Source organism: Arthrobacter sp. HLT1-20 (assembly GCF_054510895.1).
Genome location: NZ_JBTNDR010000010.1, coordinates 57,672 through 115,342, shown reverse-complemented (window position 1 = coordinate 115,342; position 57,671 = coordinate 57,672). Strand labels below are relative to the sequence as shown.

At 62.4% G+C, this 57,671-nt stretch carries 43 protein-coding genes (2 of these 43 cut by a window edge); 32 read left to right on the top strand and 11 right to left on the bottom strand.

The genetic code is table 11. The features are described from left to right. From ACX80Q_RS07885 to ACX80Q_RS07780, 22 genes are all read left to right on the top strand, one after another. A protein-coding gene (locus ACX80Q_RS07885; protein WP_459329978.1) for a Gfo/Idh/MocA family protein crosses the window boundary here: on the top strand, window positions 1–760 show its 3' portion. 248 nt of this gene lie to the left of the window's left edge; the window shows 760 of its 1,008 coding nt (coding positions 249–1,008); its start codon lies off the left edge, out of view; it ends in the stop codon at window positions 758–760. 161 nt (window positions 761–921) lie between these two features. After that, entirely contained in the window at window positions 922–2,454 is a 1,533-nt protein-coding gene (locus tag ACX80Q_RS07880) for an ABC transporter substrate-binding protein (protein WP_459329977.1), read from the top strand. Window positions 2,455–2,570: 116 nt separating this feature from the next. Next, window positions 2,571–3,512 carry an ABC transporter permease gene (locus ACX80Q_RS07875; RefSeq protein ID WP_459329976.1) on the top strand — a complete coding sequence of 314 codons (942 nt, stop codon included), beginning with the start codon at window positions 2,571–2,573 and terminating at the stop codon, window positions 3,510–3,512. Then, window positions 3,509–5,302, top strand: coding sequence for a dipeptide/oligopeptide/nickel ABC transporter permease/ATP-binding protein (locus ACX80Q_RS07870; RefSeq protein WP_459329975.1), 1,794 nt, complete (start codon window positions 3,509–3,511; stop codon window positions 5,300–5,302). Before ACX80Q_RS07875 ends, ACX80Q_RS07870 begins: the two co-directional genes overlap by 4 nt. Next, window positions 5,299–6,195 (top strand): ATP-binding cassette domain-containing protein, encoded by an 897-nt coding sequence (locus tag ACX80Q_RS07865; RefSeq protein WP_459329974.1) that lies wholly within the window; start codon window positions 5,299–5,301, stop codon window positions 6,193–6,195. Before ACX80Q_RS07870 ends, ACX80Q_RS07865 begins: the two co-directional genes overlap by 4 nt. 85 nt (window positions 6,196–6,280) lie before the next feature. Continuing rightward, a complete protein-coding gene (locus tag ACX80Q_RS07860; protein ID WP_459329973.1) occupies window positions 6,281–7,141 on the top strand; it encodes a sugar phosphate isomerase/epimerase family protein in 861 nt (286 codons plus the stop codon). Between the two features lie 117 nt (window positions 7,142–7,258). Further along, window positions 7,259–8,425 (top strand): Gfo/Idh/MocA family protein, encoded by a 1,167-nt coding sequence (locus ACX80Q_RS07855; RefSeq protein ID WP_459329972.1) that lies wholly within the window; start codon window positions 7,259–7,261, stop codon window positions 8,423–8,425. 116 nt (window positions 8,426–8,541) lie between these two features. Continuing rightward, window positions 8,542–9,585, top strand: coding sequence for a LacI family DNA-binding transcriptional regulator (locus tag ACX80Q_RS07850; RefSeq protein ID WP_459329982.1), 1,044 nt, complete (start codon window positions 8,542–8,544; stop codon window positions 9,583–9,585). 64 nt (window positions 9,586–9,649) lie between these two features. Then, complete coding sequence (gene uxaC / locus ACX80Q_RS07845; RefSeq protein ID WP_459329971.1) at window positions 9,650–11,161, top strand: glucuronate isomerase; 1,512 nt, start codon at window positions 9,650–9,652, stop codon at window positions 11,159–11,161. Beyond that, complete coding sequence (locus tag ACX80Q_RS07840; protein WP_459329970.1) at window positions 11,158–12,621, top strand: mannitol dehydrogenase family protein; 1,464 nt, start codon at window positions 11,158–11,160, stop codon at window positions 12,619–12,621. Before uxaC ends, ACX80Q_RS07840 begins: the two co-directional genes overlap by 4 nt. Before the next feature lie 219 nt (window positions 12,622–12,840). Further along, window positions 12,841–14,628, top strand: a complete 1,788-nt coding sequence (gene uidA, locus ACX80Q_RS07835; protein WP_459329969.1) for a beta-glucuronidase — start codon at window positions 12,841–12,843, stop codon at window positions 14,626–14,628. Window positions 14,629–14,874: 246 nt separating this feature from the next. Continuing rightward, window positions 14,875–16,311, top strand: a complete 1,437-nt coding sequence (uidB, locus tag ACX80Q_RS07830) for a glucuronide transporter (protein ID WP_459329968.1) — start codon at window positions 14,875–14,877, stop codon at window positions 16,309–16,311. Window positions 16,312–16,383: 72 nt separating this feature from the next. Then, window positions 16,384–17,613, top strand: coding sequence for a D-mannonate dehydratase ManD (manD, locus tag ACX80Q_RS07825; RefSeq protein WP_103464588.1), 1,230 nt, complete (start codon window positions 16,384–16,386; stop codon window positions 17,611–17,613). A 182-nt stretch (window positions 17,614–17,795) separates the two neighbouring features. Beyond that, window positions 17,796–18,338, top strand: a complete 543-nt coding sequence (locus ACX80Q_RS07820) for a gluconokinase (RefSeq protein WP_459329967.1) — start codon at window positions 17,796–17,798, stop codon at window positions 18,336–18,338. Next, window positions 18,322–18,855 (top strand): redox-sensitive transcriptional activator SoxR, encoded by a 534-nt coding sequence (gene soxR / locus ACX80Q_RS07815; RefSeq protein ID WP_459329966.1) that lies wholly within the window; start codon window positions 18,322–18,324, stop codon window positions 18,853–18,855. Before ACX80Q_RS07820 ends, soxR begins: the two co-directional genes overlap by 17 nt. 90 nt (window positions 18,856–18,945) lie before the next feature. Then, window positions 18,946–19,482, top strand: coding sequence for a flavin reductase family protein (locus ACX80Q_RS07810; protein ID WP_459329965.1), 537 nt, complete (start codon window positions 18,946–18,948; stop codon window positions 19,480–19,482). Between the two features lie 339 nt (window positions 19,483–19,821). Then, window positions 19,822–21,168, top strand: coding sequence for a hemolysin family protein (locus tag ACX80Q_RS07805; protein ID WP_459329964.1), 1,347 nt, complete (start codon window positions 19,822–19,824; stop codon window positions 21,166–21,168). Further along, window positions 21,165–22,223: a hemolysin family protein gene (locus tag ACX80Q_RS07800; protein WP_459329963.1), complete on the top strand. Its 1,059-nt coding sequence runs from the start codon at window positions 21,165–21,167 to the stop codon at window positions 22,221–22,223. The genes ACX80Q_RS07805 and ACX80Q_RS07800 overlap by 4 nt, the downstream gene beginning before the upstream one ends. An 88-nt stretch (window positions 22,224–22,311) precedes the next feature. Further along, a complete protein-coding gene (locus ACX80Q_RS07795) occupies window positions 22,312–23,232 on the top strand; it encodes a metal ABC transporter solute-binding protein, Zn/Mn family (protein ID WP_459329962.1) in 921 nt (306 codons plus the stop codon). Beyond that, window positions 23,229–24,074: a metal ABC transporter ATP-binding protein gene (locus ACX80Q_RS07790; RefSeq protein ID WP_459329961.1), complete on the top strand. Its 846-nt coding sequence runs from the start codon at window positions 23,229–23,231 to the stop codon at window positions 24,072–24,074. Before ACX80Q_RS07795 ends, ACX80Q_RS07790 begins: the two co-directional genes overlap by 4 nt. After that, window positions 24,071–24,949 carry a metal ABC transporter permease gene (locus tag ACX80Q_RS07785; RefSeq protein ID WP_459329960.1) on the top strand — a complete coding sequence of 293 codons (879 nt, stop codon included), beginning with the start codon at window positions 24,071–24,073 and terminating at the stop codon, window positions 24,947–24,949. Before ACX80Q_RS07790 ends, ACX80Q_RS07785 begins: the two co-directional genes overlap by 4 nt. An 84-nt stretch (window positions 24,950–25,033) precedes the next feature. Next, a complete protein-coding gene (locus tag ACX80Q_RS07780) occupies window positions 25,034–26,485 on the top strand; it encodes a lipase maturation factor family protein (protein ID WP_459329959.1) in 1,452 nt (483 codons plus the stop codon). Here the strand turns inward: ACX80Q_RS07780 and ACX80Q_RS07775 are convergent. Next, window positions 26,482–26,889: a Fur family transcriptional regulator gene (locus tag ACX80Q_RS07775; protein WP_459329958.1), complete on the bottom strand. Its 408-nt coding sequence runs from the start codon at window positions 26,887–26,889 to the stop codon at window positions 26,482–26,484. The two genes, ACX80Q_RS07780 and ACX80Q_RS07775, sit on opposite strands and share 4 nt — an antisense overlap. A 141-nt stretch (window positions 26,890–27,030) precedes the next feature. Between ACX80Q_RS07775 and ACX80Q_RS07770 the strand changes: the two genes are divergently transcribed. After that, the gene (locus tag ACX80Q_RS07770; protein WP_459329957.1) at window positions 27,031–27,687 is read left to right on the top strand and encodes an MBL fold metallo-hydrolase; all 657 of its coding nucleotides are present in this window, start codon (window positions 27,031–27,033) and stop codon (window positions 27,685–27,687) included. A 111-nt stretch (window positions 27,688–27,798) separates the two neighbouring features. Here ACX80Q_RS07770 and ACX80Q_RS07765 read toward each other — a convergent pair whose 3' ends face one another. Further along, entirely contained in the window at window positions 27,799–28,878 is a 1,080-nt protein-coding gene (locus ACX80Q_RS07765) for a PLP-dependent cysteine synthase family protein (RefSeq protein ID WP_459329956.1), read from the bottom strand. Window positions 28,879–28,937: 59 nt separating this feature from the next. On the opposite strand from ACX80Q_RS07765, the gene ACX80Q_RS07760 reads away from it, so the two are divergent. From ACX80Q_RS07760 to ACX80Q_RS07750, 3 genes are read left to right on the top strand one after another with little or no spacing between them, the layout of a single operon-like run. Continuing rightward, window positions 28,938–29,783, top strand: coding sequence for a sulfurtransferase (locus ACX80Q_RS07760; protein ID WP_459329955.1), 846 nt, complete (start codon window positions 28,938–28,940; stop codon window positions 29,781–29,783). After that, a complete protein-coding gene (locus ACX80Q_RS07755) occupies window positions 29,780–30,829 on the top strand; it encodes an NAD(P)-dependent alcohol dehydrogenase (RefSeq protein ID WP_459329954.1) in 1,050 nt (349 codons plus the stop codon). Before ACX80Q_RS07760 ends, ACX80Q_RS07755 begins: the two co-directional genes overlap by 4 nt. 44 nt (window positions 30,830–30,873) lie before the next feature. Next, a complete protein-coding gene (locus ACX80Q_RS07750; protein WP_459329953.1) occupies window positions 30,874–31,302 on the top strand; it encodes an HIT family protein in 429 nt (142 codons plus the stop codon). Window positions 31,303–31,385: 83 nt separating this feature from the next. Here ACX80Q_RS07750 and hrpA read toward each other — a convergent pair whose 3' ends face one another. Both hrpA and ACX80Q_RS07740 read right to left on the bottom strand, forming a co-directional pair. Then, entirely contained in the window at window positions 31,386–35,339 is a 3,954-nt protein-coding gene (gene hrpA, locus ACX80Q_RS07745; protein ID WP_459329952.1) for an ATP-dependent RNA helicase HrpA, read from the bottom strand. A gap of 13 nt (window positions 35,340–35,352) precedes the next feature. Further along, window positions 35,353–36,198 (bottom strand): hypothetical protein, encoded by an 846-nt coding sequence (locus ACX80Q_RS07740; RefSeq protein WP_459329951.1) that lies wholly within the window; start codon window positions 36,196–36,198, stop codon window positions 35,353–35,355. 493 nt (window positions 36,199–36,691) lie between these two features. On the opposite strand from ACX80Q_RS07740, the gene ACX80Q_RS07735 reads away from it, so the two are divergent. Beyond that, complete coding sequence (locus tag ACX80Q_RS07735; protein WP_459329950.1) at window positions 36,692–38,431, top strand: HNH endonuclease; 1,740 nt, start codon at window positions 36,692–36,694, stop codon at window positions 38,429–38,431. Window position 38,432: 1 nt separating this feature from the next. Here ACX80Q_RS07735 and ACX80Q_RS07730 read toward each other — a convergent pair whose 3' ends face one another. The 4 genes from ACX80Q_RS07730 to ACX80Q_RS07715 all read right to left on the bottom strand — a co-directional run bounded on the left by ACX80Q_RS07730 (window position 38,433) and on the right by ACX80Q_RS07715 (window position 45,639). Continuing rightward, the gene (locus ACX80Q_RS07730) at window positions 38,433–39,077 is read right to left on the bottom strand and encodes a class I SAM-dependent methyltransferase (RefSeq protein ID WP_459329949.1); all 645 of its coding nucleotides are present in this window, start codon (window positions 39,075–39,077) and stop codon (window positions 38,433–38,435) included. A gap of 103 nt (window positions 39,078–39,180) precedes the next feature. Next, window positions 39,181–43,485, bottom strand: a complete 4,305-nt coding sequence (locus ACX80Q_RS07725) for an alpha-L-fucosidase (protein WP_459329948.1) — start codon at window positions 43,483–43,485, stop codon at window positions 39,181–39,183. A gap of 236 nt (window positions 43,486–43,721) precedes the next feature. Continuing rightward, window positions 43,722–45,182, bottom strand: coding sequence for a carboxylesterase/lipase family protein (locus tag ACX80Q_RS07720; RefSeq protein WP_459329947.1), 1,461 nt, complete (start codon window positions 45,180–45,182; stop codon window positions 43,722–43,724). Window positions 45,183–45,270: 88 nt separating this feature from the next. Beyond that, window positions 45,271–45,639 (bottom strand): family 1 glycosylhydrolase, encoded by a 369-nt coding sequence (locus tag ACX80Q_RS07715; RefSeq protein WP_459329946.1) that lies wholly within the window; start codon window positions 45,637–45,639, stop codon window positions 45,271–45,273. Window positions 45,640–45,846: 207 nt separating this feature from the next. Here ACX80Q_RS07715 and ACX80Q_RS07710 point away from each other — a divergent pair, with 207 nt between their 5' ends. From ACX80Q_RS07710 to ACX80Q_RS07690, 5 genes are all read left to right on the top strand, one after another. Next, a complete protein-coding gene (locus ACX80Q_RS07710; RefSeq protein WP_459329945.1) occupies window positions 45,847–46,626 on the top strand; it encodes a helix-turn-helix domain-containing protein in 780 nt (259 codons plus the stop codon). 124 nt (window positions 46,627–46,750) lie between these two features. Further along, a complete protein-coding gene (locus ACX80Q_RS07705) occupies window positions 46,751–47,521 on the top strand; it encodes a Mu transposase C-terminal domain-containing protein (protein ID WP_459329944.1) in 771 nt (256 codons plus the stop codon). Then, window positions 47,515–48,432, top strand: coding sequence for a TniB family NTP-binding protein (locus ACX80Q_RS07700; RefSeq protein WP_459329943.1), 918 nt, complete (start codon window positions 47,515–47,517; stop codon window positions 48,430–48,432). Before ACX80Q_RS07705 ends, ACX80Q_RS07700 begins: the two co-directional genes overlap by 7 nt. Next, window positions 48,429–49,637, top strand: coding sequence for a TniQ family protein (locus ACX80Q_RS07695; RefSeq protein WP_459329942.1), 1,209 nt, complete (start codon window positions 48,429–48,431; stop codon window positions 49,635–49,637). The genes ACX80Q_RS07700 and ACX80Q_RS07695 overlap by 4 nt, the downstream gene beginning before the upstream one ends. Before the next feature lie 102 nt (window positions 49,638–49,739). Next, a complete protein-coding gene (locus tag ACX80Q_RS07690; RefSeq protein ID WP_459329941.1) occupies window positions 49,740–50,354 on the top strand; it encodes a recombinase family protein in 615 nt (204 codons plus the stop codon). 470 nt (window positions 50,355–50,824) lie between these two features. Here the strand turns inward: ACX80Q_RS07690 and ACX80Q_RS07685 are convergent, their stop codons facing one another. The 3 genes from ACX80Q_RS07685 to ACX80Q_RS07675 all read right to left on the bottom strand — a co-directional run. Continuing rightward, window positions 50,825–51,208 carry a hypothetical protein gene (locus tag ACX80Q_RS07685; RefSeq protein ID WP_459329940.1) on the bottom strand — a complete coding sequence of 128 codons (384 nt, stop codon included), beginning with the start codon at window positions 51,206–51,208 and terminating at the stop codon, window positions 50,825–50,827. Between the two features lie 417 nt (window positions 51,209–51,625). Next, a complete protein-coding gene (locus tag ACX80Q_RS07680; protein ID WP_459329939.1) occupies window positions 51,626–52,327 on the bottom strand; it encodes a hypothetical protein in 702 nt (233 codons plus the stop codon). After that, window positions 52,324–57,671, bottom strand: partial view of a polymorphic toxin-type HINT domain-containing protein gene (locus ACX80Q_RS07675; protein ID WP_459329938.1) — the 3' portion only. Its footprint extends 1,207 nt past the window's final position; the window shows 5,348 of its 6,555 coding nt (coding positions 1,208–6,555); its start codon lies beyond the right edge, outside the window — the gene reads right to left on this strand; the stop codon is at window positions 52,324–52,326. The genes ACX80Q_RS07680 and ACX80Q_RS07675 overlap by 4 nt, the downstream gene beginning before the upstream one ends.

Genomic DNA, 57,671 nt, shown 5'->3' with positions numbered 1-57,671 from the left:
GGCGCGAGGCGTCAATGTGATCAGTGAGAAACCGCTTGCCAGCACGGTTGCCGACGGCGAGCGGGTTGCCTCGGCCGCGCAGGCCAGCACCGCCCGCGTTGGGATTTGCTTCCAAAACCGCTACAACCAGGCCGTCCAGGCGCTGCAGGAGCGGCTTTCCAGCGGCGAATACGGTGCTGTGCTGGGCGGATCCGGCACTGTCATGTGGCACCGGAACGCTGACTACTATGACGACCGGCCATGGCGGGGCACCTGGTCCGGCGGTGGTGGCGGACTGCTGATGAATCAGGCCATCCACACCCTTGACCTGCTGCAATGGCTCATGGGTGATGTAACAGCCGTGTCCGGCCATGCGGCCACGCGCGCGCTGGCCGAAACCATCGAGGTGGAGGACACGGCCGAGCTGATGCTCACCCACCGCAATGGCGCCCGCAGCGTGTTCTACGCAACCCTCGCCAACACCGTCAACGCCCCCATCACGGTGGACATTGCCACCGAAAAAGCCGAATTCCACCTTCGCGGTGACCTGACCATCACGCACGACGACGGTCGGGTGGAAGTTGTGCACGAACGGCGGGCCGAATCCGGGGGGCGGGACTACTGGGGCGTCTCCCATCAGCTGTTTATTGCCGATTTTTACTCTCAGCTGGGCCAAGATGGCAGCTTTTGGATCGACCCCAGGGAAGCGCTCAAGACCCTGCGTATCATCAAGGCCGCCTACGCCCAGAGCTATCCGGACAGGCTCCTGGAGGTTTCCTAAACCTCATGAAAATGTTTCAAAAGAATTCTTTCGTCACTTTTTGACAATCGGTTGCCAAAATGTGGCAATGTCAGTAATGTGATCTACACAACACCTCAAGTGGCTCCGGCCACACCTTCTCCGCACTCCCTTTGATTCATTCCTAAACCAAGGAGCCAACAATGAAGTTTGGTCCAAAAAAAGTCCTCATGGCAGGCCTGCTGGCCGCTGGACTCGCCCTGAGCGCCTGCAGCGGCGGCGGAACCGGCGGTTCCTCCAATGCCGGCGGCACAGCAGTCACCAGCTTGACCCTGGGCACCCTGCAGGACGTCCGGTCCTGGGATCCGGCGCAGGCCCACGTGGGCCACGGACTGCAGCCGTACCAGGCCGTTTACGATTCCCTGGTGCTGCGCGAACCGGATGGCAAGCTCAGCCCCATGCTCGCCACCGAGTGGAAGTACAACGCTGACCAGACCGTGCTGACTCTGAAGCTCAAGGACGGGGTCACCTTCAGCGACGGAGCAGTCTTTGACGCGGAAGCCGTCAAGGCAAACTTTGAGCACTTCCAGAAGGCCAATGGCCCCCAGATGTCCCAGTTGAAGGCACTCTCAGCCGTCAAGGTGGTGGATCCGTCCACAGTGGAAATGACGCTGTCAGCACCGGATCCGGCCTTGACGTACTTCCTCAGCCAGGCGGCAGGCCTCATGGGCAGCCCCAAGGCGCTGGTGACCGAGGGCATCAAGACCGAGCCCGTTGGATCGGGACCCTATGTTATGGACAAGGCGTCCTCGGTGAAGGATTCGGTCAACGTCTTCAATGCCCGCGCGGACTACTGGAACAAGGACCTGCAGAAGTTCCAGAAGGTCACCTTCAAGGTTCTTCCTGACGTCACGGCCCGCACCAACGCACTGGTCTCCGGACAGGTGGACGCCACTCTGCTCGATCCCAAGAACGGCAAGCAAGCCGAAGGCGCCAAGATGATCCTGGAGACCAACCAGGTTGACTGGCAGGGCCTGCTGCTCATGGACCGCGACGGAAAAACAATCCCGGCTTTGAAGGACGTGCGGGTTCGCCAGGCGTTGAACTACGCCTTCGACCGCAAGACCATCCTCGACCAGATCCTGCTGGGCCAGGGAACCGCCACCTCCCAGCCCTTCGGCAAGGAAAGCGGCGCCTGGGTTGAAGAGTTGGAAGACAAGTACACCTACGATCCGGCCAAGGCCAAGTCATTGTTGAAGGAAGCCGGGTTTGAAACGGGCGTCACCATTTCTGCCCCGACATTCCCCGGCTTCGAACCCCTGCTGGCAGTCCTCAAGCAGCAGCTGGCCGACATTGGCGTGACCCTGGAAATTCTCCCGGCTGCTCTGAACACGTTCACCGCAGATGTTGCCGCACAGAAGTACCCCAGCATGTACTTCTCGCTGTTCCAGGGAGAGCCGTGGGTGGCCATCAACCAGATGATCTCCACCAGCGCCTTGTACAACCCGTTCAAGAGCACCACCCCCGAGCTGGCGACCATGATCGACGCCGTCCAAAAAGGTGGCGACAACTCCTCCAAGCTGGCGCAGGACGTCAACAAGTACGTGGTGGACCAGGCTTGGTTTGTTCCCCTGTTCCGTGTGAACCAGATGTACTACCACAACGCCAAGATCAGCGTCTCCCCGCAGATCCAGATGGCAGTTCCGGCCATCTACAATTACGCACCCATCAAGTAACCACCAAGGAGGATTGCTGGGGCGGCCCCTGCGGCCGCCCCAGCAATCCCACCAACCACTTCTGGCCAGTAGCGGCCGGCACCCGAGCATGTACAGATAGTTAGACGGAGCAATTCATGATTAAGTTCATTATTAAGCGGCTGGTCAGCGGTGTGGTGGTGCTGCTCGCTGTTTCAGTCCTGACATTTTTCCTGCTTTATTTTGCAGGCGGAAGCATTGCCCGGAACATCTTGGGCGACACCGCAACTCCCGAACAAATCGCGTTGAAGGAACAAGAGCTTGGTCTTGACCAGCCCATACTTGCCAGATATTTTAGCTGGCTCCAGCACGCCCTCCAGGGCGATCTTGGCAGTTCCTGGTTCTCCTCGGAGCCCGTGGCCAGTTCGCTCGCCACACGAGTTCCCGTGACCATGACCATGGTCCTTGTGGCCATGCTCCTGATCGCCATCCTGGCCACCATCATTGGTGCAGCCGCCGCTGTCAAGCGTGGCTGGGTTGATCGGGTGGTCCAGATTGGTGCCGTTCTTGGCGACTCCGTCCCCGGGTTCATCATTGGTGTTTTCCTCGTGACAATCCTTGCCATCCAGCTGCAAATCTTCCCTGCCACCAGCACCATTTCTCCGGGCGTGCCGGCCAGTGCCTGGGTTGCTTCCCTGACATTGCCAATCCTGGCACTGCTCATCAACGGCGTGACAGGTGGGGCGCAACAAATTCGCAGCGCCGTCATCAAGCAATTTGAAAAAGACTATGTGCGCACCCTGCGAAGCCGCGGCATTGGCGAGACCGAGATTCTCTTCAAGCATGTGCTGCGCAGTGCCGCACCCGCAGGGCTGACAGTGCTCAGCCTGCAACTCATCGGCATGCTCGGCGGCGTGGTCATCATTGAACAGATCTTCGCCTTGCCGGGTATCGGCCCCCTCGCTGTGACAGCAACCAGCCAAAGCGACCTGCCCGTTGTCATGGGGATCGTCATGTACACGGTCGTCGTCGTCATCATCGTCAACCTGCTTGTAGACCTGGCCAACGGTTGGCTCAACCCGAAGGTGCGTGTATCGTGACCACCGCTTCCCCCACAGGACAAACCGGAACTGTGGTTCGCTCCACGCCCGTGCGTCGTCTCCTGAAAAACCCGTTGGGCATCATCTCGCTGTCCATCCTGGCCGTCATTGTGCTGCTGGCCATCTTTGCCCCCCTGCTGGCCCCCTTTGATGAAAACTATGCCAACGTTGGCAAGACCCTTGCCGCGCCCGACGGCGTGAACTTCCTGGGGACCGACAGCTCGGGACGCGATGTGTGGAGCCGGCTGTTGTTCGGCGCCCAAGTCACCTTGTTGTCCGCAGTCCTCTGCGCCGCCGTCGCCGTGGCGATTGGACTCCCGGCCGGATTGATTGCCGGATACTATGGCGGCCTTTTCGAGACCACCTCCAACTGGATCGTCAGCATCTTGATGAGCCTGCCCGGGCTCATCGTCCTGCTGACCATCCGGGCAGCCTTTGGACCCTCGGTCTGGATCGCCATGGTGGCGTTCGGCGTCCTCATCAGCCCGTCATACTTCAGGCTCACACGGACGGCCGTGCAATCGGTCCGCAACGAACTCTATGTCGATGCGGCTCGGGTGGCCGGCCTCTCCGACATCAGCATCATCGGCAAGCACATCTTCTCCGTGGTCCGTGCCCCCATCATCATCCAGACAGCGGCAATTTGCGGTGTGGCCATCGCCATCCAGTCAGGCCTGGAATTCCTGGGCTTGGGTGACCCCACCATGGCAACGTGGGGTGTCATGCTCAGCGAAGGCTTTAAGAACGTCTACCTGACGCCCATGCTCCTGATCTGGCCTTCCTTGGCGATTGCCCTGACCATCGGTGCGCTGGTTTTGCTGGGCAACGCCATCCGCGACGCCCTGGAAGACGGCGAAAAGATCAAGGCGCCCAAAAAGTCCGCCGTGGCCGGGGCCAGCAAGCCCAACTCTGCCAACAACGCCGTGGAACAGGGCACCGAACACCACCTGGTCAAGGTCAGCCACCTCGGTGTGGGCTACCCGCAGGCGGACGGCAGCATCAAGAAGGTTGTTGACGACGTTTCCTTCCACGTGGACCGTGGCGAGGTCCTGGGCATTGTGGGTGAATCCGGTTCCGGAAAGTCCCAGGCCGCTTTCTCCATTCTTGGCCTGCTGCCGGATAACGCCCGTATTGTGGCCGGAACTATCCAGTTTGACGGCAACTACACAGTCCAGCCGGGCGATGACAGGGTCAACCAGTCGCGTCTGGGCAAGATCCGGGGCCGGCGCATCTCCTACATTCCCCAAGAACCCATGAGCAACCTGGACCCGGCCTTCACGGTTGGATCCCAGCTGGTCACACCCATGGTTCGCGTCTTGGGCATCTCCAAGAGCGAGGCAAAAAAGCGGGCCATGAAGTTGCTCAGCGATGTTGGCATCACGCATCCGGACCGCACGTTCAAGGCCTACCCGCATGAGATTTCCGGTGGCATGGCCCAGCGCGTCCTGATTGCCGGGGCCATCAGTTGTGAACCTGACCTGATCATCGCCGATGAACCGACCACGGCGTTAGATGTCACCGTCCAGGCTGAAGTATTGGACTTGCTGCGTGAATTGCGGCAGCACCTGAACATCGGCGTCATTCTGGTGACCCACAACTTCGGCGTGGTCTCGGACCTCTGCGACCGTGTGGTGGTCATGCAAAACGGCCGGCTGGTGGAAGAAGGCGCTGTCCGAGACATCCTGCGCAACCCCAGGGAAAAGTACACCCAGATCCTGCTCTCATCAATGCTTGAAGGTAAAACCCCCATGACCAAGCTTGTTCCTGACGTAGAGGAGTTTGCGCTGTGAGTGCCACCAATTCGCCATCAACAGCCACGGAACCGGCAGGTGAGTCCCTGCTTGAGGTAGCGAACCTGGTGGTGGAGTACCCCACCAAGGTTTTTCGCGGGAAACCTTTCAGGGCCCTGAGCAACATCAACATCAACATTCGCCAAGGCGAAACCTTGGGTCTCGTGGGGGAGTCCGGTTCTGGAAAGACAACCCTTGGACGAGCAGTCCTGGGACTTGCGCCGGTGACCGAAGGTAAGGTCATCTTTGAAAGCAAGGACATCAGCCACGCTTCACGCAAGGCACGCCGGATCCTCAGCCGGGACTTGCAAGTGGTGTTCCAGGATCCCTACACCTCCTTGAACCCCGCGCTGGAGATCGGCGACATCCTGGCGGAGCCTCTTGGCGTCCAAGGAGTCCCTGCAGCGGAGGCGAAGAAGCGGGTTATGGAATTGCTGGATCAGGTGGGCCTGCCCAAGGATGCGGTGCACCGGCTCCCGAGGGAATTCAGCGGCGGGCAGCGCCAGCGTGTTGCCATCGCCCGCGCACTGGCCCTGTCACCCAAGCTGATCGTCTGTGATGAAGCCGTCAGCGCACTTGACCTGACAACCCAGGCCCGGGTATTGGACCTGCTGCTGCAAATTCAAAAGGACACAGGCGTCTCTTACCTCTTCATCACCCACGACCTCGACGTGGTCAGGCATGTCAGCCACAATGTGGCCGTCATGTACCGCGGCGAAATCGTGGAACAAGGGACGTCGAGTCTAGTCACCACCACCCCCGTACACCCCTACACCCAGCGCCTGTTGCTGGCCTCGCCAGTGCCGGACCCCGACCGCCAGGCGGCCCGCCGTCAGGCACGGTGCCGCCTTCTTGACGAGCAAGCCGAAATGGCCGTGGCCTCCGGCGTCTAGGCGCAGGAGCGTGCACTCCTCGGATTCACACACAACTGATTCACTCGCGGGCGCCAATCCGGGGCCCGAAACGAAAGGAACCACCGTGGCAAAAATTGGTGTCCAGGCAATGATGCTCAAGGACAGCTTTACCGCAATTGGCGCATTCGAAACACTCCGCAAGATCAGCAGCATCGGGTACAACGCCGTCGAGATTTCACAAATCCCCATGACGGGCGAAAATGTGGCCGAGCTTGACCGCAGCCAAAAAGAATTTGGTATGGACATCGCGTCGCTTTCCGTGGCGTTGGAGGGGCTGCCGGGCATGCCCGGTGACACACTGAAGGCCAACTTCGAGAAGATCGTTGAGGACGCCAAGCGCCTGGACACCAAGCTTGTCCGCATTGGCATGCTGCCATTTGGTGCCATGGCCTCCATTGAATCCGTGATCTCCTTCGCGAAGGAGGCCAACGAGTACGCACTGCGCTTGTTGGATGAAGGAATTGGTCTGTACTACCACAACCACCACATTGAATTTGCCAAGTTTGACGGGAAATTCATGCTGGACATCATTGCGGACAACTCACCGGCTATGGGGATGGAACTCGATGTGCACTGGGTGGCACGTGGCGGCCTGGACCCCGTGCGCACCATTGAAAAGTATGCCGGCAGGACCTCCATGATCCACCTCAAGGACTACCGCATTGGGCAGATGCCACCCGAGGCTTTTGAGCTGCTTGGCAAGGGGGACTTCCCGGGCTTCATGAACGAATTCAAGAACGTCGTCCAGTTCGCCGAAGTGGGGGAGGGGAACCTTGACTTCCCCTCCATTATTGACCAGAGCATCAAGACGGGTGCCCAGTATCTGCTGGTTGAGCAGGACGAACTCTACGGGCGCACCGTGTGGGAAGCCCTGCAAACCTCCTATGACAACCTCCAGGGCATGGGCTACGGCGAGCTCTTCTGAGCCCCAGCCTCGTGCCTCGGCCCACTCGTGGGCGTGGGCCCAACCCACTTCCACGGCTCGCAAGCTCGCAGCGGCTTCCATCATCGTCACCGAAACCAACACTAAGGACCAACAATCATGAGCAAGAAAGTACGCATCGGAATCATCGGCCTGGGCCAGCAGGGCGGCATGTATGCCAAATTCATCACCGACGGCATGGTCCCCAACATGGAGATCGGCGCGCTGTGTGACATCGACCCGGCCAAGAAGGACATGGCTGCGGCCACGTATCCGGATGCCCCGTTCTTTGAGGACTATATCGCCATGATGGAGAGCGGCAGCGTGGACGCCATCGTCACCTGCGTGCCCCACTACCTGCACCCAGAAATGGGCATCGCGGCCCTGACCCGCGACATCCACGCGCTCGTGGAGAAGCCGGCAGGCGTCTACACCAAGCAGGTCAAGGAACTCAATGAGTTCGCAGCCACCAAGCCCCAGCTCTCCTTCGCCATCATGTTCAACCAGCGCAACAACCCCCTGTACAAGCGCCTGAAGGAAATTGTTGACAACGGTGAGATCGGCAACATCCTGCGCACCAACTGGATCATCACCACCTGGTGGCGGCCGCAGGGCTACTACAACTCCAGCGCATGGCGGGCCACCTGGGGCGGCGAAGGCGGCGGTGTCCTCGTCAACCAGGCGCCCCACCAGCTGGATCTGTGGCAGTGGATTTGCGGTGTGCCCAAGTCGGTCTTCGCCAAGGTCTCCTACGGCTTCCGCCGCGACATCGCCGTCGAAGATGAAGTCACGGCCATTGTGGACTACGGCAACGGCGCCACGGGCACCTTTGTCACCGCCACCCACGACATGGTGGGCACCGACCGTTTTGAGATCCTCGGTGACCAGGGCAAGATCGTGGTCCAGGACTCCAAGACTGCGACAGTGACCCGCCTGCAGAAGCCCGAACGTGAACTCAGCGAGAGCATGGGCATGGACGATGTCATGAAGCTGTTCATGGGCCAGCTGAACACGGATGATTTCTACTCCACCGAAACCATCGAATTCGAGTCGGCTTGGGGCGGCCAGCATGCAGGTGTGCTGGAGAACTTTGCCGCGAACATCCTGGACGGCACCCCGTTGCTGGCGCCCGGCTCCGACGGCATTAACGGTGTCCGCCTGGCCAACGCCATCCACCTCTCCAGCTGGCAGGGCAAGGAAGTGCCGCTGGACTTCGACGAGGATGAATACCTGTCCCTGCTCAACAAGCGCATCAGCGAAGAAGGCAAGTACGCCGAACGCGCCTAGACGGATCGGCAGTCAGCGCGCTGCACACCGGCCGTCCCCGCACCTCCAAGGGGACGGCCGGTTCGTGGGTTAAGCTTGGCTGATGGCAACCAATTGCGGAGATTCTCTTGACTGACATGACCACGGCAAGCAGCGGCGCAGACCAGCAGGCAACCCGCCCCAAGGCGGGAAAATCGGCCGCGACCATTTACGACATCGCCGAGCTCGCGGGCGTCAATCCTTCAACAGTGTCCCGGGCCTTGAGTAAACCTGGCCGGGTCAGTGCCAAGACTCAGCAAAAGATCCTCGATGCGGCCGAAGAACTGAACTACCAGGTCAACATTTTTGCCCGCGCCCTGCCCACGGGAAAAACACAAACCGTGGGCCTCATCGTTTCCGACATCACCAACCCTGCCTTCTTCGACATCATCCGTGGCGCCGAAACCGCTGCCGCCGCGCGTGACTACACACTCATGCTGGCCGAATCAACCGAATCACCCGAACACGAAATGACGGCTGCCCGGCGCATGCTGGCCACGGTGGACGCCCTGATCCTGGCCAGTCCGCGACTTGACGACGCCGACATTCAAACATTGGCAGCCAAGAAGCCGGTGGTTCTCATCAACCGCAGAGTGGACGGTGTGGGTTCAGTCGTAGCCGACACCGAGGGTGGCATTGCCGAGGCCGTTCGGCACCTGGCCGCCATGGGGCACACCTCCATTTCCTATGTTGCAGGCCCCGACAGGTCCTGGATGTCCAGGCGCCGCTGGGAAAGCATCAAGGCCCGGTGCGACTGGCACGGCATTTCCGTGGGTATTGTTGCCTCCGGGCTGCCCACAGTCGACGGCGGACGACGCGCGGCCGCCGTCGTCCGGAATGGGGACGCCACGGCCGTGTTTTGCTACAACGACCTCATGGCCATAGGACTCATGCGCGAACTCCAGGCGGCGGGAATGCTTGTGCCGGCGGAGCTGAGCATCCTGGGATTCGACAATATTTTTGGTTCGGATTTCACCACTCCGCCGCTCTCAACCATCAAGTCGCCGCTGCACGAACTGGGTGTTTCTGCGCTGACCTGGGTCTTGGATTCCTTTCATGAGCACGGTGCCCAGCAGGCCGATTCCGCGCTGACCACGGAGCTGGTGCTGCGCGGCTCCACGGGGCCGGCGAACTCCGCATAGCTTCCGGTTGGCAATATTTGGCAACCGGTTGACAAAATGGTGTGTGCGCATGGACTATTGATCTATGTCACACTTCCTCACTCCCATTGCCGCCCGCACGCAGTCTGTTGAAACAGCCCGTTCGGCCACCGCAAGCAGTGCAGTTGTTTCAGCCACCTCAGTGGGCCGGGCTACACCGTCATTGGCCGCCGACCCGGATCGCTTGCTGCCTGCCGATCCCGGGACTCGCAGCATTGCCCGTGAGCTGCTGGCCAGGGTGGAGGGCCTGCCCATCATTTCCCCCCATGGCCACGTTGAAGCTTCAATGCTGGAACTCGATACACCCTTCCCTGATCCGGCAACGTTGCTGGTCAGCCCGGACCACTACGTCACCCGGTTGATCCACGCCAGTGGTGTCCCGTTGGAGAAACTCCGCGTTGGCGGGTCAACCACAGTTGAACCGCGTGAAACGTGGCGGGAATTCGTCAAGGCTTGGCCGCTGTTTGATGGCACCGCCTCCGGGTACTGGATGCGGGATTCCTTTGAGCATGTCTTCGGCCTGACCAGGGCGGTCACGCCGGAGAACGCGGACGCCCTCTTTGATGAGCTGGACGCCAAGCTTAAGAGTTCGGCATTCCTGCCACGCCAGCTGTTCGCCGACTTCAACATTGAAGTGCTCGCCACCACCGATGACCCCCTGGACAGCCTTGCATCCCATGCTGCTATTGCTGCGGACACGAGCTTCACCGGTCGCGTGCTGCCAACGTTCCGCCCCGATGCCTATATTAAATTCGCCGCTGCCGGCTGGGCGGAGCGGGTGGAAAACTTGATCGGTGCTGCCGGCGACGGACTCACCGGCTATGCCGGTTACATCCGCGCCCTGGAAAACCGGCGCCAATACTTCGTGGAACACGGCGCCGTCTCTGCAGATCATGGTGCCCGCACCGCCATGACCCTGCGCCTTGATGCGGCCACGGCCACGGCGCTCTTTGACAAGGCCCGCCGCGGCGAAGCCACGGCACAGGACGCGGATGTCTTCGAGGCGCACATGATGTACCAAATGGCGCGCATGTCAGTGGCCGACGGCCTAGTCATGACCATCCACCCCGGTGTCTTCCGCAACCACCACACAGCCTCATTCAACAAGTTCGGGGCGGACACCGGCCACGACATCCCGTTCGCCGTCAGCTACACGGAGGCGCTGCGCCCCATGCTTGAGGACTTCGGCACCGCGCCCGGCTTCCACTTCATCCCGTTCACCATTGACGAGACGGTCTTCTCCCGGGAAATCGCGCCGCTGGCAGGCTTCTACCCGTCGGTGTTCATCGGCGCCCCGTGGTGGTTCCTGGACGCACCCGATGCCATGCTGCGCTTCCGCTCAGCCGTCACCGAGACGGCCGGATTCTCCCGCTCCTCTGGCTTCATTGATGACACCCGCGCCTTCTGCTCCATCCCCGCCCGCCACAACACCTCCCGACGCATCGAGGCAAGCTTCCTGGCCCGCCTCGTGGCGGAGCGCCGGGTCAGCGAAGCCCGTGCCCATGAAATCATCGTCGACATTGTTGACGCAGCACCCCGAAGGGCCTTCAAACTGTGAGCACCAACCAAGCCGCCATCCCGGCGTTGAACCGGGCAGCATCCCCTGCTGCCCCCGTCCGCATTGTCCATCTGGGGCTGGGTGCCTTCCATCGCGCCCATCAGGCGTGGTACACCCAACATGCCAGTGACGGCAGCGAATGGGGAATCGCGGCTTTCACCGGGCGGCGTCCCGATGCCGCGCTTAGCCTCGCCGCCCAGGACGGGCTTTACACCCTCATTGAACGCGGTGAAAGCGGCGACACCTTTGAGCTGATGACAAGCATTGTGCAAGCCCACGACGGCGCCGATCTTGCCGCCCTGTCCGGCTTGGTGGCGGCACCGGGCACTGCCATAGTCACCCTGACCATCACCGAGGCCGCCTACAACCTGGCCGGGAACGGCGCCCTGGACCACGCCAACCCCGCCGTCCAGGCCGACATTGACGCCCTGCGCTCGCTCACCGCCGGCAATGGCTGGGCGGCAACTGCGTCCACCTCGCCAGTGACAGCGGCCGGACGTCTGGTCTACGCTCTCGCCGCACGGCGCCGCGCCGGAGCCGGCCCCATTGCAGTAGTTTCCTGCGACAACCTGGCCAACAATGCAACGGCCGCCCGGGCCGCCATTGCGGGACTGGCTGACGTGGTTGACCTTGAGCTTGCCGACTGGATAGCGCAGAATGTGAGCTTTGTGGGGACCTCCATCGACAGGATTACGCCCCGCACCACCGCCGCCGAGATTGCCTTGGTGGCCCAGGAATGCGGCTATGCCGATTCCTCGCCAGTTGTCACGGAACCGTTCAGCGACTGGGTGCTCTCCGGCGACTTCCCCGCCGGGCGCCCCGACTGGGAAAGCGCCGGGGCAGTGTTTGTTGATGAGCTGGAGCACTTTGAGAACCGCAAGCTGTGGCTGCTCAATGGTGCGCACTCCCTCATGGCCTACGCCGGCCAGCTGCGCGGACACTCCACCGTGGCCCAAGCCCTGGCAGATCCGGTGTGTGCCGGCTGGATTGAGGCATTCTGGGACGAGGCCCAGCGCAATCTACCGGCAGAGGGTCTCGGCATACCCGCCTACCGGGCAGCTCTGCTGGCCAGGTTCAGCAATGCCCGCATTGCCCACCACCTGGCCCAGATCGCCATGGACGGCTCCAACAAGTTGCGCATGCGTGCCGTGCCGGTGCTGAGGGCCGAACGTGGTGCCGGGCTTTCTGGTGCAGGCGCCCTGCAGATGGTGGCGGCCTGGGTGGCTTTCCTGCGGAAGTCTCATGCCGAGGGTGCGGCCATTGCTGACGCTGCAGCGGCCGATCTATATGCCGCCCTAGCGCTGGCAGACGCACCAGGGGGTGTTGCCGGCGCGGATCTGGCTGCACTGGTGGGCATCCTCGATCCGGGGCTGGCAACTGATTCGCAACTCTTGGAGGAGCTGGAAGCTGCCGCCAAATCCTTGCTGGAGCCGGCAGGGCAGGTGCTCACGCAGCACTGATTTGGTCCCGTGGCCGTGGCCGCGGCACAGCTGCAGCCACGTTCCCCACTAACTGGCAATAAACAGAAAAGCACAATTTGGCAAGCGATTGCCAAATTGTGCTTTTCCTGCTTTACTCAGTGTGCTGCAAGTCATAGTTGCCGGCGAGCGGTGCGCAGAGAGCAGACCACAAAGGTCTCCCGGTGCCCGGCTGCCAGTTCCAAGGAGAGGGATCCACCGTTGAAACCCCAGAATAATGCCACGCGTGAAGTGGTCAATCTTGATGGGCTCTTTGCCTTTAAAGTCGACACAAAGCGCGCAGGCCTGAGCGAGAAATGGTTCCGGCAGCCGCTGTCTACGGCCGTGGAAATTGCTGTTCCTTCCAGCTACAACGATCTGTTCACTGAGCAGGAAGTCCGCGACCACGTGGGATATGTCTGGTACCAGCGTGAGGTCCATGTGCCCCGCGGCTGGGATGGCTCACGGATCTTCATCCGGCTAGACGCCGCCACCCACGAAGGGTTGGTCTACGTCAATGACGAGCTGGTGGCCCACCATGTGGGCGGCTACCTGCCCTTTGAAGCTGACATCACCGAGCAGGTGGGTGCAGGAGAACAGTTCCGCCTCACGATTGCCGTGAACAATGAGCTGACCCAGGCCACCATTCCGCCGGGCACCATCGAGGTCACAGCCGATGGTCGACGCCAACAAAAGTACCTGCACGACTTCTACAACTATGCAGGCCTGCACCGTTCGGTGTGGCTGTACTCCGCACCGGCCGTCCGGGTAGAGGACGTCACTGTTGTCACCGATTTCCAGGGCTCCACGGGAACCGTTGACTATATTGTGGACGTGGCAAATATGACGCCGGAGGATACCGTCAGCATTGCCCTGATGGATGCTGAGGGCACCCAAGTGGCCAGCGTTGCTGGCGCCACGGGCTCCGCCTCGATTGCCGATGTGGTGCTGTGGAAGCCGGGAGCCGCCTACCTGTACACACTGCGCGTCGACGTGCGCCGTGGCGCTGAGCTGGTGGACACGTATTCACTTCCCGTGGGAGTGCGCACGGTTGAGGTGCGCGGCCAACAGTTCCTGATCAACGGTGAACCCTTCCACTTCACGGGCTTTGGTATGCACGAGGACCACGTCACCATCGGCAAAGGCCACAGCAACGCGGCCATGGTGAATGACTTTGCGCTGCTGGATTGGATCGGAGCTAATTCCTTCCGCACCTCGCACTACCCCTACGCCGAGGAGGTCATGGACTTTGCCGACCGCCACGGCATTGTGGTGATCGATGAAACGCCGGCCGTTGGCCTGCACCTTGGTTTTGCGGCCGTCATGGGCGGACTCCCGCGCAAAACGTATGAAGTGGGGGGCGTGGATGATGCCACGGCAGCCAGCCATCGCCAGGTCATCACGGAATTGGTCAAACGCGACAAAAACCACCCTTCAGTGGTGCTGTGGAGTATTGCCAATGAGCCCAACGGTGCCGAGGAAGGTGCCCGGGAGTACTTCGCCCCGTTGGTGGAACTGACCCGCGCGCTGGACCCCACCCGCCCCGTGGGCTACGTCAACGTCATGTTTGACACTCCTGACAAGTGCATCATCGGCGACCTCTTCGACGTCATCATGCTTAACCGCTACTACGGCTGGTACCTGGACAACGGTGACTTGCGCTCGGCCGAGCAGAAGCTGGAAACGGAATTGCGGGCCTGGGCAGGCTTGCTCGAGAAGCCCATCATCATGACCGAATATGGCGCCGACACCCAGCCGGGCCTCCACTCCATCTACGACCAACCGTGGAGCGAGGAATACCAGGCCAAGTTCCTGGACATGTACCACGCCGTCTTTGACCGGGTTGATGCCGTGGTTGGCGAGCAGGTGTGGAACTTTGCCGACTTCCAGACGTCCAATGGCATTATGCGCGTGGACGGCAACAAGAAGGGCGTCTTCTCCCGGGACCGGCGGCCCAAGGCTGCCGCGTTTGCCCTACGCCGGCGCTGGAAGGCCGGGACTGAGTCCTAAAGCAACTCGCAGGGCGCCCCGCCACAGTCACGCGGCGGGGGGTCCTGCGGCATGTGCCGAGCGGGAAGGAGAGTAAAAAAGAAACTATTGGCAAGCGGTTGCCAAATGTTGTCTCAACTGATTTACTGTTAGTAATACAGCTCACACGCCGACGCGGCAGTCCACCGACGGGCCGCCTAGGGGAAATCGGCGAACGTGAGCATCCTGCCGGCTAGCCAGCGGCAGGGGATGGGTAAAGGAGCCCAGATGACCATGACAGCAAAGCAATCACCAACAGACGCGCCAGCGTCCACAGCAACGGCCCAGGGCCCGCTGTCGAAGCTCAGCATCATCGGCTATGGCGCCGGAGATGCAGCCAATAACCTGGCCTTCACGACGGCCACCATGTTCTTGTTGCTGTACTACACAGACGTGGCGGGCATCAGTGCCGCAGCGGCCGGAACCCTGCTTCTGGTGGTCCGCATCTTTGACGCCTTTGCCGACGTGCTCGCCGGGCGCATGGTGGACAAGACGTACCACAAGAAGCTCGGCAAATTCCGGCCCTTCATCATGTTCGGTTCGGTGCCCCTGCTGCTGCTCAGTGTCGCAACGTTCTCGATCCCGCAGATTGGGCAGACGGGCATGCTGATCTGGGCTTACGCCAGCTACACGTTGCTGGGCTTGGCCTACAGTTTCGTCAACATCCCCTTCGGCTCACTCGCCGGTGCCATGACCCAGGTGTCCACCGAGCGGGCCAAGCTTGCCAGTGCACGCACCATCGGTGCCGTTGCCGTGGGCTCCTTCCTGGGCATTTTCATCGCTCCGTTGATGAAGGGCGGGGAGAATCTGCAGCCGCTCTTCACCACGCTGACCATCATCTTCGCCGTGGTGGGCACAGGGCTGTACATGTTTACTGTCTTCACCACCAAGGAACGCGTGGTGCGCGAGGTTGCCAAGGTCTCGCTCAAGCAAAGCCTGTCCACCCTCAAGGGCAACAAGCCGCTGTTGCTGCTGTGCATCAGCTCCTTCCTGTTCCTGACCGGGCAGCTGGCCATCGGCTCCATCCAGATCTACTACTTCCGCGACGTGCTCAATTCCCTGCCCCTTTACGCGGTCATGGCAATCGTGAACATCTTCCTCACCTTTGGGCTGGCGGCACTGTTGCCGCGCCTGGTCCGCTTTGCCGGCAAGAAGCGCCTGTACCTGGTGGCGGGAGTCCTGATGGCTGGCGGTGGCCTGATCGTCTTCATTGCCCCCGCCTCCATGGTCTGGTTCGCATTCACCGGGGTTCTGGTCACGCAGCTGGGCATCATGCTGGTCAGCATGCTCGTCTGGGCCCTGGAAGCCGACACTGTTGAGTATGGGGAATGGCGCACGGGCGTTCGCTCGGAAGGCATCACCTACGCTTTGTTCTCCTTCACCCGCAAGACCGGCCAGGCTGTTGGCGGCGCGCTCGCGGCATACGCCCTGGCTTGGGGCGGCTACGCCTCCGGCGGCGGTGCACAAACTGAGCAGGCACTCCTGGGAATCCGGATCGGCTCGGGCCTGCTGCCCATGGTCTTCGCCGTCCTGGCAATCGTGGTCATGATCGCCTACCCGCTGACGGATGCCAAGCACAAGGAGATCGTTGCAGACATCTCGGCCCGCAGGGCTTCCCGCCTGGAGGATGCTCTGGAGCAGCGCGACGCTCAAGACAACTCCTAGCCCCGAATTTATTCACCCCGTGCAACACCCGCAACCCACCCTTATCAAGCCATTTTGGAAGGCCCCCTTTTCGTGAAAATCATTTCCGCAGAAGTTTTTGTCACCAGTCCCAGCCGCAACTTTGTCACCTTGAAGGTCACCACCGATGAGGGTGTTGTGGGCATTGGTGATGCCACGCTCAATGGCCGTGAGCTGGCGGTTGCTGCGTACCTGAAGGAGCACGTGGCCCAGCTGCTGATTGGCAAGGACCCGCACCGGATTGAGGACACCTGGCAATTCCTGTACCGCAGCTCGTACTGGCGCCGCGGCCCGGTCACCATGGCCGCGATCGCCGCCGTGGACATGGCGCTCTGGGACATCAAGGGCAAGCTGGCCGGCATGCCGGTTTACCAGCTGCTGGGCGGCGCCTCACGCAATGGCCTGCGCGCCTACGGACACGCCTCCGGTGCCGACATTCCCCAGCTCTTTGACTCCGTTCGAGAGCACCTGGAACTGGGCTACAAGTCCATCCGCATCCAGACAGCCATCCCCGGCATCAAGGCCGTGTACGGTGTTGCCGCCCAGGCGCAGGCCTCCGGCGAACGCTACGACTACGAGCCCGCTGGCCGCGGCGCGCACCCGCAGGAAGAGGACTGGGACACCCGCGCCTACCTGCGCCACCTGCCCACAGTCTTTGAGGCGGTCCGCAACGAGTTTGGCCCGGAAATCCCGTTGTTGCACGACGGCCACCACCGCATGACCCCCATCCAGGCTGCCAAACTGGGCAAGTCCCTGGAACCCTATGACCTGTACTGGTTGGAGGACTGCACCCCGGCCGAGAACCAGGAGGCACTGCGCCTGGTCCGCCAGCACACCACCACCCCGCTGGCCATCGGCGAAATCTTCAACACGGTCTACGACTACCAGACCATCATCAAGGAACAGCTCATCGACTACGTCCGTGCCGCCTCCACCCATTTCGGCGGCATTTCCCCGTTGAAGAAGGTCATGGACTTCGCCGCCCAGTACCAGATCAAGTCCGGCTTCCACGGCCCCACCGACATTTCGCCCATCGGTTTCGCAGCGCAGTTGCACGTGGGCCTGGCCATCCACAACTACGGCATCCAGGAGTACATGCAGCACTCCGACGCCACCAACGAGGTCTTCTCGCAGTCCATGACCTTCAAGGACGGCTACCTGCACCCCGGCGATGCCCCCGGCATCGGTGTGGAATTCAATGAGGAGGCCGCTGCCGCGTTCCCGTACCAGCAGGCCTACCTGCCGTACAACCGCCTGGTTGACGGAACTGTCCACGATTGGTGATAGGTGCTGCTGGATTCCCAGCAGGCCACCATGGAATCGTTGGGGCCGAGAAGTCCGCCGTGGTGATGGACATGCCGACGCCGGTGTGGTCCGGGTTGAGCCGATGATCGGGCTCCGCCACAATCCGAACGAAAGGCGCGCCAATGGGGCACAGGATCAATGGCGCTGATATACAGGAGATTATGAATACCTCGCAGCCTGCTCCCGAATCCGTGCCCGCCGCCCCGCAAGTGGTGGTCATGGGTGTGTCCGGCTCCGGCAAGAGCACGATTGGGGCGTTGGTGGCCGACGCCATGAACATCCCGTTCCTCGACGGCGATTCTCTACACCCCCTGGCCAACATTCACAAGATGGCCGAGGGTACCCCGTTGACGGACGAGGACAGGTGGCCGTGGCTGGGGATCGTTGGTGATGAGCTGGCCGGCGCCGCAACCGGGGGCGTGGTCATTGCCTGCTCGGCCCTCAAACGGCAGTACCGCGACGTGATCAGGGCCAAGGCGCCGGGGACCATCTTCCTGCATTTGGACGGCTCGATCGAGGTTCTCAGCGCGCGTCTGGAGGGCCGTTCCGGCCACTTCATGCCGCCGTCGCTGCTCGCGTCCCAGCTGGCCGCCCTGGAACCGCTTGAGGCGGATGAGCGTGCTGTGGTCATTGATGTTGCCGCCGGAATCACGGCCATCCTGGTGGAGGCTGAGGCGGGCATTCGGCGTGTCCTGGCCGGCTGATCCGCCTGCTCCTGCGCCCGTTGGTGCACTGGCGGACGACGCCGGGCACCCCCTCCGTGCCAACGAGGAGTTGAGCGTTGGTCAGCTTGCCCAACGTGCCGGAGTCAACGTTTCCGCACTGCATTTCTATGAGCGGCAGGGGCTGATCGTCAGCACCCGCACGGCGGGTAACCAGCGCCGCTATCAACGCTCGGTGCTGCGCAGGGTGGCGGTCATCCGGGCTGCGCAGCGGGCCGGGATCCCGCTGGCCTTGATTGCCCAGGCGTTTGCCGAACTGCCGCGCAACGGGGTACCCACCAAAACCGACTGGCAGCGCCTCTCCGCAGCCTGGCAGCACGAACTGGATGCTCGCATTCTCGCCCTGGAAAAACTGCGGGGGAGCCTGGGCGGCTGCATTGGCTGCGGCTGCCTGTCCCTGGCTGAATGCAGTTTTGTGAACCCGGGCGACCACGTGGGCGAGGACGGGCCCGGCGCACGGGCGTTCGACGGCACCGATCCGCAGCCGCCGGGCAGCTGAGCCGCGTCCCGATTTGACCTCAACTAAGGTTGAGGTTCTAAAGTCGTTGATGGCAGGCCGGGTTGGCCCAGCCGCTGCGAGAGGAATGCCTTGACACTGACTGTGCACCCGGAGACGGTTCCGGCCCTTAATATGGCACGCGACTATAAGAGTGCTTTTGGCGGGCACCCTGCCGGTGTTGCCATCATCACCGCCGACTCCGGCACGGGGCCCGTGGGCATCACTGCCTCCTCGGTGGCATCGGTTTCCGCGGAACCGGCCATCCTCGCCTTCTCCTTGGCTGCGCAAACAGGATCAGCGGCCGCCATCGCCGTGGCAGAGACTGTCGTGGTTCACCTTCTCAGCGCCGACGACCTGCACCTGGCCAGGATTTTCGCCAGCCCGCTCACTGAGCGGTTCACCGAGGCCATGGACTGGGCCGCCCTGCAAACCGGCGAGCCCCTGCTGCGCCATGGCGGCTACGCCTTGAGGGCAAAAATCCTGACCCGCACCCAGGCCGGCAACTCCTTGTTGCTGGCCGCCGAGGTGGTGGAGGTCATCGCTCCCGCGAGCCAAGGCGCGCCCTTGGTGTACCACCAGCGCAACTACCACGGCTTGGCTGCACACACCATTTTGCCCAACCCGTAGGCGACGTTTACCAAGGGGTGCCCCGGGGTGCTCATGTACACTGAAGAGCCTATGGAAAGTAAATCTAGGGGCCGGCGCAACGGCTTGGCGAGCGCTTCTTTGCGTTCACGCAAGCCGCTTGGCAATGCCGGCAAATCCCTCACACGTGACCACGGCTCTTCTTCCTCGACGGCCTCCTCAGGGGCAACAGTCCCTTGCGGGGCAACAGTGCCCCGCGGAGCAACAGCCTCCTGTGGAGCAACACCGGCCGGCCCCGGCGCCGACCGCCCTCCGCCGGCGAGCAACCCCCGCCTCAGCGCAGCTCGTGCGCTTGATGCCTTGGAACGGGGGAATCGCTAAATGGAATGGATTCTCCTAGCAGCAGGATTGCTGCTAATCCTCGGTACCGGCTTCTTCGTAGCCGTTGAATTTTCCCTCGTTGCCCTTGACCAGGCTTCGGTCCAGCGGGCCGTGGACAAGGGCGATAAAGCCGCCCAACCTCTGCTGCGCTGCTTGAAATCGCTCTCCACCCAACTCTCCAGCTGCCAGCTTGGCATCACCCTGACCACCCTGCTGACGGGTTTCCTCATGGAACCCTCGCTCGGGGCCTTGCTCATGACGCCCCTGGGTGCGGTGGGCATTCCCGAAGCCGCCGTGTCAGGCATCGCCTTGGCCCTGGCCATGTTGATCGCCACTCTCTTGTCCATGCTGATTGGCGAGCTGGTGCCCAAGAACATGGCAATCGCCAAGTCCTTTGAAATCGGCAAAGCTGTGGCCCGCCCGCAGCTGGTGTTTACAGCCATTTTCAAGCCGGCCATTGTGGTGTTGAACGGTTTTTCCAACAAGGTGCTGAACCTCTTTGGCATGGAAGCCAAGGAAGAGATTTCCGGCGCCCGGTCACCGGCCGAGCTGGCCTCCCTGGTGCGCCGCTCGGCGGCCATGGGTACCCTGGATGCGGGCACGGCAACTTTTGTGGCGCGCACCCTGAGCTTCTCCGAGCGCACGGCCGCCGACGTCATGACGCCGCGCATGCAGGTTGAAACGGTTGAAAGCACCCAGTCGGTGGCGGCAGTGGTGGACGTTGCCCGGCGCACCGGTTTTTCCCGCTTTCCCGTCATTGGAGAATCCCCAGACCATATTTTGGGTGTTGTCCACCTGAAGAAGGCCGTGGCTGTGCCGTTCCACAAGCGCCCCTCCATTGAGGTGGGCGCCATCATGACGGATGTGCTTTTTGTGCCCGAGACTGTCCACCTGGACGCACTGATACTTGAACTGCGTGAAGGCAATCTGCAGATGGCTGTTGTCCAGGACGAATACGGCGGCACGGCCGGCGTCACCACCCTAGAAGACCTGGTGGAGGAAATAGTTGGCGAGGTCTCCGATGAGCACGACAGGGTCAAGCCCGGCATCTTGCTGGCGGCCGATGGCACCTGGTTCTTCCCGGGCCTGATGCGCCCCGACGAGGTCAGCGAACGCATTGGCCCGCTCAATGTTCCCGACGAGGCCGGCTATGAGACAGCGGCCGGATTCATGATGGCCGAGCTTGGCCGAATTGCAGTAGTGGGGGACACGGTGGCCGTGGAAGGCGGATTGTTGGTTGTGGACAGAATGGAACGACGCCGGATAGAACGGATCCGCTTCATCCCGGCACCTTCCGGCGGCGGCACCGAAACAGACGCCAGCACTGCGGCCGGTGATTCCCGATGAGCCCCTGGGCCGGAATTGCCTGGCTGGTGGTGCTGCTGGCTGGCAACGCGTTCTTTGTTGCCGCCGAGTTTGCCATCATGACAGCCCGTCGCAGCCAGATCGAACCCTTGGCCGACGCCGGCTCCAAGCGCGCCAAGATCACTCTCGGCGCCATGGAAAACGTCTCCTTGATGCTTGCCTGTGCACAGCTGGGCATCACTGTTTGTTCACTGCTGATCCTGAATGTCTCGGAACCGGCCATCCACCACCTCCTGGCCGAACCCCTGCACGCACTGGGTGTCCAGGACAATGTGGCTGCTCCGCTGGCTTTTGTTGTGACCCTGGCCCTGGTGACGTTCCTGCATGTGACCTTTGGCGAAATGGTGCCCAAGAACATGAGTGTGTCCGCCGCCGACAAAGCTGCCTTGTTGCTGGCCCCTCCGCTGGTGCTGGTTAGCAAAGTGGTGCGCCCAGTCATTGTGGCGTTGAACTGGGCAGCCAATCACCTTGTGCGCCTCTTTGGGATTGAGCCGGCGGACGAGGTCGCCTCAAGCTTCACCTTGGAGCAGGTGCAGTCCATTCTTGCCGAGTCCACGCGCAGCGGCCTGGTGGATGACCAGACAGGCCTCATTACGGGCGCCCTGGAATTCTCCTCGCAAACGGCACAGGGAATCATGGTTCCGCTGAACCAGCTGGTCACGCTGCCGGCGGACGCCACTCCCGTGGACTTTGAACACGCGGTGGGCAAGACGGGATTCTCCCGGTTTGTGGTGGCTGACTCAACAGGAACACTGCTGGGCTACTTGCACCTGAAGGACATTCTGCGCATTCCCCTGGAACGCTACCAAAAGCCCATTGGTGAGGGGCGCGTGCGCTCCATGGTGAATTTGGCGGCCAATGAGGAAATCGAGGACGTGCTCTCCACCATGCAGCGCACGGGCTCACACATGGCGAGGGTCATTGATGCCAGTGGCCAAACCATGGGTGTCCTGTTCCTTGAGGATGTTATTGAACAGCTCGTGGGCGAGATCCGCGACGCCACCCAAACGCACATCCAGGAACGCCGACGGAGCTGAGTGAACCATCTTGATGCGAACGATTCCTAATATGGGCTATGCTGGACTTATTGGTAATTGTTCTCATTAGTACTCTCAAAGGACCAGCATGTCTCACAGCCGCCGCTCACTTCTGTTCATGGGTGCAACACTGGCCGCCACCCTCACGCTGGCTGCCTGCGGTGGCGGGGAAGAGGCAAGCCAGATCCCGGCCGGCACCGTGTCAGTGGTGGCCTCCACCAATGTCTATGCAGATATTGCCCAAGCCATTGGTGGAGAGCAGGTCAGTGTGCATTCCATCATCAGCAAGGCCGGTGCCGATCCGCACGGCTACGAGGCCAATGCCCAGGACAAGCTGGCAGTATCCAAGGCCCAGATCGGCATTGAAAATGGCGGCGGCTATGACGACTTCTTCGACCAGCTGGCCAAGGGTCAGTTGGAGGCCGGGCAGATCATCAATGTGAGCGAGCTGTCCGGCCTGGACCAGGGCCCGGGCTTCAATGAACATCTCTGGTACTCCCTGCCCGTGATCTCCAAGGTGGTTGACGATCTGGCCACCCGCTTCACCGCAGCCCTGCCTGAGCAGGCATCGGCCTTCGCCGCCCGGGCCACTGAGTACAAGGAAAAACTGCAGGACTTGGACGCCAGACTGGCGCAGCTGAAGGAGACCCACGGCGGCACGGCCGTTGCCATCACGGAACCGGTACCCCTGTACATGCTTGAGCAGGCCGGCCTGGTCAATGAAACTCCCGAAAAGTTCAGCGAAGCCATTGAAAATGGCACGGACGCCGCTGCCTCCACCGTGACGGAGATGAAGGCCCTGCTGACAGGGGGAACCCTTGCCTTCCTGGCCTACAACGAACAAACCCAGAGCCCGCAAACGGAGCAGCTCAAGGCTGACGCCCAGGCGGCCGGACTGCCTGTTGTTGATTTTTCTGAGACACTTCCGGCGGAAACCAGCTACTTGGACTGGATGGTTGGTAATGTTTCTTCCTTGGAACAAGCACTAGCATCCGGTGCGGCCAAGTGAGCCCAGCAGCTCCGGCAGTCATCAGCCTCAACGCGGCCACCTTAAAATTTGGCCAGCGCACCCTCTGGAAAGACCTGAACCTGCAGGTTGCGCCCGGGGAGTTTCTGGCCGTCCTGGGTGCCAACGGCAGTGGCAAAACCAGCTTCCTAAAAATTCTCCTGGGCCTGTCCCCGCTGAGCTCCGGGCAGCTCACCATCAACGGCGCCCCGGCCAAACGCGGCAACCGCGCCATTGGATATGTCCCCCAACAAAAGAACTTTGCCCCCGACACCCCGCTGAGGGCCCGCGACGTGGTGGGGCTGGGCGTTGACGGCGACAAATGGGGATTCCGCCTGCGCGGCAAGTCTTATCACCGGCGCGTGGATGAGTTGCTGGCCCAGGTGGGAGCCAGCAGCTATGGCAAGATCCCCGTGGGAATGCTCTCCGGAGGCGAGCAGCAGAGGTTGCGAATCGCCCAGGCCCTGGCTGCCAAGCCGCAGGTGTTGCTGTGCGATGAGCCCCTGCTGTCCCTTGACTTGAACCACCAGAAGGCGGTGAGCGCCTTGGTGGGCCAACAAGCCAAACAGCACGGGACCGCCGTCGTGTTCGTCACCCACGAAATTAACCCGATCTTAGAACATGTGGACCGGGTGCTGTACCTGGCCGGCGGACGCTTCACACTGGGCACCCCGGCGGAGGTTATGACCACAGAGGTCCTTTCCCGGCTGTACGGTACGCGCGTTGAGGTGCTGCACATCGACGGTCGGCTGGTGGTGGTGGGCCGGCCCGATTCTGTCATTGACGGCCATCTGCCGGACGACAATCACAGCCACGACTCCACGCACGGGCAGGAACCCCTATGAGCTGGGCAGATTTCACCGCAGCCGTCTTTAACTTCTCCAACTACGCCGAGCTGCTGCCGCTGTTCCGCGACACCCTGCTGGCCGGTGCCGTTTTAGGTGTTGTGGGCGGGCTCATTGGCACGTTCGTCATGATGCGGGATTTGGCCTTTGCCGTCCACGGCATTGCCGAATTGTCCTTTGCCGGAGCGGCCTTTGCCCTGTTGATTGGTGCCGATGTGATCTTTGGATCGCTGGTGGGCTCCGTGTTTGCGGCCCTGCTGCTGGGTGTCATGGGGGTACGGGCCCGGGAGAAAAACTCTGTCATTGGCGTCATCATGCCCTTTGGTCTGGGCCTGGGCATCTTGTTCCTGTCCCTCTATGAGGGCCGGTCCTCCAACAAGTTTGGCCTGCTGACCGGGCAGATTGTCTCGGTGGATTCCACCCAGCTCTCCGTCTTGGCGGGAACCGCTCTGGTAGTGGTGGTGGGACTGGCCATCATTTGGCGGCCGCTAACGTTCGCCAGCGCCGACCCGGACATTGCCACAGCCCGCGGTGTTCCCGTGCGGACGCTCTCGCTGGCGTTCATGTTCCTGCTGGGCATAGCCGTGGCACTGTCCATCCAAGTGGTGGGTGCGCTGCTGGTCCTGGCTCTGCTCATCACCCCCGCCGCGGCAGCCCTGCAGGTCACGGCCGCTCCGCGCATGGTGGTGCTGCTCAGCGTGGGCTTTGCCATGACCGCCACGGTGGGCGGCATCATGCTGGCGCTGGGTGGCAGCATCCCCATCAGCCCCTACGTGACAACGCTGTCCTTTGTGATCTACCTGCTGTGCCGCATTGCCGGAGCGTGGCGCCGGCGGCGGGGCTGGTCCGCCCGGCCCAGCGCCCTGGCCGCCTAGAATTCTGTGCTGTTCTGCTGTGAACCCGCCTCGGGTTTGCCGCAGAACAGTGCACACGGGGCTGAATGGTTCTAGCGTTGCACCATGGACTGGTTGAACGCAGGCTGGTTGACCACCGCAGGCTGGTTCGGCACCGCCGACTACGATGTGGCACGGTTTGTGCTCCAGCGCGGCATTGCTGCCGTTTACGTGATCGCGTTTGTTTCAGGCGCCCTGCAATTCCCCGCCCTGTTGGGGGAGCACGGGCTGCTGCCTGTGCCGCGCTACCTGTCCCGCCTGGCCGGAACACCCGGGCCCACCTTGTTCCGCTGGCGGTACTCGGACGCACTCCTGCGCACCGTGGCGTGGACGGGAGCTGTCCTGGCCGCCACAGTGGTGCTGGGCCTGCCCCAGCAAGGCCCGGCGTGGCTGCCCATGCTGGTGTTCCTGGCGCTGTGGCTGCTCTACATGTCCATGGTGAATGTTGGCCAGGTCTTCTATGGTTTTGGCTGGGAAATCCTGCTCCTGGAGGCCGGCTTCCTGGCCGCGTTCCTTGGCTCTGATCAAACCTCGACGCCGGTCATCACCTTGTGGCTGTTCCGCTGGCTGCTGTTCCGGTTGGAGTTTGGCGCCGGCATGATCAAGATGCGCGGCGACAGGGTGTGGCGGGACCTCACAGCCCTGTACTACCACCACGAAACCCAGCCCATGCCCAATCCGCTGAGTTGGTGGTTCCACCACCTGCCCAAACCCCTGCACAAGGTGGAGGTGTTGGGCAATCACGGGGCCCAGCTGGTGATCCCGTTCCTGCTCTTTGCCCCGCAACCGGTGGCTACGTGGGCCGCGGCGGTGGTGCTGGCGACCCAGTTCTGGTTGGTGCTGTCCGGAAACTTCGCCTGGCTCAACACGCTCACCCTGGTGCTCGCGTTCTCGGCCGTGGCCGACCCCGTGCTTGCAGGCCTGCTCCCCGGCGTCCCGGAGCAGGGCGGCACCCCCGTGGCGCTGGGCACCCCGGCCTGGTTCGCCGTCGTCGTTCTGGTAATGGGCCTGCTCATGCTGGTGCTGAGCTGGTGGCCGCTGAAGAACCTGTTCTTACACAACCAGGCCATGAACGCCAGCTTCAACCGCTGGCGGCTGGCCAATGCGTACGGGGCGTTTGGCAGCATCACGCGCGAGCGGTACGAGGTGGTGGTGGAGGGCTGGGACGGGCACAGTTGGCTGGAGTACGGCTTTCGCGGGAAACCGGGGGATCCATCGCGCATGCCGCGGCAGTTTGCGCCCTACCACCTGCGCCTGGATTGGCTCATGTGGTTCCTGGCGCTGGGACAGCCGGGCATGCACTGGTTCATGCCGTTTCTGCACAAACTGCTGGCGGCCGACCCTGCAACGCTGAAGCTGTTGCGCCACGACCCGTTCGGCGGGCGGTCCCCGGAGCAAGTGCGAGCCCGCGTGTTCGCCTACCGGTACACCACGTGGCGGGAATGGCGGCGCAGTGGGGATTGGTGGGTGCGCGAGCCCATGGGCGATCTGGTGCCGCCCATCAGCGGTTTGAGTTAAAGTGTGGAGCACTCCGGGCAGAGGCCGTAAATTTCCACCGTGTGCTGGACCTGGGTGAAACCGTTGGCCTTGGCAATGGAGGCGGCCCAGCTTTCAACGGCCGGTGCCTCAACCTCCACCGTCTTGCCACACTTACGGCACAGCAAATGATGGTGGTGGTTCGTGGCGGAGCAGCGCCGGTACAGTGTCTCGCCCTCGCCATTGCGCAGCGTGTCCACCACACCCTCATCAGCCATGGAGGCCAGGATGCGGTACGTGGTGGCCAGCGAAACCCGGATGTCCTGCTCATGCAGCAGGCGGTGCAGCACCTGCGTGCTGACAAAGTCGTCCAGCGTGTCCAAGGCAGCGTTGATGGCTACGCGTTGTTTGGTGACGCGCTGCTCCTTCACCGGTGCATCGTTCATGGGTGGACTCACTTTCGTAACGGTCTTTGATCCAATAAACCAGCCTAGCGCACCCACCCGGGAACTTGCTCTGCTCGGGTCCTTGAGACAGGCCTTGGGACAGGCCTTGGCGGGGTCGGGTCCGGGGCATAGGCTGGCACCATGTTGCTGACAAAATTCACCCACGCCTGTGTCCGCCTGGCGCAGGATGACCGCGTGCTGGTGCTGGATCCGGGGATCTTCTCCGAATCCGCTGTGGCACTTGCCGGGGCCAGCGCCGTCCTGATCACCCACGAACACCCCGACCACTACGACCTCGCGGCGCTGCTGACGGCGCTGGCCGAGTCCCCGCGGCTGAGCATTCATGCCCCTGCCGGCGTGGCCCAGGACCTGCGGACCCAGGCACCGGATCATGCCGGGCAGATTTTTGTTGCGGCAGCCGGGGAAACCTTCACCGTGGCCGGCTTTGCCGTGCAGTGCTTTGGCGGCCAGCATGCCGTGATCCACCCGTCCATGCCCACTGTGGCCAATGTTGGCTACCTGATAGACGACGCCGTCTACCACCCGGGCGACTCCCTGATAGTTCCACACGGGGTCACCGTGGGCACACTGCTGGTTCCCATCCACGCGCCCTGGTCGAAAGTGTCGGAGGTGGTGGATTTTGTGGTCTCCGTGCGCGCCCCGCAGGCATTCCAAATCCACGACGCACTGCTCAGCGAGAAAGGACTGGCGTTCACGGAGTCGCACGTGGCCCGGATCGGTGCCCTCCACGGCGTGACGTTCGGCCACCTGACCCCGGGGCAGTCGGTGGAATTTTAGGGGGTCCACGCTGACTCTCGCTGCTGACGGCGTGCTAAACCGGCGAGGGAGCATGAAATTTCACCCGCCCTCGCAAGCTTGGCACGCCCTCGGCCCCTCGGCCCTGCGGGTCTAGCCGTTCCAGGTTCCGCTGGCGAAGAAGTCCTCAATGACCCGCAGGTGCGGGGCCGGTTCCAGCCCCTTCTCAGCCAGCCACGCAGGGTTGTTGTAGCTGCCCGCATACCGTTCGCCGCCGTCGCACATCAACGTGACAATGCTGCCGGAAACGCCCTGGGCAACCATCTGGGCCACCAGCTGCCACACCCCCCAGAGGCTGGTGCCCGTGGACGGCCCGGCGTGCAGGCCCGTGAGAGAGGCAAAGTGACTCATGGCCGCCACGGAGGCGGCGTCCGGGATCTCCAGCATGGAATCGATGACGCCGGGAACAAAGCTGGGCTCCACGCGGGGCCGGCCGATGCCTTCGATCCGTGAGGACCTGCCCGTGACGGTGCCCAGGTCGCCGTTCTTCCAGGCCGGGTAGAACGCAGAACCCTCCGGGTCCACCACCGCCAGCTGCGTGGCGTGGCCGTGGTAGCGGATGTACCGGCCAATGGTGGCCGAGGTGCCACCCGTGCCGGCGCCCACCACCACCCAGGCAGGTTCGGGGAACCGCTCATGGGCCAGCTGGCTGAAAATGGATTCGGCAATGTTGTTGTTGCCGCGCCAATCCGTGGCCCGCTCGGCGTAGGTGAACTGGTCCATGTAGTGGCCGTTGCATTCGGCGGCAATGGCAGCCGCAGCCGAGTACACCTCGTCGGCCTGGTCCACCAGGTGGCAGCGGCCGCCAAACTGTTCAATGAGCGCAATTTTCTCGGGGCTGGTGGTGCGGGTCATGACGGCCACAAAGTCCAGGCCCAACAGCTGGGCAAAGTACGCCTCGGAGACCGCCGTGCTGCCGGAACTGGCCTCCACAATGGTGGTGCCCTCATGGATCCAGCCGTTGACAAGGCCAAACAGGAAAAGGGAGCGGGCCAGCCGGTGCTTCAGGCTGCCCGTCCGGTGGCAGGACTCGTCCTTCACATACAGGTCAACGCCCCACTGCTCGGGAAGCTCAATCTTGTACAGGTGGGTGTCTGCCGAGCGGTTATTTTCGGCCTGGACCTTGCCAATGGCGTTGCGGGTCCAGGACCAGGAGGCTTGTGCTGTGTTCATGCAATTGAGCGTAGCGCAGTACATTTGGTGGTGGATCACCCAATCCCCAAGGAGCCGCCATGTCCGTTTTGATGAATGCCGCCACCCTCAACGAGCGCCTGAATGCCGGGACGCGCACAGTGCTGCTGGACGTGCGTTGGGCGCTGGGCGATCCCCTTGGCCATGAGCACTACCTTGCCGGGCACATTCCCGGGGCTGTGTACGTTGACATGGACTCGGAACTTGCTTCCCACGGGTCACCGCAGGACGGCCGGCATCCGCTCCCCGCGGAGGCCGATTTTGCCCACACCGTCCGCCGCTGGGGCATCAATGCTGCGGACACCGTGGTGGTCTATGACGACGCCGGCTCGGCCGCCGCTGCCCGCGCCTGGTGGCTGCTGGGCTATGCGGGCCTGGCGAACATTTACCTGCTCGACGGCGGACTGGCCGCCTGGCGAGCAGCCCAGCTGCCGTTCGCCCACGGTGAGGAGTCAGCGCAGCCAGGGGACGCCGTCGTACGGTATGGGGCAAAGCCGACCATCGATGGCGATGGGGCCGCGGCGTGGGGCGGGATTCTGCTGGATGCGCGGGCGGGGGAGCGGTACCGGGGCGAGGCGGAGCCCATCGATCCGCGCGCGGGGCACATTCCCGGGGCCCTCAGCGCTCCCACCACGGAGAACTTGGCTGCGGACAAGACGTTTTTGCCGGCGGATCAGTTGCGGGCGCGGTTTGCCGCACTGGGTGTGGCGGAGGGTGCTCCCGTGGCCGTCTACTGCGGTTCCGGCGTGACGGCTGCGCACCAGATTGCAGCGTTGGAGATTGCCGGGTTCACGGCGGCGCTGTATCCGGGATCGTGGTCGGCGTGGTCGAATCAGGCCGGGCGCCCGGTTGAGACTGGCGCTAACGGCGATAGGGTTGAAGCATGACCCAAGTAAAGGCCTATGCGGCCGTCTCTGCCACATCCGGACTCAAGCCCAGCACCATCGAACGCCGCGAACCTGGCGCGCACGACGTCGAGATCGCCATTGAATTCTGCGGGCTGTGCCACTCAGATGTGCACACCATCCGCTCCGAGTGGGGGCCGGCCAAGTACCCGCTGGTGCCGGGCCACGAGATTGTGGGCATTGTCAGCAACGTGGGCGACTCCGTGGAGGGCTTCACTGTGGGCCAACGCGTGGGTGTTGGCTGCATGGTTGACTCCTGCCGTGAGTGCGACTCGTGCCTTGAGGGCTTTGAGCAGTACTGCGAGGTGGGCAATGTGGGCACCTATGGCGTGGCGGATCCCCGCAACGGTGGCGGTATCACGCAGGGCGGGTACGCCCAAGCCATCGTGGTGGATGAAAACTATGTGGTGCACATTCCCGAGGGCATGGACCCGGCCGCGGCCGCTCCCTTGCTGTGTGCGGGCGTCACCACCTACTCACCGTTGGCGTACCTCGACGTGCAGGAAGGCGACAAAGTGGGTGTGATCGGCCTGGGCGGGCTGGGCCACATGGGTGTCAAGATCGCCAAGGCGCTCGGGGCAACCGTCACAGTTTTCACCACCTCACCGGCCAAGGCTGTTGCCGCTGCTGAGCTGGGTGCTGACTTTGTTGTGGTTTCCAGCGATCCGGAGCAGATGGCCGCGGCAAAGCAGAGCTTGAACGCCATCCTGGACACCGTTGCCGCCGTGCATGACATCAACCCGTACCTGCGCACCCTGGCGCGCGACGGCGCCCTGATCCAGTTGGGCCTGCCGTCGGAGAAGATGCCTCCCGTTGATCCGGGCCTGTTGATCCGCAAGCGCTTGGCCTACGGCGGCTCACTCATTGGTGGCATTGCCGAGACCCAGGAAATGCTTGATTTCTGTGCCGAGCACGGCATTGTCTCCGACATTGAAATCGTATCCGCACAGGATCTCGATGCCGCCTATGACCGCATGGTGGTGGGCGACGTCAAATACCGTTTTGTGTTGGACGCCGCCACCCTGTAACCACTGTTCGTTTTCGTTTTCGTTTTCGTTTGAGGGAGAAATTCTTGAGCACCTTGTTCAGCAAAATTATCAACGGTGACATCCCCGGCCGGTTCATCTGGCAGGATGACGATTGCGTAGCCTTTTTGACCATTGGTCCCCTGACCGACGGGCACGCCCTGGTGGTGCCGCGCCGTGAAGTGGACAAATGGACCGACGCCCCGCCGGAACTCATGGGCAAGTTGATGGGTGTTGCCCAAACCATCGGCCAGGCCCAGGTGGCTGCCTTCGGTGCGCCGCGGGCCGGTGTCATCATTGCCGGTTTCGAGGTGGAACACCTGCACATCCACGTGTTCCCGGCCTACGGTCTGGGCAACTTCAGCTTCGCCGCCGTGGACAACAACCCGGATCCGCAGGTCATGGACGCCAGTGCCGAAAAGCTCCGCGCCGCCCTGCGCAGCTCCGGACACGGGGAGTTTGTGCCGGAGTCCTGACCCGCCCCACCTCCCCAACTAGGACGCACTTGTAGCTAAAAACCGCCACGTTTCTAGCAACAAGTGCGTCACAGTTGGGGGCGCTAGGCCATCGCCTTCGCCAGGGCCACGCGGATCCGCTTTTCTGAGACCGAATACGCCGTCCCCAGCTCCACGGCGAACAAGCTGACCCGCAGTTCCTCGATCATCCAACGCACGTGTTCCAGCGCCGCCGTTGAGCGTTGCCCGGGCACCAAAGCCGCCACGGCGTCGTCGTACTCGTCTTCCAAACGCTGCACGGCCGCCATGGCCTGGGCGTCGCGGGCCACATTAGAGGGCAGTTTTTCCAACCGCTTCTCAATGGCCGCCAGATACCGCGGCAGCTGGCTGAGCTGGGCAAAGCCCGTCTTCGCCACGAAGCCCGGATAGACCAGCAACTCCAGCTGCTGCTTGATGTCGTTCAGCGCGCTGATCAACGGCAGGCTGGTGGTCTCGCGCAGCTTCTTTTGGATGCGCATATTCGAGGCCAGCACCCGCTCCACGATGGCCGTGACACTGAAAACCGTGTCAATCAATTCCGCCCGCACGACCTCATAGAGGGCGTCGAAGTCCTGCTGGTTCCATGGCAGTGCAGCAGGGGTGAGCTTGTCGATCGTGGCCAGGGTGCAGTCGGCGATTAGCTCCGTGACGCTGCCGTGCGGGTTCTGGCTGAATGTCAGCTTTTCCGTGTTGCTCAGGTGGTCCAGCACATACCTGTCGGGGGAGGGCACGCGCAGGGCCAGGAGCCGGATGACGCCGCCGCGCATGGCAGCCTCCTGCACGTCCTGGCGCTGGAACACGCGGATTCCGGCCGTGCTGCCCTCATCCACCAGGGCCGGGTAGCCTGTGACAGTGTGGCCAGCCACGAGGCGCTTGACCTCGCGGGGCAGCGTGCCCACATCCCAGGACGTCAGGCCGGAGCGTTCCTGGATGCCTGAGGTGCCATTTCCAGAGGACGACGCCGGGCGCGAAGCCGCCGCTGTTGGCGCACCGGCCGCCGGGGCGCCCTTGGTGTTCTTTCCGGCAGACGCACCGAGCGGTGCCCGGCCCGCCTGGGTGGTCTTGGGCGTGGCGCCCAGGGACTCGGCAATGGCGCGGCGGGTGGCGCCGGCCAGCTGCTCCTGGAGCTTCGCCAGGTCCTTGCTCTCCTCCAAAATACGGCCGTTTTTGTCCACCACGGAGAACGTCATGCGCAGGTGCGTGGGTACCGCATCCCAGTTCCAGGAGCCGGGCGGGATCACATGGCCCTTGAGCCGGCGCAGGGCCAGTTCTAGGGACGGTTCCAGGGCATCTACCGACGGGTCAAAGTCCGCAGCCAGCGCAGCCGCGGCCTGCCGGGCAACGTCGGGTGCGGGGATGAAGTTTTTCCGGATGGCCTTGGGCAGCGACTTGATCAAGGCCGTCACCAACTCAGCACGCAAGCCCGGAATCTGCCACCGGAACGGGGCCTCCTGCAGCTGGTTCAGGAACAACAGCGGCACCTGCACCGTCACGCCGTCGGACGGGTTCGGGGCAGCACCGGGCGCCGTGGGATGGAACTCGTAGCTCAGCGGCAGCTCAAACTCGCCCTGCGTCCACGTCTTGGGGAACGCAGCCTCATCGAGGGCCGGTTCCTCCGCCATGACAACGTTGGCGTCAAAGTCCAGCAGGGACGGGTTCGTATGCCGGGCGTCTTTCCACCACTTGTCGAAGTGCCGCTCCGAGACAACGTCCGGGCCCACGCGCTCGTCGTAAAACTCGAAGAGCGTCTCGTCGTCCACGCGCAGATCGCGGCGGCGCATGCGGGTTTCCATTTCCTCAACCTCGGCCAGCAGGGCCTGGTTGCGGTGGAAGAATTTGTGGTTGGTGTGCCAGTCGCCCTCCACCAGGGCATGCCTGATGAACATCTCGCGGCTGAGCTCGGGATCGATGGGCCCGTAGTGGACGCGGCGGTCCGGGACGATGGGCACTCCGTACAGGGTGACCTTCTCGTGCGCCATGACGGAGCCCATTTTCTTGGACCAGTGCGGCTCGCTGTACGTGCGCTTGACCAGGTCAGGGGCAACCTGCTCGGCCCACAACGGGTCGAACTTGGCTGCCACGCGGGCCCACAGCCGCGACGTCTCAACCAGTTCGGCGGCCATGACCCAGTCGGGCGACTTCTTGAACAACGCCGAGCCCGGGAACACCATGAACTTGGTGCCGCGGGCGCCGGCGTACTCGCGCTTGCGCTGGTCGTACAGGCCAATGTGGCTCAGCAGGCCCGTCAGCAGGCTCATGTGGATGGCGTTGTGGTTGCCCACAGGGTCCACGGTGCTGCCGGAAACCTTGATGTCCAGCGACTTGCCCATCTGCTTGAGCTGGGCAAACAGGTCCTGCCATTCACGCACGCGAAGGTAGTTGATGAACTCGGCCTTGCACAGGCGCCGGAATGCGCTGGAGGACAGCTCCTCCTGCTTGTCCTTGATGTACCGCCACAGGTTCAGGAAGCCGGTGAAGTCGGAGTGCTCGTCCGCAAAGCGCTTATGCTTTTCCGCGGCGAGCTGCTGTTTGTCGGTGGGTCGTTCGCGCGGATCCTGAATGGTGAGCGCCGCGGCCAGCACCATGACCTCGGCAGCCACGCCGCGCTTGGCGGCTTCCACGATCATCCGGCCCAGCCGCGGATCCACCGGCAGTTGGGAGAGTTGGCGTCCGACGCCGGTGATCCCGCCTTGGGCGGTCACCGCGCCCAGCTCGCGCAGGAGTGTCACGCCGTCGGTGATGGCCCTGGAGTCCGGCGGCTGGACGAACGGGAACTTCTCCACGTCCTTGGGCCCCTTGGCAACGCCCATGGCCGTCATCTGCAGGATGACGGCGGCCAGGTTGGTGCGCAGTATTTCCGGGTCGGTGAATTCGCTCCGGTCGTTGAAGTCCTCCTCTGAGTAGAGGCGGATGCAGATGCCGTCGGAGACACGGCCGCAACGGCCCGAGCGCTGATTCGCGCTGGCCTGGGACACCCGCTCAATGGGCAGGCGCTGCACCTTGGTCCGGTGCGAATAACGCGAGATGCGTGCGGTGCCGGGGTCAATGACGTACTTGATGCCGGGCACCGTCAGCGAGGTCTCGGCAACGTTGGTGGCCAGCACAATGCGCTTTCGGTTTCCCGGTGTGAAGACGGCATGTTGTTCGGCTAGGGAGAGCCGGGCGTACAGGGGCAGGATCTGGACGTCACGCAGGCGCGGATTCGTCTTGGCCCGGCCGGCCAACGCGTCCGCGGCGTCGCGAATTTCGCGCTCGCCGGAGAAGAAGATCAAGATGTCCCCGGGGGCTTCCTTGGACAGTTCATCCACGGCGTCGCACACGGCGTCCAGCGGGTCTCGGTCCTCTTCACTGTTGCCGCCGTCAAGGCGACGGTCGGTGGACGAGCCAAGTTCGTCGTCGTCCTCGGTGGGTCCGCTCAGGGGGCGGTAGCGGATCTCCACGGGGAAGGTGCGTCCGGAGACCTCCACGATGGGGGCCGGGCCCTCGGGGGAGGCGAAGTGGTTGGCGAAGCGCCCCGGATCGATGGTGGCCGAGGTGATGATGACCTTCAAATCCGGGCGCTGGGGCAGGATTTGGCGCAGGTAGCCCAGGATGAAGTCGATGTTCAGGGAGCGCTCGTGCGCCTCGTCGATGATGATGACCGAGTACTTGCGCAGGAGGCGGTCGCGCTGGATTTCCGCCAGCAGAATGCCGTCGGTCATGAGCTTGATCTTGGTCTGCGGGCCAACGTGGCCGGTGAAGCGGACCTGGAAGCCCACCTCTTGCCCGATTTCCACGCCGAGTTCGCTGGCGATGCGCTCTGCCACTGTGCGCGCGGCCAAGCGGCGCGGCTGAGTGTGGCCGATCAGGCCTTTCTCGGCCAGGCCCAGTTCCACACACATCTTGGGGATCTGCGTGGTCTTTCCTGAGCCTGTTTCGCCGGCGATGATGGTGACCTGGTTGGCGGCGATGGCTGCCATGAGGTCCTCGCGGCGCTCCGAGACGGGGAGCGCGGGCGGGTACGTGATAGTCAAAGTCATGGTGCCACCCAGTTTATGCGGTTATTGGCGTCTCGGCTTCGTGGCGCGCTGCCGCGCGGATTGTCAGCGCACCCTTGGCTGCCAGCACCAGCAGTACGACGCCGGCCAGGGCCAGTGCCGCCCCACCGGCAGTGCCGGCGATGCCCCAGCTGGGAGACGCAGATTTTGCCGCTGCTGCGTCCAGCGACAGCGATGCCACGATGACTGCGGTGCCGAAATAGGCAAGGAGTGCCCCGCTGGCGAAGTTGAGCAGGTTCCGGGCAGAGAGTTCGCGCCACCGACGGTCGGCTGAAGACATGCGTGGATCTGCCAGGGCGAGCGTGGTGTTCAGTCGGCGCAGGGCAAGAACGGCGGAACCACCCAAGGTCACGGACACGAGGAGGAGGGGCACGCCGTCGTTCCTCCCGGCGGTCAGTGCTGGCACGAGCCCCATGGTGGTGACGAACGCTGTGAAGGCAGCCAGACTTGCAGCGGGCACAATGAAGGCGCGCCTGGGCAGCAGCGGGGAGGTGGCGTTGCCCGCCGGGATCTTGGCGGCTGGCAGGGCCGAGAACAGAAGCAGCCCACCGCTGGCAGAAAGCCCTGTCGTAACGGCAACTGGCAGACCTTCCTGGCCGGACAGGCCGATGGAGAGCCTGAAAAGTGTGGCAAACATGACCACTGCGAAGGCAATTGCCGCCACTGTGCGCCATTGGGCCTTGTTCATTGCCTTGTCCAGTTCGGCGGACGTGGCATGGACCGGCAATTTGCCGGCGCCGATGGCACGCGGTGCCTTCTTTCTTTCGATCCATGATGCGGCGGAAGTAACGGCCCAGGCCAGGGCGGCAAGAATCGCCAGCGCGGCAATCAATTTGGTCATGGGGGAAAGTCTTTCATGGATCACGCGGGAGCTGGCCTTGTCACTTCCATGTGGCTCGAGTGGGTCATGGTTGGACACCTTCGTGGCGTTTTTCCGGATTGATTCCTCCACAGGCATCGCCGGGGGTTCGGTCGTCCACAGATTTCTCCTTGAGGCTTGGCAGGGCTGCCGAAATGTCAGACCCTAGTAATAGAATCTATATATAGGAAGTAAAGATTTGATCCGTATAAATATATGAAGACGGATCCATAATCTAGCCACGGAAAGTGCCTTGGTTCTCCGAACCGGGGCCCGACTGAACCGGGGCCGGACCGGCAAGGCGGTGAGCGGTGTGGCTGTACCCGAATGGCTCGACTCCATGAACGCTGCAAGCCCGGGCGCTCGAGGGGGAATGGGCGCGCTAGTGGGACCTGGCGCTCTGGAGGGATGGGGCTCCGGCAGGGGAGCGAGCCCCGCACTAGGGGTGCACCCGCTTGGTGCGGCCCTTGGACAGGTGAGCGCAAGTCCGCAAAGCCCCGGCGCAGCAGCCACTAATCGGTGTCACGCCATGCTGGCCATGGGTGCCGCAGTGCTGGAATCTTGCGGCAACTTCTTCGACCCCGTGGTCCTCGCGCAGCTGGATGCCGCGCTCGCAGACGAGTTGTCCGGTCAGGAACGAGGCAAGGTTGAGGCCGCCGCAGCCGCTGTAGAGGCGGCCATTGAAGAAGGGCGTTCCGCGGACGCGCTAGCCCATTTGAGCCAACGCGTGGCAACAGCAAGGGCCGCAGCCACCAAAGCGGAGTCCCGGGCTGGCCTGGCGGCAGGAGTTCTCGTGTCTCTGGGCGGGTCAGTAGATCCGGCAGCCCTTGATACCCGCACTGTTGACCAAATGTCGGGCGCTGTTCTGATAGACGTCATTGCTGTTCTGGAGGAAACCAAGAATGCCCTGGCCGCCACCCAAGCCCACGCGCAGGCACTCTTCGTTGCCCAGCAGCGGCTTGAGCAGGCCCGGGCAGGAGTCCCAAGGGAAAGGCTGGGCAGGGGGATCGCCCATCAGCTGGCCCTGGCGCGCCATGAATCTCCCCACCGTGGGCGCCAGCTCTGTGAATTATCTGAAGTGTTGGTGCGGGAAATGCCATACAGTATGAGGGCCTTCTCGCAGGGCCGGATCAGCGAGTACAAGGCCGGGCTCATTGCCAAGGAAACTGTTTTCCTTTCCTTGATGGATCGGGCCCATGTGGACCAGTCCATCTGCGGAGACCCGGACGCCGCAGGGCACATGGGCAACAGGGAATTGAGTGCCACGGCAAGAAAAGCCGCATACTCGCTGGATCCCCAAGCATTTGTGAAGCGCCACGAAAAGGCTGTGGGGGACAGGTACGTCTCGCTCCGTCCGGCTGCCGACGGCATGACCTATTTGACCGCCCTGATACCGCTGAAACAAGGGGTCCACATTCTGACGACCCTCACCAAGGTTGCCGACAGCCTCAGGGCGTCCGGTGACGAACGGGGCAAGGGGCAGATCATGGCGGATGCGCTCATGCACAGGCTGGTCCAGCATGCCCCGTGCAACGACGGCGCCGGAACGCTAGGTGACCATAGGGGTGTGCCGGTGGGAGGTTTCCCGAAGGTGGAGGGCGGTCGACAGCCATCAGCTCCTCTGGCCGGAACCCCCGGCCAGGCATTGTGCACCACGGTGGAGGAGGCCAGCATTTCACTGGAACTGGTCATGACCGACAGGTCGCTTTTCGGCAGTGCCAACGATCCGGCCGTGCTGGTCGGTTACGACCCCATTCCGGCACCCATTGCGCGCAGCATGGTCAGTGGCAGTGGCAGTGGCAGCCCCTCGCCGCAAGTGTGGCTCAAGCGGCTGTTTACCCATCCGGAGACCAATCAACTCCTCGCAATGGACTCTCACGCCAGATTCTTCCCGGAAGGCATGAAGGAGTTCCTGCGACTGCAGGACCAGCGCTGCCAAACACCGTATTGCGATGCACCCATTCGCGAGTATGACCACATCAAGGCATACGCAGCTGGCGGCGCCACATCCATGGATAATGGCCAGGGCCTGTGCTCCGACTGCAACCAGGCCAAGGAGGCTCCGGGCTGGTCGTCCACCCGGTCCGGTGACAACACCGCTGCGGGGGAGGGCCCTCCGGTCACGGAAATCGAAACTCCCACGGGCCACCGATACATCTCCACCGCGCCGCCGCTGCCCGGCCCTCCGGGGCATCGCAGCAAGCATCGGCGGTAGCTCACTTCAGCCGTGTGGCCCGCATGACTTCGTCGTGGACGGTGATGGATTCGCCGTCGTGTCCGGCAGCGGTGCGGGGACGGGACTCGGCCACCACTACCTTCCACTGGGAGGGATCCAGGGACTCCGCGATCTCGCCGGCGGTGAAGAACATGTCCTCGCCTATGGCCTTGTGGGCGCCTGCGGCAACGTCTTGCGGCGCGTGCCCCACGATCAGCAGCGTTCCTCCGGGGGCGACTGCGTCAGCGAGAGCGGCAAACAACTTCTCCCGATCCGGGCGCGGCAGGTGCATGAATTGGGCGGAGACCAGGTCAAAGGCGGTGGCCGGTGGGGTCCACGCCAACAGGTCGTCGTGCTCCCAGACGACGGATCCGGCAAGGTCCAGATCGGCTGCGTGGGCTGCTGCCCGCTGCAACGCCACGGTGGAGATGTCCACACCGCTCACGTGCCAGCCCTGCCTGGCCAGCCACACGGAGTCCGCGCCTTCACCGCAGCCGACGTCGAATGCCTTCTTGGGTGTCTGCGGCGAACCGGAATCGAGTGCGGCCGCCTCGGCCACCAGCTGGGGATTGGGGTTGCCGCTCCAGATCCGCACGCTGTTTCCGTAGCGCTCGTTCCAGTACGTCTCATCAAAAATAGTCGTCATGGGTACAGGCTACAACGGCCGCCAATCCGCGCCGGGAACAGTTGTGCCCGGTCCACCTCGTGTACCGGGCACAGCTGATATGTAGTTGTGGTGTTCAGATTGCCTAGGCCCGCTTGCCTCGACGGCGGATCATGAGCACTGAGGCCGATCCGGCCAACAGCAGGACCATCGCCAACAGGAGTCCTGACGTTGCGGTGGCACCCGTATGTGCCAGATCGCCCTTGTCAGCTGCTGCGGGGCTGGTGGCAGTTGGCGCAGTGATGGAGGACGTCGAGGTGGCCGACGTTGTGGGACCGCCCGCCGCTCCCACAGTCACTGCGATGCTGACTTCAGCTGCCCCTCCGTCAACAGCGGTGCCGCTGATGACAATCGTGTGGCCGCCCGCAGGGACACCCGCCGGCACCTTGACGGTCAGGGACACCGTCCCGTTGGCTGCCACCACCGCGCTGCCCAAGACCACGGGGTCCGAATGCAGGGTGAAGGTGGCGGTGCTGCCCGGCTTGAAGTTCTGCCCGGTCATGGTCAGTTCGCTGCCAGCAGCCACGGTTTCCTGGCTCACAGTTCCAGCCGGCTCATTGCTGGCAGGAGCCGTTGTGGCGGGTGCCGTGGTTGCCGGAACGGTCGGCTCCGTGGTGGGTGCAACGGTTGTGGGCGGAGCCGTTGTAGCCGGAACCGTGGGCGGTGCCGTTGTTGCCGGAACCGTGGGCGGTGCCGTGGTGGGAGCAACCGTGGTCGGCGGTGCCGTTGTAGGGACCACCACCGGAGCCGTGACCTTCAACGCTGCAGAGGCAGTCTTCGCGCCTTGTGTTGCCGCCACGGTGAAGTCCCCGGCAGAGGTCGCCACCGGCACTGTCACGGCAATGGTTGCCCCGCCCTGGGCGTTGGTGGTGACCTTGCCCAGGTTGTGGGCTCCCGGACGCAGTTCAAGCGTGACTTCCTGGCTGGCGGCAAAGCCGGCCAGGGTGACCGTGACGCTCTTGCCGGCCTCAACAGTGGCAGCACTCAGGCTCGTGGTTGGTGTGGCGGGTTCCACCACAGCTGCGACCTTCCAGCCCTTGTTGGCGAACGCGCCAAACTTCTCAGCCAGAGATTTGCCGCCAATCAAGGCTGCGGCGCCTGTGCCGTAGGAGGTGACGGTGATTGGCGCAGCGGCAGTGCCGTAGCCCCAGAAGGGGGTGTCCGACGCTGCACAGTCGGTGCCGGCCTTGAAGTGGATGGTGGCACCGGTGGCAATCTCCAACTGGCGGAACTGCTCCAGGGAGTTGAACGGGCGGGCCTCGGTGCCGATGCCGGCAAGCGGGGCCTTGCAGTCAACATAGAGGTTCATGGCAGGCGCGGGGGCAGCTGCCAAGTCACTGTAGAGCGAGAGGTTGGAAAGGTGTGCGGGGGCACGGGTTTCCTTGATGGTGACGCGGAATTCCTGTGCCGTCACGGGGGCGGCAAACTTCAGGATGCGGGTGACACCAATGGTGCCCCCGCCTGTTCCGCCGCCGTTGGCGGCGTCATTGTTGACGGCCGTCCACGTGCCGTTGAGCTTGGCTTCCACTGTGAACTTCTCCACTGTTTGGCCGTGTTCTAGGACGTGCTCGCTCAGCGAGATGTTGCTGACCGCCTTGGGCGAGCCCAGGTCGATCCCAACCACGGAATCCACTGCCAGGGCCTGGCTGGCGCCTGTGCGGGCGTTGTCATCGGTGAGCAGCATGGTGCTCTCGCCGTTGACCAACACAGGCAGGCCCAAGGCCAGATCATTACTGAAGGACTTGTCCCGCGCCGTCTTGAACCCCTGCAGGGCTGTCACCGAGGCCGGTGCAAACTTGCCTGTGGTGGTGGGCGGAACGTTGAGCAGCAGCACGGAGTTGCGGCCAACGGACTGGTAGTACTTGTTCATCATTTCGGCGGGCTGCTTGGGTGCATCGTTGGGGTGCGCAAACCAGCCCTGGGTCAGGCGCATGTCGGCCTCGCCCGGCCACCAATGCAGGCTGTTGGCCTGGCCGCTCTTGACCGAATTGATCAAGGGGCCACGGGAGCCAAGCGTGTTTGACTCCTCGGTGCCGACGGCGGAGATCTTGCCGCCGTCCGTGGGACGGGTGATGGGCAGCACGGCCCACTCGTTGGCGCGTGCCACGCCCTGCTCGTTGCCGATCCAGCGAACATCGTTGCCGCCCACGGCGACCACTGACTGGGGCTGGAGTTTGGCGATCATGTCGTAAAAGGCGGGGTAGTCATAGAACTCCCGCTTGCCCGTGTTGCCCTGGGCGCCGTCGAACCAGACCTCATCAACCTGGCCGTACTGGGTCAGGATCTCGTACAGGGTGTTCAGGAAGAACGCGCCGTAGTCGGTGGCCTGGTACTTGAAGGAGGGGATGGTCTTGCCCGCGCGGTCATCGCCGGCGACCAGGGTGGGAATGGTGCGTTCGCTCTTGGCGCTGCCGTTGCCGAACACGCCGTCGACCTCCTGGTTGGAGTCGGCGGGGGACATGTACAGGCCAACCTTCATGCCGTACTTGTGCGCAGCGTCTGTGAATTCCTTCACCACGTCTCCCTTGCCGTTCTTCCACGGCGAGGATGCCACCGTGTAGTCGGTGTAGCGAGAGGGGTAGGACATGAAGCCGTCGTGGTGCTTCACAGTCAGCACGGCGTAGCGATAGCCGTTGTCGCGCAGGGTTTTGACCCAGCTGTCGGCGTCAAAGTCTGTGGGGTTGAAGCGGGCGGGGTCCTCGTTGCCGTGGCCCCACTCCTGGTTGTAGAAGGTGTTGATGCCGAAGTGCAGGAACGCTGTCTGGCGGGACTCCTGCCATTCGAGCTGTGCCTTGGTGGGGCGCACGAGTGCGGACTTGGCGAGGATGTTGGCCTCGCAGTCGCCGGTACTGACGGAGATGTAGTTGGCCGGATCAACCAGAAGGGGCTCGCACACCTCGGGCTCGCCGGGAGTGAGGTCCTGGTACTTGACGGCCGCGGGTTCGTAGCCGGCGGTCAGTGCAGCGAAACGTGTCTTGTCCAGGGATCCCTTGAACGCACGGTTGTTTGCGGCTTCCTTGACCTCGGCACCGAAGGTAGCCGTGGTGTTGGATGCAGGGTTCTTGATGGCCTGGGCGCCCGTCACGGGGGCCAGCAGTTTGCCGTCCATGCCGGCAACCAGCTCCGCTGTGCCGTCGCTCTTGGGCACGTAGACCATGGAGAAGGTGTGCGGCTTGTTGACTTCGGGCACAGGAACGGACTCGGAGTAGGTCTTCCAGGAGCCGCTCGCGTTGGAGCTGAAGCCGTACTCAAACGACGTCCCGCCGGTGTTGTAGCGGGCAAACAGGTTGCCGCCAACGGCAATCACGGGTGCCTGGGCAACCTGGGGTCCGGACGGCGTGAAGGTTGCCTCGGCAACAAAGCCCTTGTCCAGCTTGGTGGTGCCAAGCGGGAAGGCTGTTGCTGTGAAGTCCAGACCCTCGCCGGTGGCTGTCAGGGTGGACTTGCCCCCGGTAACAGTCTCGGTACCGGCCCGGCGGTTCAGGGTGCCCAGCAGTACATCACTGCCGGTGGCCGTGTAGGCGTTGCCGGCCAGTGCGCCGTCGTAGGAGACGTCAAGCAGATCTGTGGAGGCCGGTTTGGGCTGGTATTCAAACGCGGAGGGTGCGAAGGCGCCCGTTGCCTGGGCCAGGCGGGCATCGTGCAGCATGCCGCTGAAGCCTCGGCCGGATCCGCCAGGGTTGACCTCGTAGCCAAAGCCAAAAATGGAGCCCAAGTTGGTGGCATTCTTAGCCGGTGCCGTGCTGGTCACGGGGGGCAGAGTTACGCCGTCGAGCATGACCGAAAGCGTGGCGCCCGTGGCTGTGGGGAGGTAGTGGAAGGAAAGCGCGTGCTCCTTGTTCAGGGCCGGGTACTCAATCGTGGCTTTGTTGGATGTCCAGTTTGATCCGGTGAGGGAGTCAAAGCCGTAGCGCAGCTCCCCGCTCTGGGCGCGGATGTAGAAGTTTCCGCCTGCGGAGAAAATGGTGGACATGTCCGCGGAACTGGCGGGAGTGAACTTCACCTCGCCCAGGAAGCCCTGATCGGCAGTGTCGGTGCCGGTAGTCATGTCGGTGGGTGCGTAGCGGATGCCCTGGGCGCCGCCCGTGAGTCGCACGCCGGTGAGCGCCACCTGCTCCTCATTGCCGGTCACCCGGTTGAGCACGCCGTGCATGATTTCGCTCCCCGTGGTGGTGTAGGCGGTGGTGCCTACCAGAGAGCCGTTGAATCCCACGTTGAGAGAGTCGCTCGTGGCCGCCTGGGCTGTCATCGAAGGAATCATGAGGGCCCCCACCAGGCACAGCGTGGCCAGCCCGGCAATGGCCGGGACTTTCCGGGATTTGCCCCGGGAGCTCGGCGGCACAGGCGTTGGCGCATCCTTCCCTCTGGCACGGACAGAATTGAAAACCATGGATGTGTCTCCTCGTAAATGAACCAACCGGGGTCAGCGCAGCCGTCCTTTAATGTGGCCACGCCGCCACACCCGCTTAAGACATCGGATGTATGTGATTCAAGTTACTCGGAATGTAGTGGCGAGCGGTGATTGTTACGCAGGGAATTATCGATAACATGATCGGTTTTATGGGCAGCAATGGCCGGTGAGTCTAGCGGCCAGACGTCGGACGTAACGTGCGGGTGTGCGCCGTTTTAGGGCGTGAGTACTGCGCGCTCGTCCTCGCGCGGGGCGAAGACCACGGGGTTGGCTCCGCCGTCGAAGATCTTGACGGGACGGTGCGCGGACCACTCCTGCCAGCCGGGACTGCCGGAAACCGCAAAGTCCACCCACGCCCGGTGCATATCGGTGGCCAGGGCCTGCGGGGCTGTGCTGCCTGCCAGCCCCATCGAATCAGGGGAGGACAGGTCGTCAAAGACAAATCCCAACTCCACGGCGTGGGCTGCCCGCAAGTACTCCACCGGGCTTTGCCATGCGAACTCATAGACAAAAGTGGGCGCAGGCCCGGAGTGGCGGGCATCAGCGAGTTGGTTCACCGGCACGCGGAGCAGCTTATCCGTGGCTAGGGCGCCAAGGATCTCGCCGGTGATGGAGTGGGGCCGGTTGCGTTTGAACAGCCTGACGGCCGCGGCGGAAATGCCCACCTTGCGCCGGGCAATGGCCAGATGCAGGCCCTTGAGTTTCATGACCAGGCCGGAGGGCACCAGCCACAGCCGAGCCTCGTCGGTGGTTGTTCCGATGAGCAGTGGAATCGCAGCTCCCGCACCGGAGGTCAGGGCGTCGAAGGGGTTCACGGGCACCAAGGCAGAGTCCACGGCCAGGGCGTAGCCCGCCCCGCCCGTGATGGGAGTGGAACCGGCGGTGACCCGGGCTTGGGCGGCCAGCAAGTCTGCGGGGGTTTGGCGGGAAAAGTCCTCGCGGGTGGCGGAAATCTTCAGGTCCTTGGCAATCTTGCGGGTGATCCTGCCAGCCTTCACGGCGGGCTGTGCCGTGAGCGGCCCACTTTGAATGATGGCGCGGCTGAACAGGGCCGATGCCTGCGGATGGGCCAGCAACGCAGCCACGGTGTTGCCGCCAGCCGACTGGCCAAACACCGTCACGCGTCCCGGGTCACCGCCAAAGGCAGCAATCTCAGCCTGTACCCAACGCAGCGCCGCCAGCTGATCCGCCAGGCCCAAGTTCAACGGGGCACCGTCAAGAACGGAGAACCCTTCGGCGCCGAGCCGGTAGTTCGCTGCCACGTACACCACGCCGTCGCGGGCAAACGCCCCACCCCTGTAACCAGTCAGGGCGTTGGAGCCATGCTGCAGCGAGCCGCCGTGAAACCAGACCATGACCGGGCGCAGGGCGTCCCCGCGGCCGGCCGGGGTGGCGATGTTCAGGTTCAGGAAGTCATCGCCGGGGATAACCACTGTGGGCAGGATTCGCGCCATGGCCCCGGCGTAGTGGTTTTGTGGCGCGGTGGCCCCCAGCTCCGTGGCATCGCGAACGCCCTCCCACGGCGTCGCCGGAGCGGGCAGGGCAAAGCGCAGGGCGCCCGTGGGTGCGCTTGCGTAGGGGACGCCCAGGTAGTGTTCGACGCCGTCGCTCACGGTTCCGGCCACCTCGCCTGCGGAGGTGGAGACTGTGGGGGTTTCGGCGTCGACTTCTGGCACAGGGACTCCTCAGTGTGTGGCTGTCCAACCAGGATGGCAACAGCGATTGTGATGCCCACTGTACAGGTGCACCTTTGGTGGCAGGGCCCTACCGGGCGGCGTCCTTCGTGGCCTGGATGAGCTGCCGGTACCAGTGGAACGAATCCTTGGGTGTGCGCTTCTGGGTGGCATAGTCAACATGAACCAGCCCAAAGCGCTGGGAGAAACCCGCTGCCCACTCAAAATTGTCCAGCAGGGACCAATGGAAATAGCCCCTGACATCCACCCCGGCATCCATGGCGTCCTTGAGAGCACGCAGGTGGCCGTCGGTGTACTCGATCCGCCGCGCATCCCGCACCCGGCCCACTGGATCGGGGCCATCGTTGATCGCTGCACCGTTCTCCGTGATGTAGATGGGCGGCAGCTTTTCGCCATAGCGTTCCTTGAAGCCGATGTCATTTTCCGAAGGCGAGAGCACGAATGTCAGAAGTCATGATCACCAGTCGCTTTTGTCAGTAGTGCTCGGCACAGGACTTCAGGAGACGTCAGCACTATTTCTCGTTCTATGCCGGAAAGTCCTTGATTTCCTGCGGGGGCAGGGAGGATCGTTGGATACGGCCGGGTACGTGAGGTCTTGAGTGGAGCCCGAATTAAGTCCGCGAATCTCTCTTTGGGTAGGCCCGATATGGAAACTGAAAAGGCGCCGATCAAGGGGCACGGACTACTGACCATGGCCGATGACGTCTGGGATCTTGCACGCCGGCGGGCCGACGTCATTGCGCCGTTGGCCGGGTTGCGCATCGTCGGCGGACAGGCGGTGGACGAAGCCTCCCAGGAGTTGGGTATCTCCCGGCGGCATGTGTATCTCCTGATCAAGCGTTATCGGGAGGGTGGCGGTCTGATAACGGATGTGGCCCCCAAACACTCGAGTGGGGGCCGGGGCAAAGGACGATTGTCTGGACCCGTCGAGGCGGTGATTGAGGAGTTGATCCGCAAGCAGTATCTGAGCCGGCAAAAGCTCTCTGAGGCTGCGCTCTATCGCGAAGTCATTCAGGCATGCCGCTCCAGGGGACTTCCTGTGCCGGCGCGCAATACCGTTACAAGCAGAATCGCCCGTCTGCATCCCGGGGAGGTCAAGCGCCGACGCGAGGGCAGGGATGCCGTCCGGCCATTGGAGTCAGCAGGCGATACCGTACCGGAGACAGTGGCGCCGTTGGATCAGGTGCAGATCGATCACACCGTGATTGATCTGATCATTGTGGATGACCGAGAGCGGCAGCCGATCGGCAGGCCCTACTTGACGGTTGCCATCGATGTTTACAGCCGGTGCCTGCTTGGCATGGTCGTCACTCTAGAAGCGCCGTCGTCGGTGTCGGTGGGTTTGTGTATCGCCCATATGGCTTCCGACAAGCGGCCCTGGCTGGAGGGGCTGGGCGTGGATGCGGAATGGCCGATGGGGGGGTAAACCCAGAAAACTGTATTTGGACAACGCCTCGGAATTTAAGAGCGAAGCCCTGCGGCGGGGTTGCGAACAGCATGGCATCAAACTCAGCTACCGGCCGCCTGGTCGGCCGTATTACGGCGGGATCGTGGAGCGCATTATCGGAACGGCCATGCAGCGGGTCCACGAGCTGCCCGGAACTACGTTCTCCAACCCGGGCCAGCGCGGCGACTACGATGCCGAGAAAATGTCCGCTTTGACCTTGGCGGAGCTAGAACGCTGGCTGATGATTGCAGTCGCCAGTTACCACGGAAGTATCCACGGCACCCTGCATCAAACACCGGCCGGGCGGTGGGAACAGGGCGTGGCCAAGTTCGGACCGCAGCCTGTTGTTGCGCACCCTGCCGCGTTTCTTATCGATTTCTTGCCCGTCATCCGTCGCAGAATCACCCGCACGGGTTTCGTCATCGACCACATCCACTATTTCGCGAACTCACTCAAGCCGTGGATCGCACGGCGGGACGGGAAGAACAAGTTCATTATCCGGCGTGACCCGCGGGATATCAGCAGGGTCTGGGTGCTGGAACCGGAGGGAGAGGTCTATGTGGAGGTGCCGTATAGCAACGTTTCCCACCCAGCGGTGACGTTGTGGGAACACCGGCAGGCCCTGGCGCGGCTGCGCCAGCAAGGACATGACCAGGTCAATGAGGAAGCACTGTTCCGCATGATCGATCAAATGCGTGAGATTACCTCGACGGCACAGCGGGCAACCCGACGATCGCGCCGGGACCTGCAACGGCGTCGCCACCTCCAGACCACCAAGCCCGTGGAGTCACCAGTGGCGCCCCCGGATGAGCAACTTCCGCCGGAGAAGGCCACCGCGGCGGCCGTTCCTTTCGATGAGGTTGAGCAATGGTGAGCGACGACGATTACCCGGAGCCGGATCTTTCCCATCTCCAACCATGGACCCAGGCTTTGGCCCGTCTGCCGGCGGACGAACGAATCCGGCGTATCCGGGCTGACCGCTGGATTGGCTACCCTCGGGCGGTCCAGGCTCTTACCCGGCTCGAAACACTCTACGACTGGCCCGGCAGGCAGCGCATGCCGAACCTCCTGCTGGTCGGACCGACTAACAACGGCAAGTCGATGATCATCGAACGGTTTCGCCGCCAGCATCCACCGGACTCCACGGCGGACCGGGAGAACATCCCCGTGTTGTGCGTGCAGATGCCCTCCGAACCTTCCATCCCGCGGTTCTATACGGCTGTGCTCGCAGCGCTCGGCGCCCCGACGGGGGCCCGGCGGCGTGTTGCCGAGTTGGAACAACTCGCACTGTCCGTGCTGCGAGGCGTTGGCGTGCGGGTCCTGGTGATTGACGAGCTGCATAATGTGCTCGCCGGACGGGCCGATGTTCGGCGTGAATTCCTGAATTTGCTGCGCTTCTTGGGAAACGAGCTTCGTATCCCGCTGGTGGGAGTAGGCACCCGTGAGGCCTATCTGGCCATTCGCTCCGATGACCAGCTCGAAAACCGCTTTGAGCCTATGACGCTGCCTTTGTGGGAGGCCAACGCCGAGATGCGTTCACTGCTGGCCAGCTTCGCATCGTCCTTTCCGCTTCGCCGACACTCCGATCTGGACAACGAGGACATGGCCAGCTACCTGCTCACCCGCAGTGAGGGGACCATCGGAGAGCTGGCATCGCTCCTGACGGAGGCAGCGGTCGCGGCTGTGGACAGCGGGGAAGAATCCATCAACCACCGAACACTGACCATGGCCGAATACGACGGGCCCAGTGTTCGGCGCCGAAAGTTCGAACGCGAGTTGATGTGAGACCACCGGAGCGCTGGCCCCTGCACCCGGCACCCGTTGAAGCCGAAGCGCTCTCCTCCTGGTTGAACCGGCTTGCCGGCACCTACATGATGAGCACATCCGAGTTACTGGAGCACGGGCTGGGCCACGGAAACGTCACGGACCAGGAGCTGGATTTTGACCCGCCAGTTCCTGTGCTGGAGGAACTGATCCTGCGCAGCGGTCTCGACGGAAACCGGCTCAGTAAGATGAGCATGGCCGGCTGGGTGCCATGGCTGTTCGACAGTCTGGTCCCAAACCCGGACTCCTATAAAACGTACGTGCACCAGATGTCGGTGCTGCTGCCGCCAGGGCGGCGCAAAATCTATGCTCCCGGGCAGTGGCTGCCGTGGGTCCCAGAAGACAAGGTCCGCCGGGCCTGCCCCGAATGCCTGGCACCCTCAGGGCCTGCGGTGCTTCAGCTATTCTGGCAACTGCCACTCATGCTCAGCTGCCCGGTACACGGGCGCCGGATCGAAATCTACGAGGGCCAACCTCCGGAATACATTTGGTGGACAACCCCAGTCCGCGACCAGCGAGCAGTTCCTGAGGCGTCGTCCCTAATGGACCGGCGAACCTGGCAGGCAGCAACAACAGGATCCGTTGACCTGCCCCGACGCCCGGTACACGCAGGCATCTGGTTCCGACTGCTGCGCGCCCTCCTAGACGAACTCACCACTGCTCAGGGACGGTACGGGCGGCAGCTGGAGGAGGTCCGTCTGATCTGGGACAACTGCGGGCACCCGTTCCGGGCAGGCCTGCATGCCTGGCAGCCGTACGAAAACCTTCATTGGACCACCCAGCAGCAGCTGCTTGAAGCAGCAGCCGTCTCAATGGAACTGATCGAGGCCGGTTCACTGACAGCTCTGGGCACCTCTGCATACCTTCTGCTACCCAAGCCCGCTGGCAGCATCAACAACGGGACCCCGCCCGGACCGCCAACAGAAATCGCAGGCGGCCAGAAGCAGCCGAACCTGGGCGATCTATGGCAACAGGCAGTCGATTCACTCAATGTCGCTATCGAAGCAGCCAGGGAAGACCTTCTGGCTGCGCAACAGCTCTATGGCCTAGCGCTGTATGGATGCAAGAGTGAAGTATCTGTGCGCCGTCTCCGGGAAACCTTTGCCGAGCTTGAGATACCTCTCGATTTTCTGTCACATCTTGATGGTCACCAACCATTTGCATGACTTAGAATAAATAACGGGTTAAGTGACAATCATCGATTTTATTCGGGCTTACGTGCCTGTTGTCACTCAAACGAACGTATACATGACAAGGGAGAGCATGGCATGCTGATCGGTTACATGAGAGCGTCAAAAGCCGACGGATCCCAAAGTACCGATCTGCAGCGCGACGCTCTCTTGTCCGCCGGAGTCGGTGCCTTCAACCTTTACGAGGAGCACGCTTCGGGCAAGAAGGACGACCGGCCACAACTGGCCGCCTGTCTAAAAGGCATGCGTGAGGGGGACACCTTGTTGGTGTGGAAACTCGATCGGCTCGGCCGGGACCTGCGCCACCTGGTGAATACCGTCCATAACCTCACCGACCGCGGCATCGGCCTGAAAGTTCTCACCGGCGAGGGTGCTGCCATCGACACCACCACAGCCTCCGGCAAACTCGTCTTCGGGATCTTCGCCGCCCTCGCCGAATTCGAACGAGCCCTCATCTCAGAACGCACCATCGCCGGCCTCGCCGCCGCACGCGCACGTGGACGAAAGGGTGGACGCCCCTACAAGATGACAGCGGCAAAGGTTCGACTCGCCATGGCATCCATGGGACAACCCGAAACCAAGGTTGGCAATCTGTGCATTGAACTCGGCATCACGCGCCAAACTCTCTACCGCCACGTCTCCCCATCAGGTGAACTTCGCCCTGACGGGAAGAAACTCCTGAACCAGAAATAGTGTCCGCTCGAGTGATTTCTGGAACTTGCATGGACGACTTTGAAAATTGACAGAAAATCAGAGGCGTGGGTGACCGGCGACAGACGACCCTGGACAACCAAGCCAGCTGGCTCCAATTTGATGTCAACGAAGTCCTCACTACTAAAGGGTTGAAGACGGTGGGGTTCGTGGAGCGTCTAGATTGGCGGCGGTTCCAGATCGTAAACACGAGCAGCGATGGACACCCCCAAGCCTGTTCGACGCGCTAGATATAAGCCATTCTGCGACACCTGCGGGACCCGGCTTACATAGTTCCGCCAACCAGAGCATGGTCACAGTGTTCATCTGGCGGCAACCGATGGGAAACTGCATACGGCCATTTCGCCCGCTACCAAGAGGCTAACGCTTGTCAATGACACGGAGCCAAGCTGAGGATGGGGTTAGACCCATTCACTGTCGGGCAGGTTCGCTCGGCATGTGGTCCACCTCGCTTATGCTGGGCGATCCCATCCCGGACCGAGTTGTTTCAGGAGCAGTTCTTCGCGCTGCTCGGCTGGAATGTCTTCAGCGTAGGCGAACTGTCTGACGAAAACGGTAGGAGAAGCTTCGGGTTCGCTGAGGTACACGTATCCCCAGCTGATGAGAGTTCCATCAAATCTGACGCTCATAGTTGGCACGGTCTTATAGCCTTTTAGGACGCCTTTTTGGTAATTTCGGGATTTCTTGCTGGTTGTGTAAAAGGTCCACCGCAACCAGGGATATCTCGCAATGAGGGAATCGCCCATGAATAGATTCAGATCGCATACGAAACTGACCCACTCCACAAGCAAGTTCTTCTCATCACCGGGTTCTGGGGCAATGTTGTCCGGAACCACAAGTTGAGCTTGGCATAACACTCATAAGTGTCCTCAAGGATGATGCCATTTCTTGCCGTAAGTTCGGCGAGAATCTCTTTGCGTTCCTCTTTGATGGACAGCTCGTGTTTGAAGTTCGCTCGTGCCTCTTGGCGTGACGGCTCCGCGTCCCTTCCAACAATGAGAATCGGGAAGAGCGGGTACCCAGACCAATCAACCGACATTACTTTAGCCTCCATGGAATATTGTTGTCGAACAGCAGCTTTTTTAGGCTGGGAGTGGGACCACTTTTGCCGGTGATGGGGCTTTTGAGAAAACCCATTCCACGCTAGTGGCTACTTATGAGGCCTGCACAAGTAGTACGGCCACGGACCGAGGATATTTGTAACTGTGTTGACGAATCCGCCAACACAGTTAAGGAACGGCCTCCGAGATATTTCACTGCATCTTTCCGATATTGTACAAACCATGCTTGTGTCCACAGTCTGCCTGGATCCGATGAGGTGACGCGGTCCACAGAATCATTCGGACTCGAATTTCTTGGAGTTTCGCGACATCATCTTGGCTGGCATGTGAACTCTCGATAGCATCCAACACGAGCATGGTCGAACACCAGTCCAGCCCCACTCTGAAGATGACGCGGGGGTCGATGATCACTGCATCGCTGGCCAGCCCCCTCTCCTTGGACAAACGAACAATCGATTCGGCAATGGGCATCTCACAAGGACAGACCAGAAGTCTTTGAGCCCCGACGTCCAATTCGGAGTGAAAGGACCCCGAAGTGTCCACCCATACGTGAAACCCGCCTTCCGGCAGTGATTTTTGATCTGAGTTTTCAGCCACCGGCGCTGTTCGCACCACGTCCGGCATCCCCAACCAAGAAACCAGGTCATCCAGAATGGAATCATTGGCAGGTGTCAGTTGTTGACCATCTGGACCCACCGCTTGCTCTAGAACCGTGGTCAAGGTCCTGGCGAGGGTCCAATCCAAGCTCAACGGCAACCTACTGTCAGGATTGGTGTCAAAGGCGTCTGTGGCCAGTCCAAGTTCTTCCACTGCCTCAGCAAGTACTGCGATTCTTGACTTGTCTGTCCCCCTGAAATCAATTTCCCACCATTCATCAACATTGGACTGGGTCATTTGGCCATCCATCTCAGCAACGGATCGTAGGTTCCTTGACGCGTCGTATCGCTCTTCAGCGCATCAATTGTCTTGGCTTTCTTCCAAGTTCCCCTTACATGGCCTGTGTTATCCGGAGTTATGAAGTCCTTGCCGTTCTTGAAGATTGGTTGTCCATAGGATTTCTCTCGTCCGGCCGATCGATAGCCCAAATATTGCGCTAGATCAGTAGCTTCGTCCTTATCCAGCCTACCTGCATTCGGCCCGGGAGGTCCTTTGAGGATTTTGTTGTAGACACTGTCGGCAGGCATCGAGCAGGTGTTGTGGACGAGGGTTTCGGTGGTGCCGACGTGGTATGTGTGGATGCCGTCGATGGACAGGTTGTAGGCGAGTGTATCGCGTTTGCTCTCGGGTTGGAGGGCGGTGATGGTTTGTGTGGCTCCGTTGGCGCCGAGTACTTGTTCGCCGGTGGCGAGTTCGTCGGCGCGTTCGAATTTTTGGTCGGTGACTGACCAGAAGGGGTGGTCTTCGGTGGTGGAGATGACTTGGCCGTCGATGATCAGGTCAAAGACCGTGTCTTCATGCACGAACATATGATCTACAGGTTTGGCTGCCTGCTCACCGGTCTCCGGGTCAGAGGCAATAACCGTGTCATTGACCTTGATGTCCTGAATCGCCGTGTGTGTTCCGTCAGCCATGAGCACTGTTGTGGCACCCGCGAAAGAGCACGCGGATGCTGCTGACTTAGCAATTGACTGGGGTGCTGGTGCTGGGCGGCTGACGGAGGCCAATGCCTTGGCGCCGTTGGTTTTCACGACTTGGGCGGAGGCTGCTGCTGCTTGTTTGCCTTGGGTGATCAGGCGTTGTCCGTAGGCGGCAGCTGATGAGGCCGCTTTGCCTGCCCCGGCGCCGAAGGCGGTTGATGCGATTTTGCCGATGAGAGCCCCGCCGAGGACACCCAGGCCGCCACCTAGGCCACCCCAGAGCGCTTCTTGAGCCATACCCTTGAAGAATTGCCCTACCGTGGGCGCTTTCTTGTTGCCGAGAGCGACGTCTACGGCCATGCCCGCGGCGTATCCTGCCGCGGCTGCTGCTGCACCCACCACGATTCCGCACACAACACTGGCAATACACCCCGCGACTGCTGCGGTAACAGCGACAACGACGACGACGGCAACAACGACCTTGACGATGGTTCCGGCGTTGTTCTTAACCCAACTTCCGAGGTCTTTGATCCAGGACAAGCCTGAGGGGTCGGAGTAGTTGATCGGGTCATTGGCGGAGTAGGCGTAGGGCGTGAAACCTTGCGGGTTGTCTGTTTGCAGGATGGGGTCGGGGCTGGTGAAGAGGCCGAGGACTGGGTCGAGGTCGCGTGCTCCGAGGTGGGTGAGGTTGCTGATCGAATCAGCGAGTCCGCCGATGTAGCCGTTGGTGGCCCCGAAACCGGCCGTGTTGGCGCCGTTGGTGCCAACACCTCGGGCAGTTGTTGGTGCTGTGGTGTAGGCGCCGGCCCCGGTGGCGGTTTGGGTGGCTCCGCGGGTGAGTCCCATGGGGTCGGTGTAGCGGGTGATGGCGGTGGTGTTCGTTGTCCCGTCAGTGGGCAGGAGCACGGTTTGGGCGGTGTCTACCCCGTCGCTGATGACGAAGGAGAGCTTGATAATACTGAGGGCTGCTGTGCGTTGGGCGACTGTTTTCCCAGCGAAAGTGTAGGTACAAGTCGCTGTCGTGAGGGTCGTATTTTTCGTGTTGTGGGCGGTCGTGCTACCCAGGGTCACCGTCGTACCAGTGCCATCAACCAAGGCAACAAGAGCCCCGGAACTGTCGTAGAACCGCTCACTCGCACTGCCCGCCACAGCAGGGTCAGGGGCAGGCGGGGTGCCTAGGGTGGCGGATGGGTTCGGGTTCACCGGGACAGTCGAGGCCCCAGTGCTGCTATTGAGGTGGCCATCAGGGGTGTAGCTCAGTGTTTCCCCGGCACGGTTGGTCATTTGCCCGGCAGCGTCCCACAGGAACGTCGATGTGGTTGCGGTCCCGGTGGCCGGTGTGGAGATCAGGGATTGGAGCTGGTGCGGGCCAGACTGCCCGGCCGGCTTGTAGGTGTAGTCCTCAGTAGCACCCAGGGCGCCGGTCGCGGTGAAGCGTTTGACCTGTGAGCGGTCCCCGGCAGGGGTGTAGCTGTAGGTCTGGGCGTAGGGTGCTGGCCCGCCAAGCCCGGCAATACTGGTTGAGGCGGGGGTGGGTGCTGTGGCACAGTTCTTGGTTGCTGGTGTCCAGACGGCGGCTAGGCGGGATGCGTAGTCGTAGTTGTAACACTGGTAGTCAGTGGGTGCGCCGGGTTTGTTCTCAAAGGTAGTGGCCCGAGACAGCAAGTTACCACCAGGAGTGTACTCGTAGCTGGTCTTACCCAGATCCGACACGACTGACTTGGCGGTGTTATTGCTCCACTGATTGGACAGCCGACCCGTGGTCGCATCCCAAGAGAAGTAGGTCTGGTTCCGCCCGGTCGTGGCCAGGGTGGGGCTGGAATAGTTCGCATCGTACTGTTGGAAGGTCGCCATCTGGCCCAAGTGCGTGTACTGGGTGTTGGCAACGATCGTGTCGTAATTCTGGTTATCCAGCGAGGACGGGTTCTCGAACGCGTCATAGCCGTAGTACAAGGTCTCAGCCGGCAACCCACCCAGGGCCGGGACGATCTCCTTACTCACTTGCCCGGTCTTAGTGTAGGTCCGGGTCGTGGTGTACGAACCAGCCAACGCACCAATCACCCCGGGGAGGGTGACCTTGGTCGTTTTAGGCTTGTAGGCCGCGTTGTAACCGGAAACATCGATCGTGACCGGCTGGTCATAGTTGGCCCCGTTAAACCGGGTCGAGGACGAGGGCTGGCCCTTCTTTTCCCCGTCAAAGCTCGTGGTGCTGATGACTTTCGCTGTCCCACCGGCCGGTGTCAGCGATTGGCTGATGACACGGTCAAGGGTGTCATAGCTGCTGATGCTGACCACCCCGAGGGCGTTCGTGGTGGAGGAGACCCGCCCTGAACTGTCATAGCTGATGGTGGAGGTGCCACTGTCGGGGTCTGTGGCGCTGCTTTGACGCCCGGCCGGGTCAAAAGCCCACGACCAAGAATTCCCAGCAGTGTCCGCCATGGACGTGTTCTGGCCCAAAGCATCGAAAGTGTAGCTGGTGGTGTCCGGGGTACCGGTGGCTGTGGCGCCTTTGTACTGTAGGCGGGAGACGATCTGGCCATCGGAGTTCACGACGATGCTGCGTGCCGCGTCGTTCCCTGGCCCGGTCAAGGTGGTGGTGTCAGCCCCGGCATAGGCAGCCTTGGTGGTCCACAGGGTTTGGTTGTCGTAGGCGAGGGCTGTGAACGCGGTGACGCGCCCTGCCCCGTCGTAAGCGTAGGTACTCGTGGAGGGCACAGCGATGGTGGGAATCATCAACGTGCCGCCGGGCTCGGTGCTCAAAAAGTAGTCATTGTTGACCCGTGATTTTGCGCCGGCTGAGTCGTAGAAGGTATCGGTGGCGATCGTTCCACCGCCGGGAGACATGTCCTGGGTTTGGCGTAGTCGTCCCAGCCCGTCATAGATCTCAAACGAGCTCATGGCTTGGTTGCCACCATTGATACTGGTGGTCTGCACCCAGGACGGGGCGTCCTGCTGGATCTTGTAGGTGGTGGCTTGGGTCGGTAGCGGGTTCGTGGCGACTGGGCGCATGGGATCCCAAACCCCGGTGACCCTGCCGGTGGCGTCGTAGCGGTAGGTGCTGGTGGAGCCGTTGGGATCTACTTCGCTCAGGACGCTTCCACGGACCGTGTCCATCGTCGTGGTGTTGGCCCATCCCAGCGGGTTCGTCGATACGACGCTGGTAGCCAGCCCGGCCGCAGGCGTGTAACTCGATGAGGTGACCCGCGGAGTACCTGTGCTGGAATCGGTGCTGGAAGTTTCTCGTCCCAACCCGTCATAGACGGTCGTGGGCCCGCTATGCCAGGTCTCCACGGCGCCACCGGTGATGGTGGTGGCGGTATCGGAGCGGCTCAGGTTGCCCTTCACCGGGGCCGTGTACCCGCTGCTGCCCGGTGTGGCACTGGTAGAGGCGTCAAAGAGGTTCCGGCTGGCCTTGAGAATCGGTGCGCCAGAGCCACCGCTAGTGTCGCAGGCCCCGGTACGTGTCGTGATGGTTGCCGGCAACGCGAGCAGGTTCAGTCCGGTGTTATCTGCGTAGCTGGTGCTGGTGCAGGTCGCCGGGTTGGGGCTCCCTGTCTCCGGAGAATCGGTTACCCCTACGGTTCGCCCATAGGAGTCAAAGTAGTTGGTGGTGCTGCTGGTGCGGGTTCCCACGCTTTGACCACTGGCAATGACCTTGGTGACCGATTTGGTTCCTGCATGTCGTGCCTGGGCCGCCCCGGTCCCTGCCGTGCCTGTCGCTGTCGGAGCCGAAGACCACGGAACGGTCACAGTGGAACTCAGCCGTGTGGTGGTATCGCCCAGGAAGGCTTGGGATTCAATCTGGGAGCCAGCCAACCAGGGAGAGTCCGTGATCAATGCCCCGTTAGTGGCTGTCACAGTGGTCGCGTGCAAGCCGCCTGTCGTGTTGGAAGGGGTGCCATCAAATCCGCGCAAATATGTGGCCAGGGTGGTTTGGTTCGCCCCGGCGGGGGCGTTGCCCACAATGGTCTTCACCTGTGTCCAGCCGGCAAGAGCCGACCAGGTGATTTGGGATCCGCCACTGCCTGCAACATACTTCGGGCCAGCATACTTCCAGCCAGGCGCACCCAGGTACTGGTAGTTAGTGACCAGGTTCAAGCTGCCGGACGCCCCCGGGCCAGCATCGCTGGTGACGGTCGCAACGGGGTAGATGTGGAAGTAGTCCATGCGGGCTGCTTGCGGGATGGGGACCATGGGCGCCCACCATTGCGGGAAGCACCGCTTCGTGTTCGTCTCCGGTGAAGCAGGCAGGTTCGATGGTGAACATTCCTGAGCCATATAGACCACCGAGATCGTCGCTCCGGTAACGGTCTTAATCACTGAGAGCCGGTACCGGTTCAGCTGGGCCAGACCGTCCAGAACCCACACCCTGTTTTGCATGGGCTGCCCCCTAAACACCACGGGAGGGTCACTGATTGCACCACCAACACCGGTAAGGGTGTTAGCGCCCTGGTGAGTCAGGGAATCCATCCACAACGCAGGACTGAGCCCGTCCCCCGGGTTGGGCATCGTGTGCGCCAACGTCCATACGTCAGCGTTCTGATAGGTGGCCCCGACCAGGGTTTGGGTGGTAACAGTCTTCAGTCGCTGATCGGTGTAGAACGTGGCCGAGGACGTCGCGCACGTCCCCGTGGCGGCACAGCTGTACGTGGTTGGAACAT

Excerpts from the sequence above, each read along its gene's own strand:
- ACX80Q_RS07880 (WP_459329977.1), top strand. The coding sequence starts at position 922 with ATGAAGTTTGGTCCAAAAAAAGTCCTCATGGCAGGCCTGCTGGCCGCT.
- ACX80Q_RS07875 (WP_459329976.1), top strand. The coding sequence starts at position 2,571 with ATGATTAAGTTCATTATTAAGCGGCTGGTCAGCGGTGTGGTGGTGCTG.
- ACX80Q_RS07855 (WP_459329972.1), top strand. The coding sequence starts at position 7,259 with ATGAGCAAGAAAGTACGCATCGGAATCATCGGCCTGGGCCAGCAGGGC.
- ACX80Q_RS07850 (WP_459329982.1), top strand. The coding sequence starts at position 8,542 with ATGACCACGGCAAGCAGCGGCGCAGACCAGCAGGCAACCCGCCCCAAG.
- uxaC (WP_459329971.1), top strand. The coding sequence starts at position 9,650 with ATGTCACACTTCCTCACTCCCATTGCCGCCCGCACGCAGTCTGTTGAA.
- uidB (WP_459329968.1), top strand. The coding sequence starts at position 14,875 with ATGACCATGACAGCAAAGCAATCACCAACAGACGCGCCAGCGTCCACA.
- ACX80Q_RS07820 (WP_459329967.1), top strand. The coding sequence starts at position 17,796 with ATGAATACCTCGCAGCCTGCTCCCGAATCCGTGCCCGCCGCCCCGCAA.
- ACX80Q_RS07805 (WP_459329964.1), top strand. The coding sequence starts at position 19,822 with ATGGAATGGATTCTCCTAGCAGCAGGATTGCTGCTAATCCTCGGTACC.
- ACX80Q_RS07800 (WP_459329963.1), top strand. The coding sequence starts at position 21,165 with ATGAGCCCCTGGGCCGGAATTGCCTGGCTGGTGGTGCTGCTGGCTGGC.
- ACX80Q_RS07795 (WP_459329962.1), top strand. The coding sequence starts at position 22,312 with ATGTCTCACAGCCGCCGCTCACTTCTGTTCATGGGTGCAACACTGGCC.
- ACX80Q_RS07785 (WP_459329960.1), top strand. The coding sequence starts at position 24,071 with ATGAGCTGGGCAGATTTCACCGCAGCCGTCTTTAACTTCTCCAACTAC.
- ACX80Q_RS07780 (WP_459329959.1), top strand. The coding sequence starts at position 25,034 with ATGGACTGGTTGAACGCAGGCTGGTTGACCACCGCAGGCTGGTTCGGC.
- ACX80Q_RS07775 (WP_459329958.1), bottom strand. The coding sequence starts at position 26,889 with ATGAACGATGCACCGGTGAAGGAGCAGCGCGTCACCAAACAACGCGTA.
- ACX80Q_RS07770 (WP_459329957.1), top strand. The coding sequence starts at position 27,031 with ATGTTGCTGACAAAATTCACCCACGCCTGTGTCCGCCTGGCGCAGGAT.
- ACX80Q_RS07765 (WP_459329956.1), bottom strand. The coding sequence starts at position 28,878 with ATGAACACAGCACAAGCCTCCTGGTCCTGGACCCGCAACGCCATTGGC.
- ACX80Q_RS07760 (WP_459329955.1), top strand. The coding sequence starts at position 28,938 with ATGTCCGTTTTGATGAATGCCGCCACCCTCAACGAGCGCCTGAATGCC.
- ACX80Q_RS07755 (WP_459329954.1), top strand. The coding sequence starts at position 29,780 with ATGACCCAAGTAAAGGCCTATGCGGCCGTCTCTGCCACATCCGGACTC.
- hrpA (WP_459329952.1), bottom strand. The coding sequence starts at position 35,339 with ATGACTTTGACTATCACGTACCCGCCCGCGCTCCCCGTCTCGGAGCGC.
- ACX80Q_RS07740 (WP_459329951.1), bottom strand. The coding sequence starts at position 36,198 with ATGACCAAATTGATTGCCGCGCTGGCGATTCTTGCCGCCCTGGCCTGG.
- ACX80Q_RS07730 (WP_459329949.1), bottom strand. The coding sequence starts at position 39,077 with ATGACGACTATTTTTGATGAGACGTACTGGAACGAGCGCTACGGAAAC.
- ACX80Q_RS07725 (WP_459329948.1), bottom strand. The coding sequence starts at position 43,485 with ATGGTTTTCAATTCTGTCCGTGCCAGAGGGAAGGATGCGCCAACGCCT.
- ACX80Q_RS07710 (WP_459329945.1), top strand. The coding sequence starts at position 45,847 with ATGGAAACTGAAAAGGCGCCGATCAAGGGGCACGGACTACTGACCATG.
- ACX80Q_RS07700 (WP_459329943.1), top strand. The coding sequence starts at position 47,515 with ATGGTGAGCGACGACGATTACCCGGAGCCGGATCTTTCCCATCTCCAA.
- ACX80Q_RS07690 (WP_459329941.1), top strand. The coding sequence starts at position 49,740 with ATGCTGATCGGTTACATGAGAGCGTCAAAAGCCGACGGATCCCAAAGT.
- ACX80Q_RS07680 (WP_459329939.1), bottom strand. The coding sequence starts at position 52,327 with ATGACCCAGTCCAATGTTGATGAATGGTGGGAAATTGATTTCAGGGGG.